Consider the following 56,903-nt stretch of genomic DNA (forward strand, 5'->3'; position numbering starts at 1 on the left):
CGGCGCGAGACCGATCTGGTGATCATCGTCACGCCCTACCTGGTCAAACCGGTTGACCCGTCGAAGAAGATGGTCGAGCCCACCGACGGAACGCGGCCGCCAAGCAATGCCGACTACTTCCTGAACAACACCGAGGAAGTCGACGCTTCCGCTCCCAAGCGCCCCTTGGCGCTGGCCGACGGCAGCGGGGCCCGTCCGGTGGCGGCGACCACGTCGGGCCATTTCCTCGATCTGCCGAAGGACTGAAGCCATGCGTCTGGCTCCTTGCATCGCTCTGCTGCTCGCCGGCGCGCTCTCCGGCTGCACCAGCGACGACTATGTGCGCACCGAAGGCGTGTCTCCGGCCGCCGGCAACGCCCAGGCGTCCAACACAGCCATGCAGATGGTCGACCCCTGGCAGTACGGCGTCCAGAACACCAGGCTCCTGGTGCCGGCTCCGAGCACGAGCCCCACGGCCACTGCCGCGGGCGCGAAGGGCGGCGCGGCGCCGGCTTCAACGACATCGGTATCAACGACAGCAGACTGATGAGCTGACGACCATGGCATCGGGCACCAAGACCAAGAAGATCCTGCTCGTTTCGACCGACCGGGCGTTTTCGCAGGACACGCGGACGGCTTTCGCTGCATCCGAGGTCATCGAGCTTTTGACGGTCGAGAAAAGCGTCAACGAACTGCGCGGCGAGGTCCAGGAGACCGATTTCGGCGCCGTCATCGTCGACATGGACGCGGCCAAGCTCGAAGAGATCGAGTCGCTGCAGCGCATCATGCGCCGGATCGAAGGCCGCGTGCCGGTGGTCGTCGTCACGCAGGAATTCAATGCGGCGGCGGTGCGCATCCTGGTGCAGCTCCAAGTCGCCGACTTCCTGGTAAAGCCGATCACCACCGCCGATCTGGTGCGTTCCGTCATTCGCGCGCTACAGGGGCCGGGGCGGGAGGAAAACACTGAATCGCAAATCTACACCTTCATGCCGGCCGCCGGCGGTGTCGGCACCACCACGCTTGCCCTGCAGACCGCCTTCCAGCTGCACCATTCGGTGACGCGCGGCGCCTCGACCTGCGTGGTCGACCTCAATTTCCAGCAAGGCGCCTGCGCCGAATATCTCGACCTCGAGCCGCGCTTCGACATCACCGAAATCGAGAACCAGCCCGAACGTCTCGACCGGCAGCTGCTGGACGTCATGCTGTCCAAGCATGCAAGCGGGCTCTGCGTGCTGGCGGCGCCGACGCGCCCTTCGGAAATGCGCTCGTTCAAGACCGATGTCGTGGTGCGCATGCTCGACCTCGTCTCGGCCTATTTCGACAACGTCGTCATCGACATGCCGCGCACCTGGTTCCCGTGGACCGAGACGGTGCTGCTGGGCTCCAACAAGCTCTATATCGTGGCCGAGATGACGGTGCCTTGCCTGCGCCACACGCAGCGTCTCATCCAGGCCATCTACGAGACGGCCGGCAAGGAAGTGAAGCCGAACGTCATCGTCAACCGTTTCGAGCAGAAGATGTTCGACAGCGGCATCAAGCAGGCCGACGTCCAGGATATCCTCGGCGAGCATTTCGTCGGCGGCATCTCCAACAACTACCGGCTGGTGCGCGAGGCCGTCGACCGCGGCGTGCCGCTGCACGACATCGATCCGAACGCCAATGTCGTCAATGACCTGAAGAAAATCATCCTGCCCGAGGAGGCGGTGGCGACGACGGCAAAATCGAAGTCGCTGTTCGGCCTCGGCAAGGGCCTCTTGAAGAGGAAAGCAGGATGAGCAGCCGCTTCTCCAACCTGCAGAATCGCGATGTTCGTCCGCTGCGGGCGCCCGAACCCGCGCCCGTTGCGCATCACGCCGTGGTCATTCCGACGACCCGCAAGCCGGCGCCGCCGAAGCCGGAAGCAGCACCCGCAAAGAGCGCCAACAAGGTGCTCGACGCGCGCGTGCGCATCCACCGCATGCTGCTCGAAGAAATCAACCTCGTCGCGCTGGAGCGGCTGCCCAAGGACGAAATGCGCCGCCAGGTGCATGAGTTCGTCTCGGAAAAGACGCGTCAGGAGCGAATGGCGATCAACACCGCCGAGCTGGACGCGCTGGTGGATGACATCGTCGACGAGATGGTGGGCCTCGGCCCGCTGGAGCCGCTGCTCAAGGATCCGGAGATCAACGATATTCTGATCAACGGCCATCAGAACTGTTTCGTCGAAAAGCGAGGCAAGCTGCAGCAGGTCCATATCCCGTTCAAGGACGAGGCGCATCTGCTTCGGATCATTAATAAAATCGTCGCGGCCGTCGGCCGCCGCGTCGATGAATCGCAGCCGATGGTCGACGCCCGCATGCTCGACGGATCGCGTTTCAACGCCGCGATCAGGCCGGTCGGCGTCGACGGGCCGCTGGTATCGATCCGCAAATTCTCCAAGAACAAGCTCGGCCTGCACAAACTGGTAGAGTTCGGCGCCATCACCCAGAACATGGCCGAGGTGCTGGCGGCGGCCGTGCATGCGCGCAAGACGACGATCATCTCCGGCGGCACCGGCACCGGCAAGACGACGATGCTCAATGCCTTGTCGGCCTTCATTCCCGAGGACGAGCGCCTGATCACCATCGAGGACGCCGCCGAGTTGCAGCTGCAGCAGCCGCACGTCGCGCGCATGGAAACGCGCCCGGCAAACATCGAGGGTCATGGCGAGCTGAAGCAGCGCGATCTGGTCAAGAACGCGCTGCGCATGCGGCCCGACCGCGTCATCCTTGGCGAGTGCCGTGGCGAGGAAGCCTTCGACATGCTGCAGGCTATGAACACCGGCCATGAAGGGTCGATGGCGACCATCCACGCCAACACGCCGCGCGACGCAATATCGCGCCTCGAACAGATGCTCGGCATGACCGGCATGCCGATGACGGTGCAGTCGATCCGCAGCCAAATCGCGAGCGCCATCGACATCATCGTGCAACTGACGCGCCTGTCCGACGGCAAGCGCAAGGTGACCAGCGTCGCCGAAGTGACGGGCATGGAAGGCGACGTCATCCAGATGCAGGAGATCTTCCGCTTCGTGCGCACCGGCATGGAGGCGGACGGCAAGATCGTCGGCCATTTCGAGGCAACGGGCATCCGACCGCGCTTCCTCGAGGACCTGCGCAACATGGGCATTGAATTTCCGGGCAAGTATTTCGAACCCGGCCGGCCGCAGGAGTAGCCGGTGCTCGAGGGATTCAGCCCGATCTATGCCGTCTACGCGGCGGCGGCGCTCACCGGCATCATGATCGCCGAAGGCTGCTACCTGCTCTATGCCGGCCGCAGCGACAAGCGCACGGCGATCAATCGCCGCATGAAGCTGGCGGAGAACAAGATCAGCCAGGAGCAGGTGCTGATCCAGCTGCGCAAGGAGCGCGGCATGGAAGAGGGCACGCCCCTCCTTTCTTTCGATCGCTTTCGCGCCTTGCGCACGCAGTCCGGCATGATCATGCCGATGCCCAAATTCCTCACGATCACGTCGGGGATAGCGTTCGCTCTGACGCTTTTGGCCGTCTGGTACGGCCTGCCTTTGCTGTTCGGGCTGATCCTGCTTCTGGTGCTGGTGCCGGTCTTGCCGGTTATGGCGATGCGTTTTCTGCGCAAGCGCCGGCATAAGCGCTTCGGCATGCAACTGCCGGAAGCGCTAGAGCTGATCACGCGCGGCCTCAAGGCCGGCCACCCGGTGCCGGTGGCGATCGCGATGGTGGCGCGCGAGATGGCCGATCCGATCGGCACCGAGTTCGGCGTCGTGGCCGACGAGGTGACTTATGGCTCGGACCTGGTTTCAGCGCTCAACAACCTGTTCGATCGCGTCGGCCATGAGGACCTGCCGCTGTTCGTCACCGCTGTGTCGATCCAAAGCAGCTCCGGCGGCAATCTGCGCGAGATCCTCGACGGGCTGTCGTCGACCATCCGCGAGCGCGGCAAGCTGCGGCGCAAGGTGCGCGCCATTTCGACCGAAGGCCGCATGTCGGCCTATATCCTGACCGCCGTGCCGGTGCTTCTGTTCACCGCCATCATGGTGCTGATGCCGCAATTCTACCACGAAGTGTGGGGGATACCGAAGACCTGGTACATGCTGGGCGGCTCGATCCTGTGGCTCCTGCTCGGCAATGCCATCATGTTCAAGATGTCGAATTTCAGGTTCTGAAATGGAAGAGGTCATCCGCTTCCTTGCCTCGCTAGCGCCGACATCGCTGATGCCGGTGGCGGTGCTGCTGCTGGTGATGGGCGGCGGCGCGGTGGCATGGCCGCTGGTCGTTGCGCAGGGCGACCGCAACGAGGTCAAGCGCCGGCTGAAGGTCGAGGCGGCGCAGCCGATCGAGCAGCCCGAGCCGGCACCCAGGAAAAACGCGAACGCCGTGCGCGAGAAGGCGGTGAGGCGGGCGCAGGAATTCTATGCCAAGAGCGATCCGGAGAATGTCGCGCGATTGCGCATGAAGCTCATCCAGGCCGGCTACATGGAGCCGCGCGCCGTCGGGACGTTCTTCCTGATCCGTTTTGCCGCGCTGGTCGGAATGGCGCTTGGGGCATTCCTGGTCAACCATTGGGCGGCCAGCGCCGAATCGACCGTGACCAGCCGCTGGACCTTCATCATCCTGTCGGGAGCGGCCGGCTATTTCCTGCCCGGCCTGGTGCTGACGCAGAAGGTGCGGGAAAAGATGCGCGAATACCGCAATGGCTTTCCCGACTTCATGGATCTGATGATCGTCTGCTCCGACGCGGGCATGAGCATGGAGGCCGGCATCGAGCGGGTCTCGAAGGAACTCGCCAGGACCTATCCGTCGCTCAGCCAGAACCTGCAGCTGGTGTCGCTGGAGCTGAGGGCCGGCCGCAGCCTCGACGATGCGCTGAAGGCGCTCGCCGATCGCCTCAGCCTCGACGAAGTGCGCTCCTTCGCGACGCTCCTGCAGCAGTCCAAGGAGCTCGGCACCAGCCTGTCGGGAGCGCTGCGTGTCTTTTCCGACGAAATGCGCCACAAGCGCATGTCGCTTGCCGAGGAGAAGGCACATGCCTTGCCGGCCAAGATGTCGGTGCCGGTGACGGTGTGCATCCTGCCGGTGGTGCTGATGGTCGCCATCATCCCGATCGTCGTAAGGCTGACGTCGCACTGAGGCCGGCGGTGCTGGTTAACGCATCCTTTGCAAGCAACTGAAATTTAGGCGCATTTCGGCACCGAAGCTTAATCGCTCTCCTGTATGGTCCTTGCTGAAGAACGACCCGGCAAATCGGGCGACGGGGCAGGGCATGCGTCACAGACTCTCCACGGCAGCGGCGGTATCGGCGGCCGTCTTGATGATCACCGGCTGCACGACGAACAGCAGCGTCGACACGACCAAGACCACCGCGATCCAGGCGACGGCCAAGGACGTCAGCGCCGCCGACCTGACGGAGGGCAAGGCGCAATTCCGGGAGGCGAATTTCGGTCTCGCAGAACAGCATTTCCGCAAAGCGGTGGAGCTCAAGGCAGACAATGCCGAAGCCTGGATGGGGCTTGCTGCCTCCTATGACGAGCTCGGCCGCTTCGACTTCGCCGACCGCGCCTATGCGCAATTGCTGAGGGTCGCCGGGCGCAAGCCGCAGATCGTCAACAATATGGGCTATTCGCAGCTCCTGCGCGGCAACAAGAAGAAGGCAAGGGCGCTGCTGCTCGAAGCCAAGGCCGGTCTCGCCGACCAGACCGTGGTCAACGCCAACCTAGCGCTGCTCGACAAGAGCTGATCCGCTTCCGGCTCGTCCCGCCGCGGAACCGGGCCGTAGTTTCAGCGGACATGTCGACGCTTTGTAAACCCTTTGTCGAGCGAGCAGCGGACACCGGCCGAAAGGGTTTGCGCCACGCCTCTACAACCTACATTGAGGAAGCAACGAGTCTCCCCAACGGCAGATCTTCAGAGATGTTGGATTTCAGCTCGCTCCTGCTCGCGGCGGCACTGTCGGGCACATGCCTCAGCGTCACGATGCTCGCGATCTGGCTCACCGCGCCGCAGGCGCGTTTCGTGCTTACGGTCGCCTGCGGCATACTCGTGCTCGTTGCCCATGTCGTCCTGTTCTGGCGCTATACCAAGGACGCCAACCCGTGGCTCTGCCAGATGGTGCTTGCCCTGCTCAGCCTGGGGTTCCTCGTCATCTGTTTGTCGGCGATGCAGTATCTCGGCATCCGCAGTTATCGCCGCGCCATCGTGCCGGCGCTGGCAGCGATGGCGGCCTGCGCCCTCGTCACCTATTTCGGCTTCGATGGCGTCGGCTTTCTGATCACCTATTCGACGGTGACGGCGCTGCTCGGCGCGATCGGAACGATGTTCTGGATGAAGGGCGATCACGACCGCCGGATACTGCTCGTCGTTTCGTTTCTCAGCGGCGCCTGCGGGATATCCTTCGGCCTGTGCGGCCTGGTGTTGCTGGTGCAAGGGCAATGGGTTCTCGGCGCCGCGCCCGACAACTGGGCGGAGCGGTTGAACTCCGTCGTCGCGGTCGCCTGCATGACCGGCCTCGGCGCGCTGACGCTTTCGTTGCACCATCTGCAGGCGCAGATCGAGCTCAAGGCCGCGACGATGACCGATCCGCTCACCGGCCTGATGAACCGCAGGGCGCTCAGCGAGCTTTACGGCGGTCGCAGCTTCGGTCCGTTCATGGCGATCGCGATGTTCGACCTCGACCATTTCAAGACGACCAACGATGTCTTCGGCCATCTCGTCGGCGATCAGGTGCTTTGCCGGTTCGCGGCGGTGACCAAGAAATATAGCAGGGCCGGGGTCGATGCCTTTCGGCTCGGCGGTGAGGAGTTCGCGCTCGTCCTATCGCGCATGACGCCTGAAAAGGCGCACGATATGGCAAGCAGGATCGGGGTCGCTTTCGGCACCGAAATCGTCCCGACCCAACGTGGTCCGTTGCGCAGCAGCGTCAGCGGCGGCATGGGATTTGGTGCCGCCGATGGTCGCACCCTGGACGAGGTGCTGGCTGAGGCGGACGCCGCGCTCTACGCCGCAAAGCGCGCCGGGCGAAACCGCGTGATCGCCCAACGCCGGGAGGACCAGCCCGATAGCGGGCCAGCCCTGCGCTCGGCCTAACTTGCCCTGACCGTCTACTCTGCGGCGCCGAGATATTCCGACAGCGGCGGGCAGGAGCAGACCAGGTTACGGTCGCCGGCGACATTATCGATGCGCGAAACCGGCGGCCAGTATTTTGCTGCCAGATCTACGTCGCCCGCTGGGTACGCTGCTTCCATCCGCGAGTATGGATGCGGCCACGCGCCTGCCAATGCCTCGGCGGCACTGTGCGGGGCGTTGACCAGCGGGTTGTCGTCGAGCGGCCATTCGCCCTTCGCCACCTTCGCCGCCTCGCCGGCGATCGCAATCATCGCCTCGCAGAATCGGTCGAGCTCGCGCTTGGGCTCGGATTCCGTCGGCTCGACCATCAGCGTTCCGGCGACCGGGAATGACATGGTCGGGGCGTGGAAGCCGTAGTCAATGAGGCGCTTGGCGATGTCGTCGACGCTGATGCCGGCGCTCTCCTTGAGCACGCGGGTGTCGAGAATGCACTCATGGGCGATGCGATCGCTCCTGCCCTTGTAGAGGAGGGGGAAATGCGGCGCGAGCCGCGTCGCCACATAGTTGGCCGAAACGATCGCCGTCTCGGTGGCCTGCTTCAGCCCGGAGCCGCCCATCATGCGGATATACATCCAGGTGATCGGCAGGATCGAAGCGCTGCCGAAGGGCGCGGCGGCGACGGCATGCGCCGAACCTTCCGTGACATGGCCCGGCAGATAGGGTTTCAGATGCGCCCTGACGCCGATCGGGCCGACGCCCGGGCCACCGCCGCCATGCGGGATGCAGAAGGTCTTGTGCAGGTTCATGTGGCAGACGTCGGCGCCGATATCGCCGGGGCGGGCGAGGCCGACCAGGGCGTTGAGGTTGGCGCCGTCGAAATAGACCTGGCCGCCATGCTCGTGGATCAAGGCGCAGAGATGGCGCGCGCCTTCCTCGTAGACGCCATGCGTCGAGGGGTAGGTGAACATCAGCGCCGCGAGGTTCTTGGAATGCTCGTTGGCCTTGGCCCGCATGTCATCCATGTCGATGCTGCCGTCCTCGGCGCAGCGCACGACGACGACGCTCATTCCCGCCATCGCCGCGCTCGCCGGATTGGTGCCATGCGCGGAGGAGGGGATAAGGCAGACGGTGCGGTGGCCTTCGCCGCGCGCGCGGTGATAGGCGCCGATGGCGAGCAGGCCGGCATATTCGCCCTGGCTGCCGGCATTGGGCTGCAGGCTGACCGCGTCGAAACCGGTGATCTCCGACAGCCAGGCTTCCAGGTCGCCGACCATGGCGCGGTAGCCGGCCGAATGGCTGGCCGGCGCGAAAGGATGCAGGTTGGCGACGTTGACCCAACTCACGGGCATCATCTCGGCGGCGGCGTTGAGCTTCATGGTGCAGGATCCGAGCGGGATCATGGCGCGGTCCAGCGCGAGGTCCTTGTCGGCCAGCCGCCGCAGGAAGCGCATCATCTCGGTCTCGGAGTGGTTCTCGTGGAAAACCGGCTGGGTGAGGAACTCCTTGCCGCGCCGCTTACCGGGCATCGAGCCGGCTTCCACCGTGCCGGGCTTGGCGCCGAACAGGGCCGCGATCGCTTCGAGGTCGGCTTCGGTCGAGGTCTCGTCGAAGGCGATGCCGACGCGGTCGGCATCGATGACGCGCAGCAGCCGGCCGGTCTTCTCGGCGGCTGCGGCTATTGCCGCTGCCTTGCCCTTCACTTCCGCCGTCACGGTGTCGAAGCGGTGTGCTCCGAGAACGGCCACGCCCGCTGTCTTCAGCCCCGCCGCAAGGCGGTTGGCGAGAGTGTGGACGCGCTCGGCGATCGCTTGCAAACCGGCGGGACCGTGCCAGATCGCATAGGCCGTCGCCATGTTGGCGAGCAGCGCCTGCGCGGTGCAGATATTGGAGGTCGCCTTGTCGCGGCGGATGTGCTGCTCGCGCGTCTGCAGCGCCAGGCGATAGCCCGGGCGGCCCTTGCTGTCGGTCGACTGGCCGACGAGGCGGCCGGGCATAAGACGGGTGAGCTTTTCGGAGACGGCGCAATAGGCCGCGTGCGGGCCGCCAAAGCCCATCGGCACGCCGAAGCGCTGCATCGGACCGACGGCGATGTCGGCACCGAGCTTGGCCGGCGCATCCGTCAACGTAAGCGCGAGCGGGTCGGCGATGAAGACGACCAGAGCGCCGGCGGCGCGGGCCTTCTCGATCGCCGCCTTGTGGTCGCCATAGACGCCGAAAGTGTCCGGCCAGGAGACGAGCAGCGCAGCGGTGTTGTCGTCGATGGTCTCGCCGTCGACCTCGGTGCCGAGCGGTTCGGCGCGGGTGCGCACGACATCGAGCGTCTGCGGATGCGGCGTGCCGGCAAGCGCCACCTTGGTGCGCTTGTCGCGGTGATGGCGCAGTGCGATGCCGACCGCTTCGGCAACGGCGGTGGCTTCATCGAGCAGCGATGCCGAAGCCACCGGCAGGCCGGTCAACTCGGCGACCAGGGTCTGGAAATTGAACAGCATCTCCAGCCGGCCCTGGCTGATCTCTGCCTGATAGGGCGTGTAGGCCGTGTACCAGGCCGGGTTCTCGAACATGTTGCGCTGGATGACCGGCGGCACATGGGCGCCGTGATAACCGGCGCCGATGAAGCTCTTCAGCACCGTGTTCTTCGCCATCATCGCCGACAATTCGGCCAGTGCTTCGGCTTCGCTGGCCGGAGTGGGCAGGTTGAGCGGCAGATCGAGGCGGATCGACCTCGGCACGGCCTGGCTGATCAGCGTTTCGACGGACGGAACGCCGATGGTGGCAAGCATCGCCCTGACATCGTTGACGCTGGGGCCGATGTGACGGGCCGAGAAAGGAATGGGTGCTGCGGTCATTTCCAAGATCCTGGTATCAACCGATATGGGCTTTGTAGGCGGCCTCGTCCATGAGGCTGTCGAGTTGGCCTGCGTTGGAAAGCTTCATCTTCCAGAGCCAGCCATCGCCGGTCGCCGCCGAATTGACCAATGAAGGGTCCGACGACAGTGCTGTGTTGGCTTCGGTGATCTCGCCATCGACCGGCGCGTAGACGTCAGAGGCCGCCTTGACGGATTCGACGACTACGGCAGTGTCGCCCTTCGCGAGCTTACGGCCGATTTCCGGCAGTTCGACGAAGACGAGATCGCCGAGCTGCTCCTGCGCATAGTCGGTGATGCCGACGGTGGCGACGCCGCCTTCGACGCGCAGCCATTCATGATCCTCAGTGAAATAGGTATTTGCCATCGGAATATCATCCTTTGCGGTAGCGATGTGGCGTGAAGGGCAGCGAAGTGACGACGATCGGGATCCTGGTCCCGCGGACGTCGGCGAATAGTCTGTTGCCGGGCTTGGCCAGCGCATTGTCGACATAGCCCATGGCGACCGGGTGGCCCGTCGAGGGGCCGAAGCCGCCCGAGGTCACATGGCCGGCCGCATTGCCGTCGGCATCGACAAGCGCGGCGCCGGCGCGCACCGGCTGACGACCATCGGGCTTCAGGCCAACGCGCTTCTGCGACGGCCCGCGCTCAAGGATCGAGCGCAGCGCGTCAGCGCCGATGAAGTGACCGGAAGCGCGGAGCTCCTTAGGGATCGCCCACATCAAACCGGCGCTCGCCGGATCGATCTCGGGTGTCAGATCCTGGCCATGCAGGCAGAGCCCGGCCTCGAGCCGCAGGCTATCGCGGGCGGCAAGGCCGATCCATTGCACGCGCTCATCCTGCAGCAGCTTGCCGACGAGATCGCGGGCATCCGCTTCCGGCAGCCCGATCTCGAATCCATCCTCGCCGGTGTAGCCGGAGCGGCTCATGAACCAGTTTTGCCGGGGCTCGACACCATGCATGAACAGCAGCGAGCCCGTTTCGATATCGGCTCGCGAAAGGGCCGCCCAGGCATCCGGGCCCTGGATCGCCAGGAAGACGCGGTCGAGCGGCTCGACCTTGGCATCGAAATCCGCGGCCAACGCACGCAGATGCCTTTCATCCTCGGCCGCATTGCCGGCGTTGGCCACCACCATGAATCGGCCATCGTCAGGACGCGTGACGATCAAGTCGTCAATGACGCCGGCGGCCTCGTTGAGGAAGAAAGTGTATTTGGATTGGGCAATTTCCATCGCGCCGGCGTCGAGCGGGCAGGCGCGGTTGAGTAGGGCGGCGGCGCCCGGGCCGCCGACCTCGAACAGCTTCATATGCGAGATGTCGAACAGGCCGGCATGCTCGCGCGTGTGGAGGTGCTCCTTCATCACGCCGGCCGGATAGGTCAGCGGCATCGACCAGCCGGCAAAAGCGCCGAAACGCGCGCCCGCGGCGCTATGCAAATCCTCGAGGGGTAGATGTTTGGTGTCTTCGCCGGTCATGTCTTCTCCAGAGTCGCACGCAATCGACCGCCATTGGCGGTCCAGTCCGTGCCCCTCTGTCTGAAGCCTGAGAGACTCGCGCCCCGTAACTCTGTCGGCAGCGCTTACACCTTCGGCGCGGGAAGATTCCCGACTTTCCAGAGTTGTCTTTCCCGTCCACGGTTCTTTTGCCTGAGAGATTTCGGGCGATTTCCCCTTCGGCGACAGCTTGCGCTGTTCTCTCCCGCAAACAGGTAGGACTCAGTCACCTGAGCCCTCGACGCGCCATCCATAGCCCGTCGGCGACACCTTGTCACCTCCCAGCGACATATCTCTCGGCAGCCGACGCCGATGACAACACCCGATCTGGTCTGAACGGCGGCCCAGCAAGGCGGCCTAGTCGCCCGAGGCCATCGTCTTGCAAAGGATGATGTTGGAATGGCCGATTGTCGCCGTGAGGCTTTTCTCAATCGCGTTGAACTCGGCTGACGCAAGATCGTGCTCGGCCTGCAGGCGAAGCGCCATCAAATACCGGCATACCAGTCGTAGCCATTGTCTTCCCAATAGCCGCCGCGACCGCCGCCGACATTGGCGAAGCCGTCGACCAGCTCGATCTTGTAGAGATATTTCGGCATCTTGTAGCCGAGCTGGCGCTCGACCCGCACCCGCAGCGGCGCGCCGTTCTCGACCGGCAGCGGCTTGCCGTTCAAGCCGTAGGCCAGGATCGTTTGCGGATGGCGGGCATCGATCAGGTCGATGCTGCCGTAATATTTGATGTCGCCAGACAGGCTTTGCTCGATCGTGTCGAGGCAATGGAACATGACGTAGCGCGCCTGCGGCTTGACGATGGCCTGATCGAGCACCAGCGAGAGCGGCGTGCCGGTCCATTTGGCGATGCAGCTCCAGCCTTCAACGCAGTCGTGGCGGGTGATCTGGGTGCGGCTCGGCATGTTCTGCAACTGCTCGCGGGTGAGCGACAGCGGTTTTTCGACGAGGCCGGTCACCTCCAGGCGCCAGTCGGCGAAATTATTGGCGAGAAGACCCTTATAGGTGTCGTCGTCAGGCGCGGTGACGCCGTTCGGCCGCTGCGGCTGGCGGATGTCGGCCTCGCTGAATTCCGGTGCCAGCGCGTCCCGGCCGGCAAGCAGGCGCTGTGCGCGGTATGTCAGCCCGTTGGCATTTTCGAGGAAGCTGCGCAGCCCGCTGCCGACGCCCAGACCGCTGTCGAAGGCATCGCAGCCCGACAGCGCGATGCCTGACAGACCGAGGCTGGCGGAGGTTAAGAACTTCCGGCGGCTAATCTGGAATTTTGCCATGTCAGGCGCTCCTCTCGGTTGCCTGGTCGTGCTTTGCGGGCGGGTCGGTGCGGTACCAGCCGGTGATGATCGAGCGCAGCTCGTTGATCGGGCCGGCAGCCACGATCATCAGCATATGGACGACGAAGAAGAGCACGAGCAGCACCATGACAATGAAGTGGATGGTGCGAGCCGTCTGCCGACCGCCCAGGATTTCATTGAGCCAGGGAAGCACCGAGTTCATGCTCGGCGACATCGCAAGCCCGGTGATGATCATCAGCGGCAACAGCACGAAGAGCACGCCGCCATAGGCCATTTTCTGCAGCGTGTTGTATTCGCGCGCGTGGTGGAATTTCAGCTTCGCATGGTCGACGATGTCGCGCGGCAACTTGCGCAAGTCATCCAGGCGAGGGGCAAGATCGCGGCGGATATGGCCGTTGATCAGGCTCGCGATCAGCCAAATGAGCAGGGTTGCGCTCACCACCCAGGCGAAGAAGAAATGCACGACGCGGGCCGTGCCGAGGTCGTAGTAGGACGGGATCGTCGTCCAGGACGGAAAGGCGCGCGGCGTTTCCTGTCCGGGAGGGCCGGACCAGCCGAGCACGCCGGTGGTGTCGAAGCGATGCCCGAAGATTTTGGTAAAGCCGCGCGGTCCGCCGTCTGTGTTTTCGGCGCCGATCTCGAGGATCGTATTGTTGTATTGGAAGCCCGATTCCTTGCCGATGTAGAGTTGCGGGCGCGCGTTGAAGATCTGCAGGCCCGAAAGCAGCATGAAGAACAGCGAGAACGCCCAGAGCCAATGGGTCAGGCGCGTCCAGCCCGATTGCCGGTAAATCAGCGTCGGGTCCTTCGGCGTGGATGCTTCTACCTCGGTGGAGGGTTCGCTTCTGGCGACGGTCTCCATATCTGGATGTCCTCCCGGCTCGCTCGTCTGCGGCCTCTCAGAGCCTTGTTCTCCTCCCAATACGTCTCCGGCCCAAGCGTTGTTTCATCCGATCACGGATTTATTATGGACTGCCCAGGCTGACCGCGAGATTGACCGCGGCGGCGACGATCACCGTGTTAAAGAAAAAGCTCAGGATCGAATGGACGAGCACGACCTGGCGCATGCGCGAGGTCGTTATCCCAGTGTCGGCGGTTTGCGCAGTCATGCCGATGACGGTCGCGAAATACAGGAAATCCCAGCCTTCCGGGCGTTTGCCGCCGGGAAAATCGAGGCCGCCGACCGGATTCTTCTTCCTGGTTTTCTCGTCGATCTCGTCGCCGTCCATCCAGTAGACATGCGCATAATGCAGCGCCGCCATGGCATGGATTGTGAACCAGCCAAGCGGGATCGACAGCATCGCGAACAGAACCTCCAGCGGATGCGCGGCAGCCTTTTGGTTGATGAGCTGAAACAGCGAGCCGATGGCGAGGCCGACGACCAGGAGCGTGACCGCAAAAATCAGCAGCACCGGCAGGTCCGTGGCACGCGCGTTCTTGCTCAGGTAACGGCCGGTGAGCCTCGGCATCGCGACCAGCACCAGAAGAGTGTAAGCGGCGAAGAAGAGGTTGGCGCCGATGGAGTAGGGCAGCGGCGCCCCCAGCATCAGGGCGAGAAGCAGCGCGACAATGCCGATGGCCGCAGCCAAAGCGAACTGCACGTGCCGGTGGATCGGCGTGTTGAGGGATATGTCGTCGCCCATGGCCGGTTCTCAAAGGGCTTCGGGTCAGCCGGGTGTGGCGGATTTGAGCGCCCGCCGCAAGATGCGGTCGAGCTCGCCGAGAAAGTTTGACCTGTCCTTCGCCGTGAAGGCGGCGTTGAAGCCGCGGCTTTCGCCGGTCTCGCGCAGATGCTGCTTCAAATCCCGCATCGCCACCGCCATGCCGATGGTCTCGTGCGTGAAGGGACGGCCCGTAGGTCCCAGCACATGCGCGCCGAGCGCCACCGTGCGCGCGGCAAGCGGGATATCGGCCGTCACCACGACATCGTTGGGTTTGGCGTTCTCGACGATCCAGTCGTCCGCGGCATCCGCGCCCTTGGAGACGACGACATTGCGGATCATCGGATCGCGCGACGGGCGCAGGCCGCCATTGGAGACATAGGTAACCACGACGCCGTGCCGCTCCGCCACCTTCTCGACCTCGGCCTTCACCGGACAGGCATCGGCATCGACATAGATGATGGGTGCTGGCATCGTCTCTCCAAATGTGCAAAGGGCCGGCGTTGGCCGGCCCTTTACCAGAAATCCCGCAATTGTCAGGCCGCCAAGGCTCCCGACTTCTTCGCCGTCCAGGTGGCGATGTAGTCCATCAGGGCGGGGTTGAGGCAGTCATAGGGTTCGAGCCCGATCGACTTCAGCTGGCCGCGGATGCCGTCCATGCGGCTCGGGTCGACGCCGGCTTCGATGATGGAGGAGACAAAGGCGGCAAAGCCGGGCGGCGACCAGCCGTCCTCCTCGAAACGCTCGGGATGGATGAAGGACAGACCCTTGAAGGGATGGTCGCGCTCGACCGGGCCGTACATGTGCACGCCGCAGCTGGTGCAGGCATGGCGCTGGATCAGCGCTGCCGGGTCGACCACCTTCAGCTTGTCGCCATTCTCAGTGACAGTGACGTCGCCGGTGCCGGCAACGGCCACGACCGAGAACACCGCCCCCTCCGGCTTCCAGCATTTGGTGCAGCCGCAGGCATGGTTGTGGGCGATCTGGCCCTTGACCTTCACCTTCACCGGATTGCTGGTGCAGAGACAGACCAGCGTCCCGCCGGAAAAGGCAGCACTTTCCTTCGGCAGCCCGTTGTCGATCTTCGGATGCAATTTTTCCGCCATTCGTCCTTCCTCCCATGTTGAGCCGCAAAGGTTGCGGGCTCCAGCCCACGACCGAGGCGGCATTGCTTCAGTAAACCACGACGCTGCGGATCGACTTGCCCTCATGCATGAGGTCAAAACCCTTGTTGATGTCGTCGAGCGTCAGCGTATGGGTGATCATCGGATCGATCTGGATCTTGCCCTCCATGTACCAGTCGACGATCTTCGGCACGTCGGTGCGGCCGCGCGCGCCGCCAAAGGCGGTGCCCATCCAGGTGCGGCCGGTGACCAGTTGGAAGGGCCGCGTCGCAATCTCCTGGCCGGCGCCGGCAACGCCAATGATGACCGACTTGCCCCAGCCGCGATGCGAGGCCTCGAGCGCCTGGCGCATCACCTTGGTGTTGCCGGTGCAGTCGAAGGTGTAGTCGGCGCCGCCGATCTGGTCGGCGCCGCGCTTGGTCAGGTTGACTAGGTAAGGCACGATGTCGCCGTCGATCTCCTGCGGATTGACAAAATGCGTCATGCCGAACTTCTCGCCCCAGGCCTTCTTGTCGTTGTTCAAGTCGACGCCGATGATCATGTCGGCGCCGGCCAGGCGAAGGCCCTGGATGACGTTGAGGCCAATGCCGCCGAGGCCGAAGACGACCGCGGTGGCGCCCTGCTCGACCTTGGCCGTGTTGATGACGGCGCCGATGCCGGTGGTCACGCCGCAGCCGATATAGCAGATCTTGTCGAAGGGGGCGTCGGGATTGACCTTGGCGACCGCGATCTCCGGCAGCACGGTGAAGTTGGAGAAGGTCGAGCAGCCCATATAGTGGAACAGCTTCTCGCCGCCGACCGAAAAACGCGAGGTGCCGTCGGGCATCAGGCCTTGGCCCTGCGTGGCGCGGATGGCGGTGCACAGATTGGTCTTGCGCGACAGGCAGGACGGGCACTGCCGGCATTCGGGCGTGTAGAGCGGGATGACATGGTCGCCCTTCCTGACCGAGGTGACGCCCTTGCCGACATCGACGACGATGCCGGCGCCCTCATGGCCGAGGATCGCCGGAAAGATGCCTTCCGGATCGGCGCCCGAGAGCGTGAACTCGTCGGTGTGGCAGATGCCGGTCGCCTTGACCTCGATCAGCACCTCGCCCTCGCGCGGCCCCTCAAGATCCACCTCCATGATCTCCAGCGGCTTTCCGGCACCAACGGCAACTGCGGCACGCGTTTTCATGAGGCATTCCTCCCAAGGCAATCTTAAAAGTCTCAGCTTTAAGGCAGGCCGTCGAGCCTGCCCGGCGAGGCGAATACCGCCTGCCATTTTCTTGCGCTCGCCACCACCTTACCGGGTTCGAAGGTGGCGGCCAACGTCTGTTGCGACGTTTTTCGACGCCGCTTCTGCAAAAGGATCGAGCGCCGAAGGGCAGGGGCTGCAGACACTTGAGGCGCGTCGGGATTGTCCATAGAACTGGACGGCTTCGCCGGAGGAACGACATCCGAATGTTCAAGAAGATCCTGATCGCCAATCGCGGCGAGATCGCCTGCCGCGTGATCAAGACGGCGCGCAAGATGGGGATCGCCACGGTCGCGGTTTATTCGGATGCCGACCGCGACGCCGTGCATGTCGAAATGGCCGACGAGGCCGTGCATATCGGCCCGTCGCCGGCGGCGCAGAGCTATCTAGTGCCTGAGAAGATCATCGCCGCCTGCAAGGAAACCGGCGCCGAAGCGGTGCACCCGGGTTATGGCTTCCTGTCGGAACGCGCCTCTTTCTGCGAAGCGCTGGAAAAGGAAGGCATCATCTTCATCGGACCGAAGCCCAAGGCGATCCGCGCAATGGGCGACAAGATCGAATCGAAGAAGTTCGCCAGCCAGGCCAAGGTTTCGACCGTGCCCGGCTGGCTGGGCGTCATCGAAAATGCCGACCACGCCGAAAGGATTGCCGGCGAGATCGGCTATCCGGTGATGATCAAGGCCTCGGCCGGCGGCGGCGGCAAGGGCATGCGCATCGCCTGGAGCAGCGCGGAAGTGCGCGACGGCTTCGAGCGCGCGCGTTCGGAAGCGAAAAGCTCCTTCGGCGATGACCGCGTCTTCATCGAGAAATTCGTCGTTGACCCGCGCCATATCGAGATCCAGGTGCTGGCCGACGCGCATGGCAATGCGCTCTATCTGGGTGAGCGCGAATGCTCGATCCAGCGCCGCAACCAGAAGGTGGTCGAGGAGGCGCCGTCGCCGTTCCTCGACGCCAAGACGCGCAAGGCCATGGGCGAGCAGGCTGTGGCGCTGGCGAAAGCCGTCGATTACCAGAGCGCCGGCACGGTCGAGTTCATCGTCGACAAGGACAGGAACTTCTATTTCCTTGAAATGAACACGCGACTACAGGTCGAGCATCCGGTGACGGAGCTCGTCACCGGCATCGATCTGGTCGAGCAGATGATCCGCATCGCCGCCGGCGAAAAGCTCGGCATCAGGCAAAACGAGGTGAAGCTGAACGGCTGGGCGGTGGAAAGCCGTCTCTATGCCGAGGACCCGTTCCGCAATTTCCTGCCCTCGATCGGCCGGCTGACGCGCTACCGGCCGCCGCAAGAGGGCATGTTCGGCGATGTGGTGATCCGCAACGACACCGGCGTTGCCGAAGGCGCCGAGATATCGATGTTCTACGACCCGATGGTGGCAAAGCTCTGCACCTGGGCGCCGACGCGGCTCGAGGCTATCGATGCCATGTCCGAAGCACTGGACGGTTTTGTCGTCGACGGCATAGAGCACAACATTCCGTTCCTCGCTGCGTTGATGCAGCATCCGCGCTGGCGCGAGGGGCGGCTTTCCACCGGCTTCATCGCCGAGGAGTATCCGGACGGTTTCGCGCCGGTCGAACCGGACGGTGAGGAGAGGGCGGTATTCGCCGCGATCGCCACCGCGATTGAGCTGCTGCGGCGGGACCGGCTCGACCGGCTCAGCGGCCGGTTGGCACCGCATTCGGGCCATCTCAAGCGCGACTGGGTGGTGAAGATCGGCGCGGACTATCTTTGCGCCGGCATCCTGGACGGCATGGTCTCGATCCCGATGGAGATCGATCTGTCGATCGATGGCAGCGAGCCGCTGACGGTCGCTTCCGACTGGCGGCCAGGGGACGCGATCTGGCGCGGCACGGTCGGCGGCAGCCGGATCGCGGCGCAAGTCCGGCCGGTGCTGAACGGCCTTTGTATCGCCTGGAAGGGCATGTCGGTGACGGCTCAAGCCATGCTGCCGCGGACGGCGGAGCTGGAAAGGCTGATGCCGGAAAAGCCGCCGCCGGATACCTCGAAAATGCTGCTTTGCCCGATGCCAGGACTGGTGGTGTCGATCGCCGTCGCCGAGGGCCAAGAAGTCAAGGCCGGCGAGACGCTGGCCGTGGTCGAGGCGATGAAGATGGAGAACGTGCTGCGCGCGGAGCGCGACCTCACCGTGGCGAAGCTAAACGCCAAACCGGGCGACAGCTTGGCGGTCGACGCTGTGATCATGGAGTTCGCCTGAGCACAGGGCGACAGTGGCCGCAAGCTTGTGGTTCGCGATCGATTGTACTGGACTGGCATCGCGGCGTCCGGGACAATACATCTGCACGGATCAGTCCTTGAGATAGCGCGAAAAAACATGGCGGATGAACGACTTCCACGCGACCCTTTGCAGCGCGAAGCTCTCGTGAAGGCCACGCCGCCGGAGACGCCTGCACGGAGGTTCATCCATCTGCGCGTGCATTCAGCCTATTCGCTGCTCGAGGGCGCCCTGCAGCTCGGCGCCATCGTCGGCCACGCGGTCAAGGATGAAGCGCCGGCGATCGCAGTGACCGACACCAACAATCTGTTCGGCGCGCTCGAATTCGCCCAGAAAGCGGTCAAGGACGGCGTCCAGCCGATCATCGGCTGCCAGGTCGACCTCGTCTTTTCCGGCGAAACGAGCGACGCCCAACGCGACCGCCGCCGGCACGGTCCCGAGATGTCGCCGATCGTGCTGATCGCCGCCAGCGAGGCCGGCTATGCCAATCTGGTCCGGCTGATCAGCAAGGTTTATCTGGAAACGCCGCCCGGCGAGCCGGTGCACATGACGAGCGCCATGCTGGAGAGCCATTGCGATGGCCTGCTATGCCTGACCGGCGGCCCGCGTGGCCCGATCGGCAGCGCGCTGAAGGCGGACCGCCGCGACCTTGCCGAACAGCGGCTGCTGTTCCTCAAAGAGCTTTTCGGCGACCGACTCTATGTCGAGCTGGAACGGGTCGCCGGCTATGACCGCATGGTCGAAAAGTCGACGCTCGACCTTGCCTATACCCACGAACTGCCGCTGGTCGCGACGAACGAGGCCTTCTTCTCCAAGCGCGAAGACTATGAGGCGCATGACGCGCTGATTGCGATCGCCGAAGGCTCGGTGGTGGCCGCCGACAATCGCCGGCGGCTTTCGCCCGACAATTTCCTGCGCGGCCAGGCCGAGATGGCACGGCTGTTCTCCGACCTGCCGGAAGCGATCGACAACACGGTCGAGATCGCCATGCGCTGCTCCTACTATCCGAAGAACCGCAGCCCGATCCTGCCGCGTTTCACCGGCGCCGACTCCGCCGACAAGGACGCCGCCGAGAAGGCGGAAGCCGCCGAGCTCGGGCGCCAGGCGCGCGAGGGCCTGGAGGCGCGGCTTGCCGCGCACGGACCGACGCCAGGCTACACGGTCGAGCAATATCGCGAGCGGCTCGAATTCGAGCTCGGCATCATCGAGAAGATGAAGTTTCCCGGCTACTTCCTGATCGTTGCCGACTTCATCAAATGGGCGAAGGCGCAAGGCATCCCGGTCGGACCGGGGCGCGGTTCGGGCGCCGGCTCGCTTGTTGCCTATTCGACCACCATCACCGACATCGACCCACTGCGCTTCTCGCTGCTGTTCGAGCGCTTCCTCAACCCGGACCGCGTCTCGATGCCGGACTTCGACATCGACTTCTGCCAGGACCGGCGCGAGGAGGTCATCCGCTACGTCCAGCAGAAATACGGCCGCGACCAGGTCGGGCAGATCATCACCTTCGGTACGCTGCAGGCGCGTGCGGTGCTGCGCGACGTCGGCCGCGTGCTGCAAATGCCCTATGGCCAGGTCGACAAGCTCTCCAAGATGGTGCCGCAGAACCCGGCCAACCCGGTCAAGCTGGCGGACGCCATCGCCAACGAGCCGCGCTTCGCCGAGGAGGTGGAAAAGGAGCCGATCGTGCAGACGCTGCTCGACACCGCGCAGAAGCTCGAGGGCCTCTACCGCCATGCCTCGACGCATGCCGCCGGCATCGTCATCGGCGACCGGCCGTTGTCGGAATTGGTGCCGATGTACCGCGATCCGCGCTCGGACATGCCGGTCACCCAGTTCAACATGAAATATGTCGAGCAGGCCGGGCTGGTGAAATTCGACTTCCTCGGCCTGAAGACGCTGACGGTGCTGGAAACGGCGGTGAAGCTGATCCGGCGGCGCGGTGTGGATATCGATCTTGCCCGCATCCCGCTCGACGACCCCGAGACTTACGCCATGCTGTCGCGCGGCGAGGTGGTCGGCGTGTTCCAGGTTGAAAGCGCGGGCATGCGCAAGGCGCTGATCGGCATGCGGCCGGACTGCATCGAGGACATCATCGCGCTGGTCGCGCTCTATCGCCCAGGCCCGATGGAGAACATCCCGACCTACAATGCCAGAAAGCATGGCGAGGAGGAGATGGCCTCGATCCACCCCAAGATCGACCACCTTGTGAAGGAAACTCAAGGCGTCATCGTTTACCAGGAACAGGTGATGCAGATCGCGCAGGAGCTTGCCGGCTATTCGCTCGGCGAAGCCGATCTTCTGCGCCGCGCCATGGGCAAGAAGATCCGCGCCGAGATGGACAAGCAGCGCGAGCGCTTCGTCACCGGCGCCGTCGAGCGCGGCGTCGGCAAGGCGCAGGCCGATTTCATCTTCGATCTGCTGGCGAAATTCGCCGACTACGGCTTCAACAAGTCGCACGCCGCGGCTTATGCGGTCGTTTCCTACCAGACCGCCTACCTCAAGGCGCACTATCCGGTCGAGTTCCTGGCGGCGTCGATGACGCTCGACATGAGCAACACCGACAAACTGGCGGATTTCCGCCAGGACGCGCTGCGCCTCGGCATCGAGGTGGTGGCGCCGTCGGTGATGACCAGCTTCCGACCGTTCGAGGTCGGCGAGAACAAGATCTTCTACTCGCTGGCGGCGCTCAAAGGCGTCGGCGACGCGGCGGTCGAGCACATTGTCGAGAAGCGTGGTGAGAGGCCGTTCAAGAGCCTTGCCGATTTCTGCGAGCGCGTGGATCCGAAGATCGTCGGCAAGCGGGTCTTCGAAAGCCTGATCATGGCGGGAGCCCTGGACTGCTTCGGGCACGACCGCGCCGTGATGATGGCCGGCGTGGAGCGGATGATGGGCCTCGCGTCGCTGGCGCAGCAGAACGCCATCTCGGGCCAGACGGATATTTTCGGCGCCTCGCTCGGCGCACAATCGCAGGCGCTCAACCTGCCGGCGGCCGAGCCATGGCTTGCCGCCGACCGGCTGCACCGCGAGTTCCAGGTGGTCGGCTTCTATCTCTCGGCGCATCCGCTCGACGAATACAAGGCCGCGCTGCAGAAGATGCGGGTGCAGAACTGGGCTGAATTCTCCGCCGCGGTCAAACGCGGCGCCGCGGCCGGCCGGCTCGCCGGCACCGTCACCACGAAGCAAGAGCGCAAGACCCGCACCGGCAACAAGATGGGCGTCGTGCAGTTTTCCGACACCACCGGCCAGTACGAGGCGGTGCTGTTCTCCGAAGGCTTGGCGCAGTATCGCGACATGCTGGAGCCCGGCCGTTCGGTGGTGATCACCGTCTCGGCCGAAGACCGGCCGGAGGGGATCAATCTGCGCATCCAGACGGTGCAGTCGCTGGAGGACGAAGCAAGCCGCATCCAAAAGGCGCTGCGCATCTTCGTGCGCGATGCTCAGCCGATCAACATCCTTGCCAACCAGCTTGCCGTGAAGGGCGAGGGTCAGGTGAGCTTCGTGCTGATCAAGGAAGCCGGCCAGGGCGAGGTGGAGATCGAACTCCCCAACCGCTATCGCATCTCGCCGCAGGTTGCGTCGGCCATGCGCGCGGTGCCGGGTGTCGTCGAAGTGGAACTGGTGTAAGCGTTCCAACGACTTGTTTTCGCGCAACTCCGGACAGAAACCGGGTAGCGCTTTCCTTGAATGCTTTGGCGCGAGGCGTGGCCACCAGTTCAAGCCCCGCCGCGATCACCCGTACTGGCAACCACGTCATTCGCTCAACGACGTATGGTTCTGTATATCTTTGCCTAACTTGTTCTTGCTAATCTTGCAGCTGGGCTGCGGAAATGTTGGGGCCCAAGCTGTAAGCAAGGCTGACGATTGGGCAGGAGCGGGCACGATGGTCGACAAGTCGAATCTCGCGATAGTCGCAACTGATCTCGATGGGCAGCACGCCGATGACGCAGGGGCCCCTCTCGTGTCGGCCATTATCCCTTGCCTGAACGAAGAGCGCACGCTCGGCATCTGCATCCGCAAGGCGCTTGACGTTTTTTCGAAGCGGGGCATTAAGGGCGAGGTCGTCGTCGGGGACAATGGGTCGACCGATCGGTCGGTGGAGATTGCCGAGTCCCTCGGCGCGCGTGTCGTGCACCAGCGGGTCAAGGGATACGGCGCGGCGATCAGCGCGGCGGCTGAAGCTGCACGAGGCAAGTACCTCGTCATGGCGGATGCGGACGATTCCTACGACTGGAGCAGCCTAGGCGACTTCATCGACGCGCTGGAGGGTGGTGCCGAACTGGTCATGGGCGATCGCTTCGCCGGCGGTATCGAGCCCGGCGCCATGCCCGCTCTGCATCGGTATCTCGGCAATCCTGCGCTTTCAACGATTGCCCGCTGGCTTCACCATTCTCCGATACACGATTTTCATTGCGGCATGCGAGGATTCACCCGCGATGCGTTTCGCCGAATGGGCGCGCGCTCGCCTGGCATGGAATTCGCCTCGGAGATGGTCATCAACGCGCATCGCGCAGGCCTGGTGATCCGCGAGGTGCCAATCAAGCTCTATCCGGACAAGCGCGGCCGCCCACCTCACCTGCGTTCGTTCCGCGACGGTTGGCGACATCTGCGGCTGATCGTGGCGCATGCACCCAACACCATGTATCTCATACCGGGAGCGACGTTGCTGGTGTCCGGTATTGCTGGTCTTGCGGTCCTCGCGGCGGGACCTGTCCGGATCGGAGGGTGGTATTTCGGAATTCACTTCGTCGCGCTCTCCGCGATGGCGACGCTGATTGGCCTTTCGGCCATCCTTTTCGGTATGCTGGCCAAGGTGGCGATCGCTATCTATCACCCGGGCCACGGCGGCCGGGTCGTGCCTTGGCTTATGCGCGGCCGCCCGCTGGAATGGCTGGTCTTTTCCGGCGGCTTGCTCGCCGTGGCGGGCTTTGCCGCGGACGTGTTGCTGGCGCTGCATTGGATTTTCATAGGCGGCCCGATGGAGCAGTCGGTGCACCTGACCTTCGTGATCACCACCGCCTGCGTGGCCGGGATGTCCATGGTCCTGTCCGGCTTTGTGCTCAAGTTGCTGCTTGATAATCTGGACGATAGGCGTGCGTTCTGAGCGCTTCGACATCGAGCGGCTGGAGCGATGGAAAAAAGATAGAGTCGGCGCCAGCAGGTCGGTGGTGCATTGAAAGCTGGTGGGATGAGGGGAAGCAGGGCGGTTCCGCGGATTTGGGATACGGACTGGCTGGTCTTGCGCGGGCTAGCTCGGCTGTTGCGAAAAGAGGCCAGGGCGCATGTTAGGCCGGGCACACTAATGGTCGATCTCGGCTGTGGTGACATGCCCTATGCTGACATGATGTTCGAGATGAAGATCGACTATCGCGGCGCGGATATCGGCGAGGGCAGCTTCCTGAAAATTGACGAGCAGGGCCGCGTGCCACTAGCAGATGGCATCGCTGGAGCAGTACTTTCAGTACAGGTCCTGGAGCACGTGCGCGACCTTGACTCGTACTGCGCCGAGATTCGGAGACTGCTGCGCGATGACGGTGTGCTGTTGTTGTCTACTCACGGCAGCTGGCTCTACCACCCTCACCCTGAGGACCATCGTCGTTGGACACGCACCGGACTTGTCGTAGATCTTGCCGATCGCGGCCTCGAAGTCGAAGAGGTGCATGCGATTGCCGGGCCCTTGGCAACCACGACGCTAATCCGCCTTACGGGCTTTGCTTTCTTCCTTCGCCGCCTACCGATCATAGGCGCAATTTTGGCGTCGCTCCTTGCCCTGTTGATGAACCTGCGCGCTCAATTGGAAGATCGTCTAACGCCCGCCCAGATACGCGACGACAATGCCTGCGTTTTCTTGGTCCGCGCTCGGAAGGCAGCGATATGAGCGTGCGCACGCCCTTCGCCTATATGGTGATCGCCGGCATCTGCATCGCGCTGCACAACGTGGTCATCATCTTGTCTGACAGGGTCGGGATACGTTTGTGGCTGGCCGTACTGTTGTCCTTCTGCGTCGTGGCGGGCACTGGCTATGTGCTTCATAGCGTATTCACCTTTCGGCGACCGTTGGCTCCCATAACCTTCGCACGGTACGTCATTGCAATGGTCGCCAACATACCATTGGCATTTGTCACCATATGGTTTTGGCATCAGCAGGCCGGCCTGCCGATGGTGTTCGCCTCGCCACTTGCCTCGGTCTGCATGCTGGCGCTGAACTTCCTGCTTGGTCGATGGGCTATCGCCACGCCAAACCGCTGGATGACGGGGGGACCATGACCTTGGCCACGGCAATGGGCCCGATCGATCCGAAGCTTCTGCAGGACATCCTGTCGCGTCACCTCGCCTTTTATCGAAACAAGGCGCCGACTTATCAGGCGGTTATGCTCGATAGTCTACGCGAGCTGTGGGACAAGCAGCATTGCAAATTGCTCGACGTCGGTGGTGGCACTGGGGTGATCGCTCAAGCCATAGCCGAACTCTTTCCGGTGGATGAGGTGCAGACAGTGGATATGGTTGACCGTTTCTGCCCTTCGCTGAGCGTGCTGACCAAGCAGTATGACGGCAAAACCCTGCCTTTCGCGGACCGTAGTTTTGATGCGGCGACACTCAATAATGTAGTTCATCACGTTCCAGTCACAGCACGTACGGACTTGCTGCGTGAAATTCGGCGCGTGGTTGATGGTCCGCTTTACATAAAGGATCACGAAAGCTGCGGAAGGCTGGACGACCTGCGCCTCACCGCAATGGATGCGATAGGCAATATCCCATTTGGCGGAATGATCTGGGCGCGCTACTTGAAGCGGGCAGAATGGGGGAAGTTAGCAACCGAAAGTGGCTACCGCATTGCTCGTCGCGCTGCGCCGAAGCAATATCGAAAAAGCATCCATGAACTGCTGTTTCCCAATCGTCTCGAAGTGACAATGCGCTTCGAGCCCGCTTGATGGGTCGGTCCGGTGCGCATTTTGACCGTCAGCCATTTCTATGAAGGTCACGGCGGCGGCATAGAGCTTGTGGCCGGGCATTTGTGCCGACAATTCACGCAACTGGGCGTTCAGGCTGTTTGGGCCGCCAGCGATGCCGATCAGCCGCCGGAAAGCGACGTTGAAGCGGTCCCTCTTGCCTGCGTCGACCCAATCGAGAAGGTCATTGGGCTGCCAATGCCGCTGGCGCGCGTCCGTGCGATTCGCGCGCTGGCCCGCGAAATGCACCGTAGCAATGCGGTCGTAGTGCACGATGCGCTGTACATGACATCGGTCCTGGCATTGCTGATGTCGAAGGCTTTCCGCAAGCGCGTGGTGCTGATCCAGCATATCGCCGGCATCCCCTTTTCTTCGCGCATTCTCCGCTCCGTGATGGCACTAGCCAACATCGTCATCACGCGCCCGATGCTCCGAGCCGCTGACGCAGTTGTGTTCATCAGCGACACCGTGCGCCATGATCTTGTGGGCACGCCAGCGCGCATTCCCTTCCAACTGCTGTTCAACGGTGTTGACGGTACGATTTTTCATCCCGCTTCAGGCCCGCTGCCTGTGCCGGAGGCCCCTGCGGCGATCTCGATCCCCCCGGGTACGCGTCGCATTCTTTTCGTTGGTCGCTACGTCGAGAAGAAAGGATTGTCGGTGCTGCGGGCTTTGGCCGCGTTCCGCCAGGATCTCGCATTTTTGATGGTCGGCAGCGGCCCGATCCACCCCGGCAAATGGGGACTTGCCAATGTTCACGACCTTGGTGTCCAGAGCCCTCAGGCCCTGGCGGACCTTTATCGGGGGGCTGACTTCCTGCTGTTGCCGAGCGTCGGAGAGGGCTTTCCGCTCGTTATTCAAGAGGCAATGGCCTGCGGACTGCCTGTCGTCTGCGGCGAACCGAGCAACCGTGCCGACCCAGGCGCGGCCAAATGGCTGCGTGGCGTTGCCATCGACCTCACCAATCCCGACGGGTCGGCCAGGCGTTGCGCCGATGCCATCGACAGCCTTGCCCTCACCTCCGAGGAGCGAGCCGCCATGGCTCGTTACGCGTTGGCGCAGTACGACTGGCGCGCAACGGCGCTCGGCGTGCTGACCTTGGCAGGCGGAGGAGTGGCCAAACTTTGACCTACTTCGCCATGGTCGATGCGGTGTCGCGTCCGCATCTGGGCGAAGTTCAGGCGCTTTCGGCCCTGGCCTGTGCTTGAGGCCTTCCAGCAACGAACACCGAACAGGGCTCCAAACGTCTGGGCCGTGTGGCCTAGCCAATTTTCTTAATTAACGTCGCTTAAATCTGAGGTTCATTCCAGGGCGGGATTGAATGCGATCAGAAGCAGGTCTGACTGATTTATTCGGTGCAGGATCGCGCCGCTTAACGATCTTTCTACGCGCTTTGATCGTACTGAAGATCGCGTTGTTGTTCGCCTTGGCTTGGAATTGCCGATTCGTCATGGACGAATTTGGTCAGCTTGGATACGCGAAGCATTTGTTTAATGGCCTGTTCGCCACCGTGCAGCCAAGCAAGGCGGTCGGTTCCACCGCCTTTTACAAGCTGGCTCACCTGATCGGTTGGGATGCCACGTCCATTCTGCTTGTCGGTCGTATGCAGACCGCGTTGCTGGCATGCGCGACCATTGCTTTGGTCTACGCCTGCGCTCGCGCGCTTGGGGAGGATCGGGTTCGTGCCTTGGCCATTGTCCTCGTCCTCTTGTGCTTCTCGAATTTCATGGAGCGCATCTTTCGCACTATCGCCGAACCGCTGGCGGTGTTCTTCGCCGTAGGGGCGCTGCTGGTCGTGCTACGGGCCCGTGAATTGAGGGGATGGCAGCTTGTCGCTGCCGGCGCCTTGAGCGGCCTGTCGTTTCTCGCAACGCAGAAATCAATCTACTTCAACCTTGCGCTAGGCCTTGGCCTGGTCGCCGACGCGGCTTTGATGAGACGCTACCTGGCAGGCATGGTCCGCGGGGCATGGCTCGTGCTGGGATGGACTCTCCCTATAATCGCATATTGCTTCATCTTCGGCGGCGCCGACCCTGTTCCCATCGCCAAGAGCCTGGTGTTCGGCCCTCTTGAGGTCGCAACGCGCGGCGGCGGTGACTACGGGGGGCTGAGGCGCTTCGTGGTTCAGACGCTCGCGCGCAATTATGTTCTTTACGTCTTCTGTTTCGCCGGCATGGCTCTGTCTCTGATACAGATCATGAAGCTCGACGAGCGGAGGCGAATTGCGCTGATCTTCTCTGTCGTCATCACGGTGCTGGTCTTCGCGCATGACCAGCCGTGGCCCTACGTGTTCATTATGGCGTTGCCGTTCATGTCGCTATGGTCGCTGACGATGCTCGACGGCCTCGCAGCCCGCGCGCGTTATCTGCGCCTGGCGTGGATAGCCTTGGTCACGGCGATGGCCATAAGCTTCGTTGCCAATTTGCTTAACTTTCGCTTCGACAATACCGCCCAACTTGAGCTGGTGGCGCGCGCGGAGTCACTGCTTGCACCCGATGAGCGGTACTTCGACGGCATAGGAATGTTGCCCAATCGAATGGAGCCGACAACTTTGTGGCTCGACAAACACTACGTGCTCGCCACCTTGCAGGAAAGCGGGCGTTCCGAGGCTTACAATGTGCTTAGCAAGTCTCCCCCGAAGCTGATCCTGTGGTCCTACCGGATGGACTATATCTATCCGGTAGTCGCGCCCCTGATCTTGAACAGCTATGTCCGTGTGGCGCCAAACCTCAGGATCGCTGGTTTCCGCCTGCAGCCCGGTGAGCGGAAGATCTTTGATGTTCCTATTGCTGGAACTTATGCGCTCTACAGCGCCGATGGAACGCCTTTGCGGGGCCGGGTCGAAATCGACGGCACCGTGCTTGATCCGCCATTTCACCTTGCGACCGGGCCAAAGACCGTAACATTGCGCAACAGTGCGGGCGAAGCCCTGTTGCTGCCAGCGGGCTCTTACGCCGGACATTTCAAGGCCGGCGGCGACAACGATCTTCTATTTGATGGCGTCTACGATTGAGCGACGCGGCGAGTGATGACGGTCCCGCCGACGCCAGCCACCGTGTCGGGTCGCAGGCAACCAATCGGGCATCTGACCTCACAGCTAGGAGGTCGCGACTTCGGCAGGCTGAGGCGCCTTGCGCTGCAGGTTGAGCAGATTGCCGGTCAGGATCAGCAAGGCGCCGCCGGCGGTGAAGACATCGATCTGCTCGTTGTAAAGCAGCCATCCGATGAGCGCAGACAGCGGCACGCGCAGGAAGTCCATCGGCGAAATGACGGTCGCATCGGCGTGGCTGAGCGCGCGGGCCATGCAGAAATGGGAGGACATGCCGGTAAAGGCGACCACCAATATCGACGGCCACAGTTCGACTGCCGGGTTGCGCCAGACATAGAGCGCCGGGACGAGGCCGACCACCGACTGAATGATCAGCATCCAGAAGATGATGCGTACGACGCTGTCGGTTTGTGTCAGCGACTTGACCATGACCACCGAGACGCCGAAGCACATTGCGGCTCCCAGCACGACGAGATGCCCGGGATCGACCGAGCCGACGCCGGGACGTACGATGATCACCACGCCGATCAGCCCCAGCACGATTGCCGTCAGCCTGGGCCGCGACAGCCTTTCGCCGAGAAAGCTCACCGCCAGGATCGCCGTCCAGATCGGGGTCGTGAACTCGATCGAGATCAGCACGGCCAGCGGAATCAAGGTCAGCGCATAGAGCCAGGCGGCCTGGCCGGCATAATGGACGACGTTGCGGGCAATGTGGGCGAGCGGGCGCTGGGTGCGCATCGCCCTAAAGCCGCCGCCCGTCAGCACCAGCGGCAGCAGGATGAAGAAGCCGATCACCGAGCGCAACTCCAGCACCTGGAAGACATTGAGCGCGGCCGTCGCGGTGCGGCCGGCGACCGACATCGCCAGGAACGAGGCGATCGACAGCGCCATCCAGAGCGCGGCCTTGGTGATAGAGGGAGCGGGTGCCATTGGCGCTATGTCGCAAGACCGTCGTTGTGCCGCAATCGGTAGTCGCGGCATTCGACTGGGCCAGACGGCCGCATTCCGGCTCAGCTTCCGGCGAGCGACAGTGCGCGGGCGCGCTCGCGCAGCAGCTCAAGCAACTGGTTGCGACGCGGCTCCGGCGTATCGACCGGCAGCACAAAGCAAAGCGTCGTGTTGATGGCGCCGTGGCTGTCGCGGATGGGAGCCGCCATGCACCAGGTGAAGCGGTCGGCGAGCGCCGAGGTCTCGCTGAAGCCCTGCCGGCGAGCCAGGTCGACATCCGCGAAGAATTCGTCGGGAGCAATGACCCGGCCGTCGGGGAGTTCGTAGTCGGCGGCAGGAATGAAATCCTTGAGTTCCGTCTCCTGCATATGGCCGACCAGCAGCCGCCCCGACGCCGTCCAGGGGATCGGCACCTCGACGCCGACATCGCTCGAGATGCGGAAAGGGCCGGGAGAATCCCGGCAATCGAGAACGACATATTTGTTGCCGCGCAGACCACAGAGCTGAACGGTCTCGCCGGTCTCGGCCGCCATCCTGTCCAGCGTTTCAAGGATGCGGCGATAGTGTGCGTTGTGATGCGAGTACGCCCATCCGAACAAGTGCATCGCCCGCCCGAAATAGACGTAGCCCTCGGACCCGACATTTTCGAGCATCTCGGCTTCGAGCAGGCTGTTGACGATCTCATAGGTCGTCGAACGGGGTGCGTTGATCATCTTTGCGATGTCGCCGATGCGCATCGGCGCGCGATGCTTCAGCAGGGCCTCGAGCAGCATGATGACGCGGTCGATGCCGCGGCGGCGCTCGCCGGGCTGTGGTTGTGCCCCGGCGCCTGCCTCGATCAAACCAGTTGCGCCTTCGCTCATGCCAGCCGCCCAAAAATCATTTTCGGCTCTCGTCTCAAGACGCTTGAAAGATGTCAAGGCTCAGTCTAGCATCCCGTTTGTCCGATATACAGACATGTTGTCTGGAATATCGGACAAACTAACGAGCCGGGCAGAAGAAGTCCAGACGACGAACGAGTGGTTTCCGCGACGCGGCGACCGCGGTGTTTCGCCGTCCCGACTCCGCACGTCCGGACAAGAGCTACAGAAGGGGAACCGTCATGAAGAAGTCATCGTTTTTCGCATCCGCCAGCGCCCTTTGCCTCGGTCTCGTCCTGGCCGTCGGTGTCGCCTCGCAGGCCGATGCGGCCGCGAAGTGCATCAAGGGCGACCGCAAGGCGCCGTATACGATCGGCTGGGCCAACATCTATTCCGTGCCGACCTGGATGAAGCAGACCCAGGGCACGATCGAAGCCGAGGTCGAGGCGCTCAAGAAGCAGGGGCTGGTCGACAAGCTGGTCGTGACCGACGCCCAGGGCGACGCCAATGTGCAGATCCAGCAGATCCAGTCGATGATCGATTCCAATGTCGACGCCATCATCCTGATCGCCGGTTCCTCGACCGCTCCGGCGCGTGTGATCGCGGATGCCTGCGCTAAGGGCATCGCGATCATCAACTTCGACAGCCTGGTCGATACCGACCAGGTGACGGCCAAGGTCAACACGGATTCCTCGCAGTGGGGCGACCAGGCTGCGAAGTTCCTGATCGACGCCATCGGCGGCAAGGGCAAGATCCTCATCCTCAACGGCCCGGCCGGCGTTTCGGTCAGCGACGACCGTCGCAAGGGCGCCGATGCCGAGCTCAAGGCCCATCCCGACGTGAAAATCCTCGCCGAGACCAACACGCCGTACAATGTCGCGCCGGCCCAGGAGGCCGTCACCAGCCTGCTGTTCGCCAATCCCGAGATCGACGGCATCCTGTCGCTCGGCGGCGCGCTCTCGGCCGGTGCGGTGCTCGCGCTCGACAAGCAGGGCCGCGACCAGGTGCCGATCACCGGCGAGAATGCGCGCCAGTTCCTCGAGCTGTGGAAGGAAAAGGGCCTGAAGAGCTGGGCGACCATGCAGCCGAACTGGCTCGGCGCCTTTGCCACCTACACCGCGGTCCAGGCGCTGGAGGGCAACGACGTGCCGGCCTTCGTCAAGATTCCGCTGCCGGTCATCGACAATTCCAACATCGATCAATACCTCGCCCGGGCGAAAGATTTCCCGGCTGACGGTTACATCTATTCGCCCTACGATGAGGAGCTGTTCAAGAAGCTGCTGGCGCAGAAGTAGGCCGGAAAGGTCGCAGCATTGACCATGGCTCCGCTCCTTGCCGCGCGGGGGGTGTCGAAGGCGTTCTTCGGCAACCCCGTCCTGCGCGACGTCTCCATCGCTCTCCAGCCGGGCCGCGTGCATGCGCTGCTCGGCGAGAACGGCGCCGGAAAGTCGACCTTGATCAACCTCCTGTCGGGCGCCTTGCGCCCGGACAGCGGGACCATCGAGGTCGATGGGCGTGCCGTGGCACGCATGACGCCAGCGCTCGCGCGGCAGGCCGGCATCGCCGTCGTGCAGCAAGAGCTCAGCCTGACGGCCAGCCTTTCGATAGCCGAGAACATCGGCATTGGCGCCTATCCCAAGCGCTTCGGGCTAGTCGATTACAAGGAGCTTGCCGCGCGGGCGAAGGCGGCATGCAAACTCGTCGGCCTCGACGAGCCGTTGTCGACACCGGTTGGGAATCTATCCCTCGGGCGACGGCAGATGGTGGAGATCGCCAAGGCTCTCTATCGCCGGCCGCGCGTGCTCATCCTCGACGAGCCGACCTCGTCGCTCTCGGCGACGGAAACGAAAATCCTCACCGACCTGTTGGGACGGTTGCGTGGAGAAGGCGTCGCCATTCTCTACATCTCGCACCGGCTCAACGAGGTGATGGCGCTCTGCCAGCATGTGACCGTGCTGAAGGACGGCACCTGCACGGCCGACCGGTCGCTGGAGGGAACCGACGCGGCTGGATTGGTGCGCCTGATGGTCGGCCGCGACCCCGGCGACCTCTTTCCGAAATGGCAGCCTTCGGGATCGCCCGGCGCCGCCATCTCGGTCCGCGGCTTCTCGGCCGGCCTGATGCACGACGTCGACCTCGACATCGGGACCGGCGAGGTGCTGGGCATAGGCGGCCTGGTCGGTCAGGGGCAGGAGGATCTGCTGCTCGGTCTTTATGGGGCCATCCCGGCGAGGACGGTTTCGGCGACGGTAAACGGCGTGTCGGGCCTGCCGGGCAATGTGCCGAAAGCCAACGCGCTGGAGCTCGCCTATGTGCCAGCCGACCGTAAGCGCGAGGGCCTCCACCTTATTCATCCGATCATCACCAACATGATGTTGCCTTCCCTCGCGAGGCTTCCGTCGTTGAAGCTGCGCAGCCGCAAGGCTGAACGCCAGAAGGGAAGGGATCTCGCCGCCCAGCTTTCCATCAAGGGCGACCTGCAGCGTCCGGCGCAGGCCTTGTCGGGCGGTAATCAGCAGAAGGTCGCACTGGCGAAGTGGATGCCGCACGATCCCCTGGTGCTGCTGCTCAACGATCCGACGCGTGGCGTCGATGTCGAGACCAAGCGCGAAATCTATCTAATGCTTCGCGCCTTCGCCGCCGCTGGCAAGGCGGTCGTGCTGCTCAGTTCCGATACGCCGGAACTGGTGCATCTATGCGACCGCGTCGCGGTGGTTCGTGAAGGCCGCGTCGTCAGGATGATCGAGCGTGCCGCGCTGAGCGAGGAAGTTATCGTGTCGGCGGCGATGGGTGCAGAGAGGCGGAAGGTGGCGGCATGAGCATCATTCCGTACGCGAGAGCCGACGGCGCGCTCTACTGGCAGGTGCAGGCGCGCCGCAACATAGGCGTTCGCAGCCTCTTCCTGGTGGTGCTGGCGTTTCTCATCGCCTATGCCGTGCTTTTTCCGGGCCTGTTCACGGTCTCCGGCTTCGCCAAGTTCACCCAGAGCTGGTTCCCGCTGGCGCTGGTGGCGATGGCGCAGGCGATCCTCATGCTCACCGGCGGCATCAGCCTTGCGATCGGCGCGACCGTCAGCCTCGGCGCGGTCATTGCCGCGACCACCATGGGCGGACCGCTGGGCATCGCCGGCGGCGCGGCCGCCGTGGCGCTTGCCGGGCTCGGCATTGGCGCCGCGACCGGCTTCATCGTGGTCAGGCTGCGCCTGCCGGCGATCGTGGTGACGCTCGCCGGCTCGTTCATCATCGGTGGCGCCGCACTGCTGATCCTGCCGAGGCCTGGCGGCTCCATCCCGGCTTGGCTGTCCGACCTGCTTGCCGGCGACACGCCAGCGGCGTTCGTGCTGCTGGTGGTGGTCGTCCTGCTATGGAAGCTCTATCTCGCCACGCCGCTTGGATTGAGCCTCTATGCCGCCGGCGAGAATCCGGTCGGGGCTTACCGTTCCGGTGTGCCGGTCGACGCGGCGCGTGTGGCCGCCTATGCGATCAGCGGCCTCTTGTCGACCGGCGCCGGGCTGTTCGTCGCCGCGCAAACGGGGTCTGGCGATCCGGTCATCGGCACGGCCTTCACGCTCAATTCCATTGCCGCTGCCGTGCTTGGCGGCATTGGCTTTCTCGGCGGGCAGGGCACCATGCGCGGCGCGCTCGCCGGCAGCCTGCTGCTCAGCCTGATGATCAGCGTGATGTTCTTCCTCGGCTTCACCCCGGTAGCGCAGTATGTCGCGCAAGGGCTGATCATCATCGGCGCGGTCGCCATCCCGCAATTCCGCAAGGTGCAGCAATGACAGCGTGGACCGACAGCCCCGGCGGCAGACGCGCCAAGGCGATCCTCACCAGCCGACCGTTCCTCACCCTTGCCATCGTCGTCGCAGTCTGGATCGCGGCGAGCATCGCATCGCGCGGCTTCGGCGCCTACGGACATCTGCGCTACCTGGTAGAACTTGGCGCGGTGATCGGCCTCGTGGCGGCCGGGCAGACCTTCGTGGTGATCGCCGGCGGGATCGATCTCTCGGTGGCAGCGATCGTCACCGTCAGCGCCATCAGCCTGCCGCTGCTGTCATGGCAGGCCGATCCGACCGGCCTTGCCTCCGTGCTCGCGGTGGTTGCGCTGACCACAGCTATCGGCGTGGTCAACGGGTTAGGGGTGGCGCTGCTGCGCGTCCATCCGATGATCATGACGCTGGCCATGGCGACATTCCTGCAGGGTCTGCTGATCATCATTGCCGGCGGCAGTGCCGTCACCGCCGAGAACCCGCTGGTTCATTGGCTTGGCAATGCGCGGCCGGCCGGCATCCCGGCCGGCATCCTGCTATGGATCGCGGTTTCCGTGCTCGTGCTGACACTGATGCATGCAACGCCTTTCGGCGCCCGCATCTTCGCCATGGGCGCCAATCCGCTTGCGGCTTCGTTATCGGGCGTGCCGATCATTTCCACGACATTGGCTGTCTACGGCATCAGCGGATTCACGGCGGGGCTCGCGGGCGTGCTCGTGCTCGGCATGAACGGGCAGGGCTATGTCGGGATCGGCGATCCTTATCTGCTCGCCTCGATCGCCGCAGTGGTGCTTGGCGGCACCTCGATCCTCGGCGGGCTCGGCACCTATGCCGGCACCATCCCGGGAGCCATCCTGCTGGTGACGATCACTGCGCTGATCACCGTGGTCAATGCATCGCCCGGCTGGCGCAGCATCCTGTTCGGTTCGTTGATCCTCGGGCTGCTGCTGCTCTCAGGCAGGGAGCAAGCCCGGCGATGACCCGGCGTCCAGGCGGTAGATGCGAGCGGCGTTGCCAAAGAACAGCGCCGCCTGCTCATCCCGGGAAAGATCGGCGGTGATGACCTTGAAGCTGTCATATACCTCATCGAACGAGGCGTGCAGGCCGGCGACCGGGAAGTCGGAGCCGAACATGGCGCGCTTCATGCCGAAGCAGTCGATGCAATGCAGAACGATCGGCCGCAGACTTTCGAGCGTCCAGTCATGATCGTAAGCGACCAGGTCGGATATCTTGATGGCGACGTTGTCGCGCTCGGCCAGCAGGCGCAGCCCGTCTCGCCATCTCTGCAAGCCTTCGGGATCACGGTCGATCGGGCTGCCGCAATGGTTGAGGACGAATTGCTGGTCGGGAAAGGCCGCGGCGAGGTGCGCTGCCTCGGCCAGTTGGCGTGGAAACACCATCAGGTCGAAGGAGAGCCCGTACCGGGCGAGCGAGCCAAGGCCGGCGCGCCAGGCGGGATCGTCCATTATGCCGTCGCGAGCGGCGAAGCGCCGGGCGGGATCAGGGTCCCAGCTCAGAATGTCGCGTATGCCGATGACGCGGTCGAACGCGGCCTGCGCCTCGATCAACTCCGCCGCGTTGTGGCTCGCCAACGGCACATGGACGACGTAGCGCGCCGCTACGCCGCACGACTTGTCGAGCGTCTCGAGCCAGCGGGTCTCGCCGACGCTGTCGTCGCTCGCCCAGCCGGCTTCGACATGGACGCTGGCGACGACATTGTGCCGGGCGGCGTCGCGCAGATAATCCTCGGGCAGATAGTTGCGGCGCAAGGCATCAAGCTCGCCGAGGCCGCCGCGTTCGCCGGCAGAGGCGGTCAGCCAGGGATGGCGGCCGAGGCTGAGATCCCAGAGATGGTGATGGGCGTCGATGATGGGTCCGGAGTAGGGATTTGGCACGCGGTTCCCTCAGGCCTTGGCCGGCAATCGGTTGAGCCATTGTTCGGCGACGGAAGGGTTAGCATCGGATGAGCGAGAACACACCGGCCCAATTGCTTGTCGTGCATGAAAATTTCATGCTCGACGATCGTTTCCGTGGCGTGCCCCCCGGCACGTCCGGATTGGATTCCAGCCTGGCCGGACAGCAAGGCTGGCATCCGGCCGATGGCCGCATGTCGCTGCCGCTGCTCACCCTTGACGAAGCGGCCTTCGCCTCAAATCGCGACTTGTTCCTGCGTTATGCGCGCGAGCAGGGCGCTGCGGTCGCGCCGCATGCCAAGACGCCGATGGCGCCGGATCTCGCCCATTCGCTGGTCAAGGCCGGTGCCTGGGGCACGACGGTCGCCGATATAAGGCAGGCAACGGTGATGCTGAAGGCGGGTCTCTCGAGACTGATCATTGCCAACGAGGTCGGCGGCGCCGGTGGTGCAGGCCGGCTCGCGAAACTGACTGGCGCGTGGCCGGATGCCGAGCTCTATGTCTTCGCCGACTCGGTCGCGGCCGTGCGGGCACTGGCGGATGCGTGGCGGGCAGCTGCCGATCTCCCGCCGTTGCGTGTCCTGGTCGAGCTCGGCGCGGCGAGGGCGGGCGCACGAACCACGGCCGAGGCCGAGGCAATCGCCGATGCCGTCGCTGCGACCGGCGGACGGCTGCGCATTGCCGGCGTTGGCACCTATGAAGGCGCCGCCGCTCAGCCTGATCCGCTGCGCACCGATGAAGCGGTCTCTGCGCTGCTGGCATCGGTGGGCGACATGTTCCTCAGGCTCCGCGCTCGCCTCGGCGGCGAGGCTCCCCTGGTCGTGACGGCCGGCGGGTCGGTCTTCTTCGACAGGGTGGTGGCGGCGCTTTCGCCGCTGGTCGAACAGGACGGCAAGGCGACGCTGGTGCTGCGCAGCGGTGCCATCTTCTTCCACGACCACGGCGTCTATGACCGATCGCTTGGCGCGGTCGACAGCCGCAGCGGTTTCGAGCTCGGCGGCGCCACCGCCTCGGCGCGCAATTCTTTCCGTCCGGTCCTGCGTGTCTGGGCCGAAGTGCTTTCGCGGCCGGAACCTGATCTCGCCATTTGCGGCATGGGCGTGCGCGACGTCTCCTTCGATCAGGGTTTTCCCAAGCCGCTCAGGGCGTATCGTTCGGGCGAGCCGCTGCCGGCTTCACCTGAGAAATCGCAGGTAATCAAGCTCAACGATCAGCATGCCTTCCTGGCTCTCCAGCCTGGCGACGACATCGCGGTCGGCGACGTCATCGAATTCGGCATTTCGCATCCCTGCACCTGCCTCGACCGCTATCGCGTTCTTTTCGGCGTGGATGCGACCGGTCGTGTGGCCCATGCCATTCCGACCTATTTCGGCTGACCAGGCCTCCAAAAAGAACTCGAAAGGATCCGAGATGATCAAATACTTCCAGTCCGGCTCTCGCATGTCGCAGGCGGTGGTGTATGGCGGCATGGTGCATATAGCCGGCCAGGTCGCCAACGACCGCAAGGGGGGCATCGAAGCGCAGACCAGCGATGTTCTGGCCAAAGTCGAGGCGCTGCTGCATGAGGTCGGCAGCAGCAAGTCGAAGCTCGTGGCGGTCAACATCTTCCTGCCGCAGATCGGCGATTTCGACGCGATGAACAAGATCTACGATGCCTGGGTGGATCCCGAGCGCCTGCCGGCACGCGCCTGCGTCGAAGCGCGTCTGGCCGACCCGGACCTGCGCATCGAGGTCACCGCGGTCGCGGCCGTCTGAGACGACAGCATGCATACCGGCCTCGTCCACACGCTCGATTTCGACCGCGAAGGCAAAACGCTCGGCTATCTCAGCATTCCGTTCTCGGTCGACCGCTCACCCTATTTCCAGGTCAAGGTACCGATCTGCACCATTCGCAACGGGGAGGGTCCCTCACTGCTGCTGATGGCTGGCAACCACGGCGACGAGTATGAGGGCGAGCTGTCGCTGGCCAAGCTGATCCGCCGGCTCGATCCGGCCGCCATCAGCGGTCGCATCACAATCCTGCCGATGGCGAATGCGCCGGCGGTTATGGCCGCCAAGCGCTGCTCGCCGCTGGACGGCGGCAACCTCAACCGGGCGTTCCCGGGCGATCCGTCGGGCACGCCGACCAGTCGGCTCGCCCATTTCCTGGAAACGGAACTGTTTCCGCGTCACGATGTCGTCTTCGACATCCATTCGGGCGGCACCTCGATGGAGCATCTGCCGACGGCGCTGGTCGAGCGCAATGCCGATTCCGAGCGCCATCGGCGGGGTGTCGAGCTAATGCGCGCGCTCGTGATGCCGTTCGGCTTCGTCGCAGACAACGGCCAGGCCTCGCCGACCTCGATGGGTGCCGCGCGCCGGGCGGGCGCCATCGGCGTCAGCGGCGAATTCGGCGGCGGCGGAACCGCTACCGTCGATTCGATGACGCTTACCGCTCGCGCGCTCGATCGCCTGATGGTCGATCTGGGCGTGGTCGCGGCGCCGGTGCTCACATCGGACGCAGAGCCGGCGAAGCCGACGCGGTTGCTTTCGCTGTCGAGGCACAGCCAGGGCATCTACTCGACGCGGCGCGGCTGGTTCGAGCCTGCGGTCCGCCTCGGCGACAGCGTCAGTGCTGGCCAACTGGCGGGATGGTATCACGATCTCGAACGGCTGGAGCTTGCCGAGGAGGCGCTGCGTTTCTCCGAAGGCGGCATTGTGCTGTCGCGCCGGCTGCACACCATGTGCGAGGCGGGCGACTGCCTGATGCAAGTGGCCGAGCCGGTCGAAGGCTGACGCCGGCCCGGAAGGGACGAAGAACCGAGGATGAGCATGCAGCTTTCGATGTGGACCTATCCCTGGGACATTCAGGATCTCGGCCTGGAGACGGTCGAGCGCGATATTGTCCAGCGCGCCGGCCTCAACATGATCAGCCTGGCCACCTCCTATCATGCCGGTCGCTTCCTGCAGCCGCGCAGCCCACGGCGGAAAGCCTATTTTCCAGAGGATGGCACCATCTATTTCAAGCCGTCAGCGGCGCGATGGGCCGACCTCGCCATCCAGCCCAAGGTCGCGGATGTGATCAGCGAAGGCGGCGACGTGCTTGGCCAACTCGTCCGCCGGCGGGAACAGGGCGGCCCCGGGGTCTCTTGCTGGACGGTGTGCCTGCACAACACCCGCCTCGGCATGCTTCACCTCGAGGCGGTCACACGCAACGCGTTCGGCGATCCCAACTATTACAATCTCTGTCCCTCGCATCCCGATGCGCGCGCCTATATCCGGGCGCTGGTTGCGGACATCTCGCACGGCTACAAGCCGGACAGGATCGAACTCGAAAGCCCTTCCTTCATGGGATTTGCCCATGAATACCATCACGAGAAGGACGGCGTCGGCCTGACGCCCGAGGAGGATTTCCTGCTGTCGCTGTGCTTCTGTCCGTCCTGTGTCGATCGCGCGGCTAAAGCCGGGGTCAACGCCGAACGGGCGCGAGCGCTCGTCCGGCAATGGATCGTCGAGACCTGCGAGCGCGCAGTGCCGGAGCGGCGCTTCCCCGGTTTTCCAGCGAGCGGACTCGAGGTTTTCGGGCCGTGGCCGGAGCTACACGCCTATCTGGTCTGGCGCTTCGAGCCGGTGACCAGTCTGGTCGCCGAGTTGCGCGAGGTGGCGCATCCGGCCACCAAGGTCCTCATCATCGACCTCAAGGAAGGCTGGCTGGGCGGCTGCGATCTGGCGGCTGTCGGCAAGGTCTGCGACGGGGCGATCCTGTGCGCCTATGACATGCAGGCCGAGGATGTCGCAAGCCTGGTGACGGACGGCCGCGCCGCGCTCGGCGCCGGCAAATTTCTCGGCACCGGCTACCGGCTTTTCTACCCGGAAATGGCGGGTCCGCAGTTGCTAGCGGCGAAGGTCAGCCCGGCGCGGAAAACTGATGTCGATGGCATCAATTTCTATAATTACGGGCTGGTGCCGGCAGCGCGGCTGGATTGGGTGAAGGCCGCGCTCTCGGCCTGAGCCGCCGCCGGCTTAAAATACCCTCACGGCAACCGGCCTTGTTGCAAAACGGTCATATCGGCAGGGGAACCTGCCAAGATCGCTTGCGTTCCTGAGTCTGTTTGCGCCTTCCGAAGCCAGGAGGCGTGTTTCGGCTCCAACGGGGGAGAATTTCGATGAGACCAGTGGTTCCGCTCGTTCTCGCCGGCTGCCTGATGACTGCCGCAAGCGCCTACGCCGACGATGCAGATTTCCTGCGCTCGTTCCAGGGCAGCTTCGCCGGCAACGGCACCTTCAAGGTGAGCGCGAATGCGCCGACGGTGAATATCTCCTGCGACTTCAAATCCGGCGCTACCTCGACCTCGCTGTCGCTCGACGGCAAATGCCGCGGGCTGATCTTAATGACGCGGGAGATCAGCGCGGATCTGAAGGCCACCGGCAGGGGCTATAGCGGCGTCTATATCGGCTCGCGTACCGGGCCGGCGCAATTGAACGGCAGCCGCTCGGGCAACGCGCTCAATCTCGGCATCCGTTGGGCAAAGGAGGTCAATGGCGACCGCAAAGCGCAGTTGACCGTCGAAAAGACCGGCAGCGACAGCATGCGGCTGACAGTGACCGACACGGATCCGAAGACCGGCAAGACCATGGTGACGAGCCGGATCGACCTGCAGCGCACCTGATCAAGCCAGCCATGAATGCCAGCCGGTCTCAGTCCTCGAGCGGCTCGGGCGGGTTGGCGGCACGGCCCTTGCCGAAGGTGTAACCGGTCTCGACGGCCTTCCTGCCGAATTTGTCGCGCAGCTCGTCGATCGCGGTTTCGGCCATCGCGCGCTTGCGCGACTGGACGTCGACCAGATCCGGCGGATCGGCCTTCCCGTCGTCGGAAAGATCGCTGACGCCGATGCCGAGCAGGCGGAATTTCGTGCCGTCGGTCTCGCGACGCAACAAATCGAGCCCGGTCTGGAAGATGCGATCGGCCAGCCGTGTCGGATCGCCAAGCTGGCGGTTGCGGGTGCGCAGCTTGAAATCCTGCGTCTTCAGCTTCAGCACCACGGTGCGCCCGGCAATGCCGGATTTCTTCAGCCGCGCCGAGACTTTTTCCGACAGGCCGCGCAGCACCGGCACCAATTCTGCCAGCGAGCCGATGTCGTTGTCGAAGGTGGTTTCGGCCGATACGCTCTTGGCATCGCCGTCGGGGTCGACGCGGCGGTCGTCCTCGCCGCGCGAAAGCCGGTAGAGCCGGTCGCCCATGACACCGTAACGGCGCATCAGCTCGCCGCGCTCCATGCGCTGCAGTTGGGCAATGGTGCGGATGCCGTCGCGCTCGAGCGTCGCGGCCAAGGCCTTGCCGACGCCCCAGATCAGCGTGACCGGCTGCCCGGCAAGAAAGCTTGGCGCTTCCGCTTCGCCGATGACTGAAAAGCCGCGCGGCTTGCGGAAGTCCGACGCGATCTTGGCCAGGAACTTGCAGTAAGAGAGACCGGTGGAAACGGTGATGCCGAGTTCCTTCTCGACGGTCTGCGCGAAGCGGGCCAGCACAAGCGCCGGCGACATCCCATGCAGCCGCTCGGTACCGGCGAGGTCGAGAAAAGCTTCGTCGATCGACAGCGGCTCGACCAGCGGCGTCAGCGCCTGCATCAGCGCGCGCACCTCGCGGCCGACGCCGACATATTTTTCCATGTTCGGCGCAATCACCACGGCCTCGGGACAAGCCTCGAGCGCCTTGAACATCGGCATCGCCGAGCGCACGCCCTGGATGCGGGCAATGTAGCAGGCAGTGGAGACGACGCCGCGCCTGCCGCCGCCGACGATCAGCGGCTTGTCCTTCAGCGCCGGATTGTCGCGCTTTTCGATGGCGGCATAGAAAGCGTCGCAGTCGATGTGAGCGATGTGCAGCCGGTAGAGTTCCGGATGACGGGCAAGGCGCGGGCTGCCGCAGCGCTCGCAACGGCGCGTCTCGCTGCGCTGAGAAGCCAGGCAGTCGCGACAAAAGCCGTGTTGGGGATTGTTGACAGGAGCCGTCATCGCTGCGAACATAAAGAGAACAAACGCAATGGTACGACAGTGCAGGGCCGGCAACAAGCTTGGCCTGGGGAGAACGTATGAGCACGACCATAGTACCGCTGAGTCCTGAGCATTGGACCGATTTCGAGGATCTCTTCGGCAAGCAGGGCGCCTGTTACGGCTGCTGGTGCACGCATTTCCGGCTGACCCCGGCGGAGCGGCGGGCGAGCGACCGCGAGCGCAACAAGGATCACATCAAGGCGCGCATCGAAGCCGGCCCGCCGCCCGGGCTTCTGGCTTTCGAGGACGGCAAGGCCGTCGGCTGGATGCAGGTCGGCCCGCGCGCCGACGTGCCCGAATGGAACAATCAAGGCCGGGGCTCGGCGCCTGTCGATCCCGCGGATGCCCAAGACCCGAACGTCTGGGCGATCTCTTGCTTTTTTATTCGCGCCAAGGCGCGGGGCAGGGGCATCACTCATCGCCTTGTCGACGGCGGCATCGCCTTTGCCCGCGAAAATGGCGCCAGGCTGCTGGAGGCCTGCCCGATCGATCTGTCGCGCGATTCGCGTTCGATCGGGCTGTTCGTCGGCTCGTCGCGCGTGTTCGAGAAGGCCGGGTTCGAGAGGCTTCTGGAGCGCAAGCCCGGTAGGCCGCTGATGCGGCTGGTGCTTTAGCCGCTTGAGGATTTGGCTTACAGTCATCGTCTTGCGGCTGTAATGCTTCTTTTCTACCAGAAGACGAAACGATTTGCCTTCCGAGACCGACGGAGACTGACGTGAAGCGTGTTTTGCCACTTGTTTTCATTCTTGCTTTCAGCGCGCCGGCCGTTGCACAGACCGTCGACAGCCAGGGCGCCAAACAGCTTTCGGACAATCTGGCGCGCTATTTCGGCAAGCAGGCGTTCGAGAAGGGCGTGCTCAAGGTCTCGGTCGAAGGCGACGCCTACAAGATCGCAGTGGACGTCAAGGCCCTGGTCAGCGCCCTGCCGGAGCAGAAGCCGTTCAAGATCGACCTCGCGCCCTATGCCTTGTTGGTGAAGCCGCGCAGCGATGGATCCTGGGAGGTCACCTCGGATTTTTCCCAAACCATGTCCTTCGAATTCAACGGACCCGAAGGCCCGCAAAGCATGCAAGTTTCGGTCAAGGACGGCAAGGGCTCCGCCGTCTACGATCCGAACTTGGCGGCGTTCACCAGCGGCACCAGCTCGATGGCCGGCATGACGATGACGTCTCGGGAAGCCAAGCAGCAGGCGGACGTCACCGCCGGTGCAGGCACCGCGACGATTGCCGCCACCAAGTCGGCCAATGGCGGCGTCGACTTCAAGGCAACGCAAAAGGTCTCGAGCTTCGTCGAGACGATCAAGATCGACGATCCCAACAGCGGAATGAATTTTCCAGTCGCCCTGAAAACGCCCGAACTTTCCGTTGATGCGAATGGCAAGGGCGTACGGACGAAGCCGTTGCTCGACCTTCTTGCCTTTGCCGTCGCCAACGAGGACGAAGCCAAGCTCAAGGCTAACCAGGCGGAGCTCAAATCGCTCCTGTTGGCCGCGCTGCCCGTCTGGGAAAGGATCGACGGCAACTACAGCTTCAAGGATTTCGAGGTGGAGAGCCCCGTCGGCAAATTCGCGGCGAAGCAGTTCAGCACCGCGTTCGCGATGGACGGAATCTCACCGAACGGCAGAGTCGATTACTCGATCAAGGCCTCCGGCCTGACGATCCCGCAGCAAGCGCTGCCCGCCTGGAGCGTCGCGTTGCTGCCGACGGATATCGACCTCAACTTCGGTGGCGCCAATATTGATCTCGATACGATGGCAAGGAAGACGATGGAAGCCTTTGATCTCAATAAGAATCCGTCGCTGCCGGATGCATTCGGCAAGGCTTTGGTCGAGGATTTCAAGGCCAAGAAGCCCAAGATCGTGTTCGGGCACTCGACAGTGAAGAATGGCGGTATCGAAGTCGCCATGGAAGGCGAGGTGTATTTCCCGGATAGCAAGAAAGCCGATGGGAGCGTGACCATCGACCTCGCCGGCTACGACAGGATCGTCGATGCCCTGAAGGAAGCGGCAAAGAGCGATGAGCAAATGGTGCAGGCCTTCCCGTTCGCGCTTGCCGTCAAGGGTTTTGGCAAGACACTGCCTGACGGTCGCCTGGAGTGGGTGATCAACACCAAGGCCGATGGGTCCATCGTCGTCAACGGCGCCATGCTGAAGGGCCCGGATAAAGTCCAGGACGACAACGCGGGGCAGGACGACAATTCGAGCGGCGATGACGGCGCGAACGGCACGGACAATTCAACCGGCGGGGCCGATTCGGACGGCGGCGACAATAGCGGGGCTGGAGCGAAGCTGCAGCCCTGAACGCCTGAATTATAGCCCGAGCGCGCCCGCAATCCTCGGCGCCGCCTCGCGCCAGTTGTCGACCGAGATGATGTCGTCCGGCGTCGGCGGCAGGAAAGCGCGCAGCGAATTGTCGGCCATCAGGTGGAAGAGGTGCGCGTCGGCGACAGAGCTGCGCGCCGACAGCAGGTTGGAGGGCTGGTCGTCGACGAAGGCGACGGGCCGGCCCTTGGCGCCGCGCAGCTTGGCGATGGCTGGGCCCTTGGCCATTTCGGTGGTCAGGAGCGGGTAGTTCAGGCCAAGCGCGTCGAGATACGCCCGGCGCACGGCGCGGTGCTTGTGTGGCATCGCGGTCAGGAGCACGATTTCGGCGCGCTGTCCGAGCGACGCCAGCGCCTCCGCGGCGCCGTCGGTGATGCTTTGCCAATCGGCCTGGGCATCGAAGAAATCGCCGAGAAGGGCCGTGACCTCGGCCTGCTCGATCAGCCGGCCGGACGCCGTCTCGGCGATGTTGCCGGTGAGGCGGAAGGAGGCGAGGGTCAGCCCGAAGCCGCGCGACCTCAGGTAGTTCGGGAAGGGACGGATGAATTCGAGCACGACATCATCGACATCGAGCACCAGCAGCGGCCGGTCGTCGGCCGCCAACTCCTCGATCTGGCGCGCGGTTTCGGGATCGTCGCTCATGTCGAGCGCTCATGATCGTCATTGCCGAGCGGCAGCGCCCGCAAGGCCTTGCCGACGGCAGCCGGTGGCGTGCCCGTTTCCTCGGCAAAGCGCAAAAGCGTCGGCTCGTGGGCGAGGATGAACTGCAGCACGCCGGCAAGGAAGCCCGGCTCCGCGGCAGCGTGGCGGATCGACCGCGCCTCGATGCCGGTTATCGCCAGGAAGCGAGGCAACAGCTCCGGATCGCCGGCGACGAAGCCAAGCGCCCTGACGGCAAGGGTTTCCGCCTCCTCGCGCATTGACGCTGCGTTCGTCATCATTACCTTTTGCCGATGTGCATGTTGAGTCTTTCTTCCGCAGTAATGGCAAGCGTCGCTTGCGGCAAGTCTCAGCCGCTTCAGCCCTGCAGCCGCAAGTGGAATGGGTGTGCTTTTCCAACGGCAGGTTTGCGTTTCGTCAATCATATTGACGTAGGGTACAGGCGGGTTGGGTGCGATCCGGCAAGGACGCATGACGGCGGTCTTCGGCTCAGGGGACCGTCGGGACGGGAAATTGATGGCTAAGAAGGTCATGATCGTCGAGGACAATGAGCTCAACATGAAGCTCTTTCGGGACCTCATCGAAGCCAGCGGTTACGAAACGGTCCGCACGCGCAACGGCCTGGAGGCGCTGGATCTCGCGCGCCAGCACCGGCCGGACCTAATCCTGATGGACATCCAACTGCCCGAGGTTTCTGGCCTGGAAGTGACCAAGTGGCTGAAGGAAGACGACGAATTGCACTCGATCCCGGTCATCGCCGTCACCGCCTTCGCGATGAAAGGCGACGAGGAGCGCATCCGCCAGGGCGGCTGTGAGGCCTATATTTCCAAACCGATCTCGGTGCCGCGCTTCATCGAAACGATCAAATCCTATCTGGGCGATGCCTGAGCCGGAGCCTTTGAGATGACCGCGCGGATCCTCGTCGTCGATGACATCCCTGCCAATGTGCGGCTGCTGGAGGTTCGGCTGCTGGCCGAATATTTCGAGGTGCTGACGGCCGGCAACGGCCCGGATGCGATCGAGACCTGCGAAAACGGCAAGGTCGATGTCGTGCTGCTCGACGTGATGATGCCGGGCATGGATGGCTTCGAGGTCTGCAAGCGGCTGAAGAGCGACCCGGCGACCTCGCATATTCCGGTTGTCATGATCACCGCGCTCGACCAGGTATCCGACCGGGTGCGCGGCCTTGAGGCGGGCGCCGACGATTTCCTCACCAAGCCGGTCAATGATCTGCAACTGATGACGCGGGTGAAGAGCCTGGTCAGGCTGAAGTCGCTGACCGACGAATTGCGGCTGCGCGCCTCGACCACGCGCAACATCGGCATCGAAGAGCTGCTCAGCCGCAACTTCGCGACGGAAGACACCAAGCCCAAGGTGCTTCTGGTGGACGAGCGCAAGTCGTCTATCGAGCGTATCCAGAAGATGCTTCGCGGCGGCGCCGATCTCGACGTCGCCACCGATCCGAATGCCGGATTCTTCCAGGCCGCCGAGACCGCCTATGAATGCGTGCTGATCTCGACGGCCTTCGCCGATTTCGATGCGCTCCGGCTTTGCTCGCAACTGCGCTCGCTCGACCGCACCCGCTTCCTGCCGATCATGCTCTTGGCCGATGAGGGCGAGGAGGGCCGTATCATCCGCGGCCTCGAACTCGGCATCAACGACTATCTGACGCGGCCGATCGATCAGCACGAGCTGACGGCCCGGCTGCGCACGCAGGTGCGGCGCAAGCGCTATAACGATCAGCTGCGCGCCAGCGTCACCCAGACCATCGAGATGGCGGTGACCGACGCGCTGACCGGCCTGCACAACCGCCGCTACCTGGATAGCCATCTTGAGACGCTGTTCGACCGCGCCGTGGCGCGGCGGCGGCCGCTCTCGGTGATGATCACCGACCTCGACCGTTTCAAATCCATCAATGACGCCCATGGCCATGACGGCGGCGACGACGTTCTGCGTGAATTCGCCAGGCGGCTGCGCAAGAACGTGCGCGGCATCGATCTCGCCTGCCGCTTCGGCGGCGAGGAGTTCGTCGTGGTCATGCCGGATACCGACGGGCCAATCGCCGAGAAGGTGGCCGAGCGTATCCGCGCCGAGATCGCGCAGGCGCCCTTCGCAATCGGCAGCGATGGCAAGACGATCGATGTGACGGTCAGCGTCGGCGTGTCATCGGTGCTGAGGGGAGCCGATACGGTCGCGGCGTTGATGAAGCGAGCCGACCTTGCGCTCTACGAGGCCAAGAGCGGCGGCCGCAACCGGGTTGTCGCCAAGGCCGCCTAGTCCGTGTCACCCAATGGTGCGCAGCAGTTTTGGCGCATCGACATGGACAAGACCAGAAGACTTAAGCGCGTTGCCTGAAATCGTTGCGCCGCGATGCGGTTACCCACGGAAGCCCCAATTCCGCGTCAACCCGATAGGGTTAGGAATTTACCTTAATCCAAGCGATTCGGGAGCCGTGGTTAAGAAATGGTTGATTTTCATAAGTTCTTGCGCAAATCTGCTTGGCATAGAACGAAGACGAAGCCGGCACGAGGGTAGACTGCCCGGCTCGATCCAGAAAATACCCCATGATGCTCAGGTCCGCCGCATCTCCTGGGTCCGTGGGGTCGGCCGGCCGGCGCTGGCACATAGTGGCCTCCTCGTACCGCTGCCAACCGCCGACCGGCCCCCTTTTTCTCATGATGATTCAGCGTCAGGCAGCCGCGGGCTTTCTTGCTCGAGCATCCGCCCGCTGAAAACAAAAACGCCGCCCCAAGGGGCGGCGTTCGGCATTTCAGGATAAACCGGATTACTTGATCTTGGTTTCCTTGAACTCGACGTGCTTCTTGGCAATCGGGTCGTACTTACGGAACGACAGCTTGTCCGTCTTGGTGCGGCTGTTCTTGCTGGTCACGTAGAAGAAACCGGTGTCGGCGGTCGACAGAAGCTTGATCTTGATGTTTGCGGCTTTGGCCATGATGTTCGTCCGTTAATGTTCGTGGAGTTTTGGCCGCTGGAGCACGGGGAAAACACCCGGACGCGGGAAACTTGGCGCGACACATAAAGAACGCGCCCGGAAAGTCAAGTCCAAGCGCCTTCTTGCCCCGTTTTGACGCGGCGGAACTCGCCGCGTCAGGCGTTCTCCCTGACCTGCAGATCGGCCTTCTTCCAGTCGCCGGTGGTGTTCCACCAGCGGTTCGGATTGGTATGGTCGTCGAGTCCCTTGGAACGGCTGGTCAGCAGCGGCTGAATGCGGATCACAGGCTCCTGGTAGGAATGGGCCTGGAATATCGCTTCGGCGACACGGGCGGCGAGCGCCTGATCGTCGGGCAGTTCGAACGACACCTCGACCGTGCCCGGCCGCCTGCGCAACTCGATCTCGGCGCCCGCGGCAGCGCATTCGAGCGTCCGGTAGCGCTCTATTCCTTGCGCCGACTGGTAGGCATTGCCGTCATACTTGCCCATGCGCAGCGGCGTGATCGCCACCACCGCCTCCATGATGCGCTCGACATCGGCCGCCGGCGCCTGGAAGGTGACGAGCAGAAGCAGTTCCATCCTGAGGGACTTGGTTTCAAAGCCGCTGTCGATCATCGCTATATCCTCGCTCTTCCTGGATCGGAGCGAGGGTATAGCAGGGGGCCTGCTGACACGGTGATGTCAGCATGCCCCGGTGCTGGGCGACATTTTCACTAGAGGATCTTTCGCACCAACCTGACGAGGACCAGGAGCATGTACGCGGCAAAGAACAGCGCCAGCGACCAGCCGAAGCCCGAAGGGCCGAAGGCGTCCATGCCGATGCCGATCGCCTGCGGGCCGATCACCATGCCGACCCCATAGCAGAGCACGAAGGCGGCGTTGGCAGAGGCGAGTTCATGGCCGGAAAGCTGAGAACCCAGATGCGCAAGGCCGATCGTGTACATGGCCGCGACCACACCGCCCCAGACGAACAGAAGCGCCGCCATCAGGTGCCAGTCCTTGGCGAAGAAAGGCATGAACACGGTTCCGATGAGGCCGACCGTGGCGCAGGCCAGAAGCAGGTAGCGGCGGTCCGAGACTCGGTCGCTGATCATGCCAATCGGTATCTGCAGCAGCACGTTGCCGAGCCCGATCATGGTCAGCAACAGCGCAGCGTCGGCCTCGGAGTAGCCGATGCGGCTGCCATAGACCGGGAAGAGCGAAAAGCCGCCGGTCTCGACGGCGCCGAATACGAGCACGGCGAAGGTTGCTGTGGGCACCATCCAGATATAGCGCAGGAAATGGCTGGTTTCGCCGTCGGCGACGATCGCCGGGCTCTCGTTACGAGCCGCCAGCACCGGGATGGCAGCAAGCGTTACCAACGCAATGGTGACGCCGAACGGCAGGAAGCCACCGGAGCCGACATGGGCGAATAGCCACGGCCCGGCGGCGAAGCCCAGAGAAAGCACCGTAGCGTAGATGCCAAGCACAAGGCCGCGACGATGCGGGGGCGCCGAGGTGCTGATCCAGAATTCCGACAGAATGAAGAGCACTGTCAGCGAAATGTGCAGCGCGACGCGGAGCGGAAACCACATCCAGAAGGCCGGCGCGAAATGAAAGCCGACAAAAGCGAGCGCGCCAACGGCGATCATCAAAAGCATGGTCTGGGCGACGCCGAGGCGCATGGCCAGCGGCGTGGCGAGCGGCGCGCCGGCGATCGAGGCGAGCCCGGCGACCGCCGTGTTGAGGCCGATCATCGAGGCCGAGTGGCCGCGCGATTCGAGGATGACGCTGAGCAGCGGCATGCCGAGGCCGATGGCAATGCCGACCACGCTGATCGAGGAGATCGCCGCAGTCATCGGCAGCCAGTGTACGCGTTCGTCGCCCTGTTGCTGGGTATCGACCGTCATCGATGGGGATGCTCTGCTTCTAAAGGACTTCGCGAACGAAGCGGTTTCGGATGAGGCGGAAGAACGGCACTGCGCCGCCCGGACGCAGCAACGGATCGTGGGCGAGCCGCCTTTCCAGTTCTTCCAGGATCATGCGGGTGATGTCGGGTGTGTCGGCCTTGCGGGCGTCGCCAAGCGGCAGCCAGACGAGCTCCTCCAACTCGTTGGTTGGACCACCGTCGGGCAATTCGACGGCGACATCCTCACGCCAGGCGCTGAAGAAGCGGGTATCGAAGCGGCGCACGCGGTTGGGCGGCGTGATGGCTCGGGCAATGAAGCGCAGGGCGTCCAGCGACGGTGCGACGCCGTGTTCGACGAAACCCTGCCAATCGCGCTTGGCGGTCGCGAACGGGCCTTTACGACCGATCAGCAGGCCGGCTTCCTCGTAAGTCTCACGAATTGCCGACATGGCGATGGCGCGCGCCCGTGCGGCACTCGCGCGGCCGGGGCCGCTCACAAGCCTCGCCTCTTCCTCAGGATGCAGCGGGGCAGCCACCGGAACGCGGCTGTCGGCGGCATCGGTGCGGCCCCCGGGGAAGACGAATTTTCCCGGCATGAAGGCGTGGCCGGCATGGCGCCGGCCCATCAGCACCAGAACGTCGCTGGCTCTCCTGTCGAGCAGGATCAAGGTTGCGGCATCGCGCGGGCGAAGCGGCCGACCGCCGTGCACGGCCAAGCCTTTATCGAGCTTGTCGACATCCGCCTTGGTCATTCCTTCCATGCGCTCGACCTAGCGGAAACTTCTCGAACGCGAAAGTGGCTTGCGTGTTCGGGCCTTTGCACCAGCCCCGGACCAAACGTCGCTGCCGCAGCGATTCCAGGAAAACGCGCAGCGGTTCTCGATCTGGAATTCCACTGTTCGGAGATGGTCGTTGTTTGTCTCAAGGGCAGAACCGCTGCAGGCTTAGGGATGCGGCTCGAACTCGTCCTTCTCGCCGCCGAAGCCGTGCATATAAAGCGCCCATTGCAGGCCGATGACGGCGCCTTTGACCGGCTGCAACAGCGCGATGGCCAGAATAATGGTCAGCGGCACCCAGATCAGCGCGTGCTGCCAGGTCGAAAGCGTGGTGGTGGCCTCCACGGTCATGAAGGCGCCAACCACAATGTGGCCGACGATGACGATCACCAGATAGGCGGGAAGGTCGTCGGCGCGATGGTGATGAAGCTCCTCGCCGCAGACGCCGCATTTGTCTACGGGCTTGGTGAAGGCGCCGAACAGCTTGCCTTCGCCGCAATGCGGGCAGCGGCCAAGCATGCCGCGCTTGATTGCCGTCCACAGCGGACGCGCGACGCGGCCCGAATGATGCTCGCCGCCGAAAACCTGTTCTTCCATGCCCTTCGACATCATCTTCTCCTGCCGCGGGGACCCATGCGCGACTGCGACGCGCGGGCGCGGCCCTTGGTCTTGTGGAACGACCGTCGCGAGCCTGGCAGCGGCTTCGGGTCGCTCAGCATTTCGAAACGCATCGCGCCCGCCATCGGCGCAACCTCGAGCAGCCGCACCTCGACGCGGTCGGCTAGCTGGTAGCCCTTGCCGGTGCGCTCTCCGAACAGCGATCGAGCGGTTTCATCGTAGATATAGTAATCGCCGTCCAAACTTGACACCGGGATGAAACCATCGGCGCCATACTGCGGCAATTGGACAAAGAGTCCCGCCTTGGCGACGCCGGAGATGCGAGCGTCGAAGGTGTCGTTGATGCGCTCGGCGAGATAGGCCGCGATCAGCCGGTCGACCGTGTCGCGTTCGGCCGCCATGGCGCGGCGTTCGGTGGCCGAGATCAGCGCGCCGACCTCTTCCAGGCGATCCGCTTCCTGCTGCGTCAGGCCGCCGGGACCGAGGCCGAGCGCGGCAATCAGTCCGCGATGCACGATGAGATCCGCATAGCGCCGGATCGGCGACGTGAAATGCGCGTAGCGTCTCAGGTTGAGACCGAAATGGCCGATGTTCTTCGGCGAGTATTCCGCCTGGCTCTGCGAGCGCAGCACCACTTCATTGACCAGCGCCTCGTTGTCGGCACCGCGCACCCGCTCCAGAATTGCGTTGAACTGCCCGGGCCGCATCTGCGCGCCGCGCGCCAGCGACAGGCCAAGCGTGTGCAGGAACTCGCGCAGCGATTCCTGTTTCGCCAGCGACGGCGCGTCGTGGATGCGGTAGACGAGCGGCTCTTTCTTGCCTTCAAGCGTCTCCGCGGCCGCGACATTGGCCTGGATCATGAACTCCTCGATCAGCTTGTGGGCATCGAGGCGCTCCGGCACGACGACCCGGTCGACGGTGCCGTCGGGCTTGAGCAGGATCTTGCGTTCCGGCAGCTCCAGTTCGAGCGGCTGGCGGCTGTCGCGGCCGCGCTTGAGCACGGCATAGGCGTCCCAGAGGGGCTTCAGAACGCCTTCGAGGATCGGCCCCGTCTTGTCGTCGGGCACGCCATCGATCGCCGCCTGCGCCTGCGGATAGGCGAGCTTGGCCGCCGATTTCATCATGATGCGGTGGAAGGAGTGCCTGAGCTTGCGGCCTTCCGCCGAAAAGGTCATGCGCACGGCGATCGCGGGACGGTCCTCGCCTTCGCGCAGCGAGCAGAGGTCGTTGGAGATGCGCTCGGGCAGCATCGGCACGACGCGGTCCGGGAAATAGACCGAATTGCCACGCTTCAGCGCCTCGCGGTCGAGCGGCGTGCCGTAGCGGACATAGGCCGCGACATCGGCGATTGCCACGGTGACGATGACGCCGCCGGGATTCTTCTCGTCCGTATCGGGTGTGGCGAACACCGCGTCGTCATGGTCCTTGGCGTCGGCCGGATCGATGGTGACCAGCGGCAGATCGCGCCAGTCCTCGCGCCCGGCAAGCGAAACCGGCTTCACGGCGTCGGCTTCGGCGATCACATCGGCCGGAAAGACATGGGGTATGTCGTGGGCGTGGATGGCGATCATCGAGACCGCCTTCTCGCTGGTCAGCGAGCCCAGCACCGCCAGCACCTTGGCCCGCGGCAGGCCGTAGCGCGAAGCGCGCGCCGGCTCGACCTCGACCAGATCGCCATTTTTGGCGCCGTTCTGGAATTCCTTGTCGACGATCAGCTCGGGCTGGCGGCGTTCCACCGGCTCGATGCGAAAGGTGCCGTCCTTCAGCACGCGGAAGACGCCGAGCACGGCTTCGCTGCGCTTCTCGAAAATCTTCATGACCCGCCCGGTATAGGCGGGGCCTGAGGGATCGTCGGTCGGGAAGGTCTTGGCGAGGACGCGGGCGCCGATGCCCGGAACCGGGCCGCTGGCGCCGCGCGAAATGCGGATGGCGATCACGGGCGGCGAGCCCGGGCCGGTGTATTCGCTCGGATGCGCCAGAAGCACACCGTCGTTATCGCGGCCGAAAATGTCGAGCACGGCGACATGCGGCAGGGAGCCGGCGCGGGTGAGCCGCTTGCGGTTCCTGGTCAGCAGGCCCTCATCCTGCAGGTCGCGCAGCAGATCCTTGAGCCAGATGCGGTCCTCGCCGCGCAGCGCGAAAGCCTTGGCTATGTCGCGTTTTCCGGAGCGGTCGGGGTTCTCGGCGATGTAGCGCAGGATTTCGTCGCGCGAGGGCCGGTAGTCATCCTTGACCACCTTCGCCCTGGTGTCGGCGCTGCGTGGATCGCCGTGACTTCTTCCGGAGATCCTGCGCGCCACGTCGTGCTATCCTTTCTTTGCCGCCCGGCGGAACGGCTTCTTGCCGCCTCCGCCCTTGGCTTCCTTCTCGGCAATCAGGGCGATTGCCTCTTCCATCGTCACCGATTGCGGATCCTTGCCCTTGGGCAGCGTCGCATTGACCTTGCCGTAATTGACGTAGGGTCCGTAGCGGCCGTCGCGCACGACGATCTTGCCGCCGCCGTCGGGATGCTCGCCCAGTTCCTTCAGCGCAGCCGGCGTGCTCCCGTTGCGGCCGCCCTTGCCCTTCTGCTGCTTCTCGGCGATCACCGACACGGCGCGGTTCAGGCCGATCGAGAACACGTCCTCGATGCTTTCGAGATTTGCGTAGGTGCCGTCGTGCAGCACGAAGGGTCCGTACCGCCCAAGACCGGCCGAAATCATCTTGCCGGTTTCCGGATGCTTGCCGACATCGCGCGGCAACGCCAGTAGCGCCAGCGCCTTCTCATGGTCGATCGACTCGGCGGTCCAGCCCTTGGGCAGGCTCGAGCGCTTGGCGTCCTTGCCTTCGCCGCGCTGGATGTAGGGGCCGAAGCGGCCGCTCCTGAGCGTGATCTCCTCGGCGGTGTATGGATCCTTGCCGAGCAGCTTGACGCCGTCGTCGCCGTTGCCGTTCTCGCCGTTGGGATTGGCGGCGTCGCCAAGCTGGCGGGTATAGGAGCATTCCGGATAATTCGAGCAGCCGACGAAGGCGCCGAACTTACCGAGCTTCAGTGACAGGTTGCCGGTGCCGCATTTCGGGCAGACGCGCGGGTTTGAGCCGTCCTCCCGCGCGGGGAACACCAGCGGCGCCAGCTCGTCGTTGAGCGCATCGAGCACGTCTGAGACGCGCAGTTCCTTGATGTCGTCGACGGCGCCCGAAAAATCCTTCCAGAAGTCGCGCAGCACGTCCTTCCAGGCGAGCTTGCCGTCGGAGATCTCGTCGAGCTTTTCCTCGAGCGAGGCTGTGAAGTCATATTCGACATAGCGCTCGAAGAAGCTTTCGAGGAAGGCCGACAGAAGCCGGCCCTTGGCCTGCGGCACCAGCTTGCGCCGGTCGATGGCGACGTAGTCGCGGTCCTCGAGCGTCTTCAGGATCGCCGTGTAGGTCGACGGCCGGCCAATGCCGAGCTCTTCCAGCTTCTTGATCAGCGACGCCTCGGAATAGCGCGGCGGCGGCTCGGTCGTGTGCTGGGTGGCGTTGATCGCCTCGCGGGCAAGCTGCTCGCCGGCGCGGATCTCGGGCAGGCGGCGGCTTTCCTCGTCCTCCGCGTCCTCGTCCTTCTGGTCGGTGTAGGCGGCGATGAAGCCGTCGAAGCGGATGACCGAGCCGACCGCGCGAAGCTCGGCGCTGCGGGCGCCGTTGACCGCCTCGATCTCGACCGTGGTGCGCTCGATCTCGGCCGGCTGCATCTGGCTGGCGATCGCGCGCTTCCAGATCAGCTCATAGAGGCGCGCCTGATCGGCATCGAGATATTGCCTGACCGATGCCGGCGTGCGCTTGAAATCGGTAGGGCGGATCGCCTCATGCGCTTCCTGGGCGTTCTTGGCCTTGACCGAATAATAGCGTGGGTTTTCGGGCAGGTATTTCGCGCCGAACTCGCTGGCGATGGCATCGCGCGCCGCGGTGATCGCCTCCGGCGCCATCTGCACGCCGTCGGTTCGCATATAGGTGATGAGGCCGGCGGTCTCGCCGCCGACATCCATGCCTTCGTAAAGCTTCTGCGCCACCTGCATGGTGCGGTTGGCCGAGAAGCCGAGCCGCGAGGAGGCGGCCTGCTGCAGCGTCGAGGTGGTGAAGGGCGGGCCCGGATTGCGCTTGGTGGGCTTGGCTTCGACCGACAGCGCCTTGAAGGTCGCACCTTCGAGCATCGCCTTGATGTCGTCGGCCTGGGCCTTGTTGGCGATGTCGAGCTTCTGCAACTTCTTGCCGGCATAGGCGGTCAGCCGCGCCTCGAAACTGTCGTTGCGCGGCGTGTTGAGGATGGCGGCGATCTGCCAGTATTCCTCGCGGACGAAGCGCTCGATCTCGGATTCGCGGTCGCAGACCAGCCGCAGCGCCACCGACTGCACGCGCCCGGCGGAACGGGCGCCCGGCAGCTTGCGCCACAGCACCGGCGAGAGGGTGAAGCCGACGAGATAGTCGAGCGCGCGGCGCGCGAGATAGGCGTCCACCAGCGGCGCATCGATCTGGCGCGGATTGGCCATGGCCTCCATTACCGAGGTCTTTGTTATGGCGTTGAAGACGACGCGGCTGACCGGCTTGTCCTTCAGCGCGCGCTTCTGCCTCAGCACTTCCAGCACATGCCAGGAAATCGCCTCGCCCTCGCGATCCGGGTCGGTGGCGAGGATCAGCCCGTCGGCGTCCTTGACCGCCTTGGCGATGTCGGCGAGGCGCTTGCCGGAGGCGGTGTCTACCGACCAGGACATGGCGAAGTCCTCGTCCGGGCGCACCGAGCCGTCCTTGGCCGGCAGATCGCGGACATGGCCGAACGAGGCCAGGACCTTATAGTTCTTGCCCAGATATTTGTTGATTGTCTTCGCCTTGGCCGGCGATTCGACGACGACGACGTCCATGAGGTCTCTTATCAGCTGTGAGGCGGCGGAAGAGCTCCGCGGCGCACGACGAAATCCCACTCTTTTCGTCGCTCACATGGCCGTGCTTTTGCAATCGGTCAAGGGGACAGGCCCAATTTGCGAACTGGCCGACAGCGATACACTCTTAGAGTGTATGGCGGAGAACACATTTTTTGGCGCACCGACGGATCGTGTCTTGGTTCGGTCTTTTACCGAGGGGAGTCCCGACAGAACCAGCATCGGCCCGGCGGTACGCGGACGGCACGCGGCAATCGCGCCGTCCAAGGAACGGGCAGCGGCCGCCGCTTCTTCCTCGGCTAGCGACCACGCGCCACACAATGG

At 63.9% G+C, this 56,903-nt stretch carries 52 protein-coding genes and 1 riboswitch (1 of these 53 running past the window's edge); of the genes, 29 read left to right on the forward strand and 23 right to left on the reverse strand.

All coding sequences use genetic code 11. From position 1 onward, the window contains the following. The 8 genes from CK221_RS21965 to CK221_RS22000 form a co-directional block, all read left to right on the forward strand. A protein-coding gene (locus tag CK221_RS21965; protein WP_245430707.1) for a type II and III secretion system protein family protein crosses the window boundary here: on the forward strand, positions 1-246 show its 3' end. The gene continues 1,149 nt to the left of window position 1, outside the view; 246 of the gene's 1,395 nt are visible here — the last part of the coding sequence; its start codon lies off the left edge, out of view; its stop codon occupies positions 244-246. 4 nt (positions 247-250) lie between these two features. After that, positions 251-526, forward strand: a complete 276-nt coding sequence (locus CK221_RS21970) for a hypothetical protein (RefSeq protein WP_095779238.1) — start codon at positions 251-253, stop codon at positions 524-526. A gap of 13 nt (positions 527-539) precedes the next feature. Beyond that, positions 540-1,754 carry a response regulator/pilus assembly protein gene (locus CK221_RS21975; RefSeq protein ID WP_095779239.1) on the forward strand — a complete coding sequence of 405 codons (1,215 nt, stop codon included), beginning with the start codon at positions 540-542 and terminating at the stop codon, positions 1,752-1,754. Beyond that, entirely contained in the window at positions 1,751-3,172 is a 1,422-nt protein-coding gene (locus CK221_RS21980) for a CpaF family protein (RefSeq protein ID WP_067000192.1), read from the forward strand. Before CK221_RS21975 ends, CK221_RS21980 begins: the two co-directional genes overlap by 4 nt. Positions 3,173-3,175: 3 nt before the next feature. Then, a complete protein-coding gene (locus CK221_RS21985) occupies positions 3,176-4,141 on the forward strand; it encodes a type II secretion system F family protein (protein ID WP_095779240.1) in 966 nt (321 codons plus the stop codon). Position 4,142: 1 nt separating this feature from the next. After that, a complete protein-coding gene (locus CK221_RS21990; protein ID WP_067000198.1) occupies positions 4,143-5,105 on the forward strand; it encodes a type II secretion system F family protein in 963 nt (320 codons plus the stop codon). Between the two features lie 133 nt (positions 5,106-5,238). Beyond that, the gene (locus CK221_RS21995; protein ID WP_095779301.1) at positions 5,239-5,712 is read left to right on the forward strand and encodes a hypothetical protein; all 474 of its coding nucleotides are present in this window, start codon (positions 5,239-5,241) and stop codon (positions 5,710-5,712) included. A gap of 173 nt (positions 5,713-5,885) precedes the next feature. Next, a complete protein-coding gene (locus CK221_RS22000) occupies positions 5,886-7,058 on the forward strand; it encodes a GGDEF domain-containing protein (protein WP_095779241.1) in 1,173 nt (390 codons plus the stop codon). Positions 7,059-7,072: 14 nt separating this feature from the next. Here the strand turns inward: CK221_RS22000 and gcvP are convergent, their stop codons facing one another. The 10 genes from gcvP to CK221_RS22045 all read right to left on the reverse strand — a co-directional run bounded on the left by gcvP (position 7,073) and on the right by CK221_RS22045 (position 16,654). Beyond that, a complete protein-coding gene (gene gcvP, locus CK221_RS22005; RefSeq protein ID WP_095779242.1) occupies positions 7,073-9,883 on the reverse strand; it encodes an aminomethyl-transferring glycine dehydrogenase in 2,811 nt (936 codons plus the stop codon). 16 nt (positions 9,884-9,899) lie between these two features. After that, entirely contained in the window at positions 9,900-10,268 is a 369-nt protein-coding gene (gcvH, locus tag CK221_RS22010) for a glycine cleavage system protein GcvH (protein ID WP_095779243.1), read from the reverse strand. Between the two features lie 7 nt (positions 10,269-10,275). Further along, on the reverse strand, positions 10,276-11,376 hold the full coding sequence (gene gcvT, locus CK221_RS22015; RefSeq protein ID WP_095779244.1) for a glycine cleavage system aminomethyltransferase GcvT: 1,101 nt from the start codon (positions 11,374-11,376) through the stop codon (positions 10,276-10,278). 149 nt (positions 11,377-11,525) lie between these two features. Further along, a riboswitch (glycine riboswitch) is annotated at positions 11,526-11,612 on the reverse strand. A 139-nt stretch (positions 11,613-11,751) separates the two neighbouring features. Next, positions 11,752-11,880, reverse strand: a complete 129-nt coding sequence (locus tag CK221_RS31110; protein ID WP_259979720.1) for a hypothetical protein — start codon at positions 11,878-11,880, stop codon at positions 11,752-11,754. Continuing rightward, positions 11,880-12,671, reverse strand: coding sequence for a molybdopterin-binding protein (locus tag CK221_RS22020; RefSeq protein WP_067000214.1), 792 nt, complete (start codon positions 12,669-12,671; stop codon positions 11,880-11,882). Before CK221_RS22020 ends, CK221_RS31110 begins: the two co-directional genes overlap by 1 nt. A gap of 1 nt (position 12,672) precedes the next feature. Next, the gene (locus CK221_RS22025; RefSeq protein WP_095779245.1) at positions 12,673-13,554 is read right to left on the reverse strand and encodes a cytochrome b/b6 domain-containing protein; all 882 of its coding nucleotides are present in this window, start codon (positions 13,552-13,554) and stop codon (positions 12,673-12,675) included. 103 nt (positions 13,555-13,657) lie between these two features. After that, positions 13,658-14,335: a DUF1345 domain-containing protein gene (locus CK221_RS22030; RefSeq protein WP_095779246.1), complete on the reverse strand. Its 678-nt coding sequence runs from the start codon at positions 14,333-14,335 to the stop codon at positions 13,658-13,660. A 24-nt stretch (positions 14,336-14,359) separates the two neighbouring features. Continuing rightward, a complete protein-coding gene (locus CK221_RS22035) occupies positions 14,360-14,827 on the reverse strand; it encodes a YaiI/YqxD family protein (protein ID WP_095779247.1) in 468 nt (155 codons plus the stop codon). Between the two features lie 62 nt (positions 14,828-14,889). Beyond that, the gene (gene gfa / locus CK221_RS22040; protein ID WP_095779248.1) at positions 14,890-15,459 is read right to left on the reverse strand and encodes an S-(hydroxymethyl)glutathione synthase; all 570 of its coding nucleotides are present in this window, start codon (positions 15,457-15,459) and stop codon (positions 14,890-14,892) included. A gap of 67 nt (positions 15,460-15,526) precedes the next feature. After that, positions 15,527-16,654, reverse strand: a complete 1,128-nt coding sequence (locus tag CK221_RS22045; protein WP_095779249.1) for an S-(hydroxymethyl)glutathione dehydrogenase/class III alcohol dehydrogenase — start codon at positions 16,652-16,654, stop codon at positions 15,527-15,529. Positions 16,655-16,920: 266 nt separating this feature from the next. On the opposite strand from CK221_RS22045, the gene CK221_RS22050 reads away from it, so the two are divergent. From CK221_RS22050 to CK221_RS22085, 8 genes are all read left to right on the forward strand, one after another. Further along, positions 16,921-18,933, forward strand: a complete 2,013-nt coding sequence (locus tag CK221_RS22050; protein WP_095779250.1) for an acetyl/propionyl/methylcrotonyl-CoA carboxylase subunit alpha — start codon at positions 16,921-16,923, stop codon at positions 18,931-18,933. A 117-nt stretch (positions 18,934-19,050) separates the two neighbouring features. Then, positions 19,051-22,578, forward strand: coding sequence for a DNA polymerase III subunit alpha (gene dnaE, locus CK221_RS22055; RefSeq protein ID WP_095779251.1), 3,528 nt, complete (start codon positions 19,051-19,053; stop codon positions 22,576-22,578). 256 nt (positions 22,579-22,834) lie between these two features. Next, on the forward strand, positions 22,835-24,055 hold the full coding sequence (locus CK221_RS22060; RefSeq protein WP_095779252.1) for a glycosyltransferase family 2 protein: 1,221 nt from the start codon (positions 22,835-22,837) through the stop codon (positions 24,053-24,055). A 198-nt stretch (positions 24,056-24,253) separates the two neighbouring features. Further along, entirely contained in the window at positions 24,254-24,829 is a 576-nt protein-coding gene (locus CK221_RS22065) for a methyltransferase domain-containing protein (protein WP_197504263.1), read from the forward strand. Beyond that, on the forward strand, positions 24,826-25,218 hold the full coding sequence (locus CK221_RS22070; protein ID WP_095779302.1) for a GtrA family protein: 393 nt from the start codon (positions 24,826-24,828) through the stop codon (positions 25,216-25,218). Before CK221_RS22065 ends, CK221_RS22070 begins: the two co-directional genes overlap by 4 nt. Next, the gene (locus CK221_RS22075; RefSeq protein ID WP_067000248.1) at positions 25,215-25,883 is read left to right on the forward strand and encodes a class I SAM-dependent methyltransferase; all 669 of its coding nucleotides are present in this window, start codon (positions 25,215-25,217) and stop codon (positions 25,881-25,883) included. Before CK221_RS22070 ends, CK221_RS22075 begins: the two co-directional genes overlap by 4 nt. A gap of 12 nt (positions 25,884-25,895) precedes the next feature. Next, positions 25,896-27,029: a glycosyltransferase family 4 protein gene (locus tag CK221_RS22080; protein WP_095779253.1), complete on the forward strand. Its 1,134-nt coding sequence runs from the start codon at positions 25,896-25,898 to the stop codon at positions 27,027-27,029. 193 nt (positions 27,030-27,222) lie between these two features. Continuing rightward, positions 27,223-28,914, forward strand: a complete 1,692-nt coding sequence (locus tag CK221_RS22085) for a hypothetical protein (protein WP_143749088.1) — start codon at positions 27,223-27,225, stop codon at positions 28,912-28,914. 84 nt (positions 28,915-28,998) lie between these two features. Here CK221_RS22085 and CK221_RS22090 read toward each other — a convergent pair whose 3' ends face one another. Both CK221_RS22090 and CK221_RS22095 read right to left on the reverse strand, forming a co-directional pair. Then, positions 28,999-29,880 carry a DMT family transporter gene (locus tag CK221_RS22090; RefSeq protein ID WP_095779255.1) on the reverse strand — a complete coding sequence of 294 codons (882 nt, stop codon included), beginning with the start codon at positions 29,878-29,880 and terminating at the stop codon, positions 28,999-29,001. A gap of 80 nt (positions 29,881-29,960) precedes the next feature. After that, positions 29,961-30,761 (reverse strand): IclR family transcriptional regulator, encoded by an 801-nt coding sequence (locus CK221_RS22095; protein WP_067000259.1) that lies wholly within the window; start codon positions 30,759-30,761, stop codon positions 29,961-29,963. A gap of 239 nt (positions 30,762-31,000) precedes the next feature. On the opposite strand from CK221_RS22095, the gene CK221_RS22100 reads away from it, so the two are divergent. The 4 genes from CK221_RS22100 to CK221_RS22115 are packed head-to-tail and all read left to right on the forward strand — an operon-like array spanning position 31,001 to position 35,507. Further along, entirely contained in the window at positions 31,001-32,053 is a 1,053-nt protein-coding gene (locus CK221_RS22100) for an ABC transporter substrate-binding protein (RefSeq protein WP_095779256.1), read from the forward strand. A 24-nt stretch (positions 32,054-32,077) separates the two neighbouring features. Then, on the forward strand, positions 32,078-33,577 hold the full coding sequence (locus tag CK221_RS22105; protein WP_095779257.1) for a sugar ABC transporter ATP-binding protein: 1,500 nt from the start codon (positions 32,078-32,080) through the stop codon (positions 33,575-33,577). Then, complete coding sequence (locus tag CK221_RS22110) at positions 33,574-34,539, forward strand: ABC transporter permease (protein ID WP_095779258.1); 966 nt, start codon at positions 33,574-33,576, stop codon at positions 34,537-34,539. The genes CK221_RS22105 and CK221_RS22110 overlap by 4 nt, the downstream gene beginning before the upstream one ends. Next, positions 34,536-35,507 carry an ABC transporter permease gene (locus CK221_RS22115; protein ID WP_095779259.1) on the forward strand — a complete coding sequence of 324 codons (972 nt, stop codon included), beginning with the start codon at positions 34,536-34,538 and terminating at the stop codon, positions 35,505-35,507. Before CK221_RS22110 ends, CK221_RS22115 begins: the two co-directional genes overlap by 4 nt. Here the strand turns inward: CK221_RS22115 and CK221_RS22120 are convergent. Continuing rightward, entirely contained in the window at positions 35,481-36,422 is a 942-nt protein-coding gene (locus CK221_RS22120; RefSeq protein ID WP_095779260.1) for an amidohydrolase family protein, read from the reverse strand. The genes CK221_RS22115 and CK221_RS22120 overlap by 27 nt on opposite strands. Positions 36,423-36,490: 68 nt before the next feature. On the opposite strand from CK221_RS22120, the gene CK221_RS22125 reads away from it, so the two are divergent. The 5 genes from CK221_RS22125 (at position 36,491) to CK221_RS22145 (ending at position 41,089) form a co-directional block, all read left to right on the forward strand. Then, the gene (locus tag CK221_RS22125) at positions 36,491-37,816 is read left to right on the forward strand and encodes an alanine racemase (RefSeq protein ID WP_095779261.1); all 1,326 of its coding nucleotides are present in this window, start codon (positions 36,491-36,493) and stop codon (positions 37,814-37,816) included. Positions 37,817-37,850: 34 nt separating this feature from the next. Beyond that, positions 37,851-38,195, forward strand: a complete 345-nt coding sequence (locus CK221_RS22130) for a RidA family protein (protein ID WP_095779262.1) — start codon at positions 37,851-37,853, stop codon at positions 38,193-38,195. A gap of 9 nt (positions 38,196-38,204) precedes the next feature. Continuing rightward, the gene (locus CK221_RS22135; RefSeq protein ID WP_095779263.1) at positions 38,205-39,215 is read left to right on the forward strand and encodes a succinylglutamate desuccinylase/aspartoacylase family protein; all 1,011 of its coding nucleotides are present in this window, start codon (positions 38,205-38,207) and stop codon (positions 39,213-39,215) included. Between the two features lie 36 nt (positions 39,216-39,251). Beyond that, positions 39,252-40,430 (forward strand): hypothetical protein, encoded by a 1,179-nt coding sequence (locus CK221_RS22140; protein WP_095779264.1) that lies wholly within the window; start codon positions 39,252-39,254, stop codon positions 40,428-40,430. A 155-nt stretch (positions 40,431-40,585) separates the two neighbouring features. After that, complete coding sequence (locus tag CK221_RS22145) at positions 40,586-41,089, forward strand: hypothetical protein (protein WP_067000288.1); 504 nt, start codon at positions 40,586-40,588, stop codon at positions 41,087-41,089. A 28-nt stretch (positions 41,090-41,117) separates the two neighbouring features. Here the strand turns inward: CK221_RS22145 and CK221_RS22150 are convergent, their stop codons facing one another. Beyond that, positions 41,118-42,446, reverse strand: coding sequence for a DNA polymerase IV (locus CK221_RS22150; protein WP_095779265.1), 1,329 nt, complete (start codon positions 42,444-42,446; stop codon positions 41,118-41,120). A gap of 65 nt (positions 42,447-42,511) precedes the next feature. Between CK221_RS22150 and CK221_RS22155 the strand changes: the two genes are divergently transcribed. Continuing rightward, positions 42,512-43,087 carry a GNAT family N-acetyltransferase gene (locus tag CK221_RS22155; RefSeq protein ID WP_095779266.1) on the forward strand — a complete coding sequence of 192 codons (576 nt, stop codon included), beginning with the start codon at positions 42,512-42,514 and terminating at the stop codon, positions 43,085-43,087. A gap of 101 nt (positions 43,088-43,188) precedes the next feature. Then, complete coding sequence (locus CK221_RS22160) at positions 43,189-44,772, forward strand: hypothetical protein (protein ID WP_095779267.1); 1,584 nt, start codon at positions 43,189-43,191, stop codon at positions 44,770-44,772. Between the two features lie 9 nt (positions 44,773-44,781). On the opposite strand, the gene CK221_RS22165 is transcribed toward CK221_RS22160, so the two are convergent. Both CK221_RS22165 and CK221_RS22170 read right to left on the reverse strand, forming a co-directional pair. Next, a complete protein-coding gene (locus CK221_RS22165) occupies positions 44,782-45,435 on the reverse strand; it encodes a hypothetical protein (protein WP_095779268.1) in 654 nt (217 codons plus the stop codon). After that, entirely contained in the window at positions 45,432-45,731 is a 300-nt protein-coding gene (locus CK221_RS22170; RefSeq protein ID WP_067000920.1) for a DUF3572 domain-containing protein, read from the reverse strand. The genes CK221_RS22165 and CK221_RS22170 overlap by 4 nt, the downstream gene beginning before the upstream one ends. A 238-nt stretch (positions 45,732-45,969) precedes the next feature. Between CK221_RS22170 and CK221_RS22175 the strand changes: the two genes are divergently transcribed. Together CK221_RS22175 and CK221_RS22180 are read left to right on the forward strand one after the other, a co-directional pair. Next, complete coding sequence (locus tag CK221_RS22175) at positions 45,970-46,341, forward strand: response regulator (RefSeq protein ID WP_027166515.1); 372 nt, start codon at positions 45,970-45,972, stop codon at positions 46,339-46,341. 15 nt (positions 46,342-46,356) lie between these two features. After that, complete coding sequence (locus CK221_RS22180; RefSeq protein WP_095779269.1) at positions 46,357-47,730, forward strand: PleD family two-component system response regulator; 1,374 nt, start codon at positions 46,357-46,359, stop codon at positions 47,728-47,730. Between the two features lie 508 nt (positions 47,731-48,238). On the opposite strand, the gene rpmG is transcribed toward CK221_RS22180, so the two are convergent. The 7 genes from rpmG to topA form a co-directional block, all read right to left on the reverse strand. After that, positions 48,239-48,406, reverse strand: coding sequence for a 50S ribosomal protein L33 (rpmG, locus tag CK221_RS22190; RefSeq protein ID WP_040995604.1), 168 nt, complete (start codon positions 48,404-48,406; stop codon positions 48,239-48,241). A gap of 155 nt (positions 48,407-48,561) precedes the next feature. Then, positions 48,562-49,020: a hypothetical protein gene (locus CK221_RS22195; RefSeq protein ID WP_095779270.1), complete on the reverse strand. Its 459-nt coding sequence runs from the start codon at positions 49,018-49,020 to the stop codon at positions 48,562-48,564. A 98-nt stretch (positions 49,021-49,118) separates the two neighbouring features. Next, positions 49,119-50,294 (reverse strand): MFS transporter, encoded by a 1,176-nt coding sequence (locus tag CK221_RS22200; RefSeq protein ID WP_067328142.1) that lies wholly within the window; start codon positions 50,292-50,294, stop codon positions 49,119-49,121. 19 nt (positions 50,295-50,313) lie between these two features. Then, positions 50,314-51,054: an NUDIX domain-containing protein gene (locus tag CK221_RS22205; protein ID WP_095779271.1), complete on the reverse strand. Its 741-nt coding sequence runs from the start codon at positions 51,052-51,054 to the stop codon at positions 50,314-50,316. A 183-nt stretch (positions 51,055-51,237) separates the two neighbouring features. Beyond that, complete coding sequence (locus CK221_RS22210) at positions 51,238-51,678, reverse strand: DUF983 domain-containing protein (protein WP_095779303.1); 441 nt, start codon at positions 51,676-51,678, stop codon at positions 51,238-51,240. Beyond that, a complete protein-coding gene (gene rnr / locus CK221_RS22215) occupies positions 51,678-53,987 on the reverse strand; it encodes a ribonuclease R (protein WP_095779272.1) in 2,310 nt (769 codons plus the stop codon). The genes CK221_RS22210 and rnr overlap by 1 nt, the downstream gene beginning before the upstream one ends. A gap of 6 nt (positions 53,988-53,993) precedes the next feature. Continuing rightward, on the reverse strand, positions 53,994-56,561 hold the full coding sequence (gene topA / locus CK221_RS22220) for a type I DNA topoisomerase (protein WP_095779273.1): 2,568 nt from the start codon (positions 56,559-56,561) through the stop codon (positions 53,994-53,996). Between the last annotated feature and the right edge of the window lie 342 nt (positions 56,562-56,903).

Origin of the sequence: Mesorhizobium sp. WSM3868 (assembly GCF_002294785.1) — a bacterium.
Taxonomy (GTDB): Bacteria; Pseudomonadota; Alphaproteobacteria; order Rhizobiales; family Rhizobiaceae; genus Mesorhizobium.

Excerpts from the sequence above, each read along its gene's own strand:
- CK221_RS22110 (WP_095779258.1), top strand. The coding sequence starts at position 33,574 with ATGAGCATCATTCCGTACGCGAGAGCCGACGGCGCGCTCTACTGGCAG.
- CK221_RS22165 (WP_095779268.1), bottom strand. The coding sequence starts at position 45,435 with ATGAGCGACGATCCCGAAACCGCGCGCCAGATCGAGGAGTTGGCGGCC.
- CK221_RS22100 (WP_095779256.1), top strand. The coding sequence starts at position 31,001 with ATGAAGAAGTCATCGTTTTTCGCATCCGCCAGCGCCCTTTGCCTCGGT.
- CK221_RS22090 (WP_095779255.1), bottom strand. The coding sequence starts at position 29,880 with ATGGCACCCGCTCCCTCTATCACCAAGGCCGCGCTCTGGATGGCGCTG.
- CK221_RS22180 (WP_095779269.1), top strand. The coding sequence starts at position 46,357 with ATGACCGCGCGGATCCTCGTCGTCGATGACATCCCTGCCAATGTGCGG.
- CK221_RS22195 (WP_095779270.1), bottom strand. The coding sequence starts at position 49,020 with ATGATCGACAGCGGCTTTGAAACCAAGTCCCTCAGGATGGAACTGCTT.
- CK221_RS22170 (WP_067000920.1), bottom strand. The coding sequence starts at position 45,731 with ATGACGAACGCAGCGTCAATGCGCGAGGAGGCGGAAACCCTTGCCGTC.
- CK221_RS22065 (WP_197504263.1), top strand. The coding sequence starts at position 24,254 with ATGGTCGATCTCGGCTGTGGTGACATGCCCTATGCTGACATGATGTTC.
- dnaE (WP_095779251.1), top strand. The coding sequence starts at position 19,051 with ATGGCGGATGAACGACTTCCACGCGACCCTTTGCAGCGCGAAGCTCTC.
- CK221_RS22140 (WP_095779264.1), top strand. The coding sequence starts at position 39,252 with ATGCAGCTTTCGATGTGGACCTATCCCTGGGACATTCAGGATCTCGGC.
- CK221_RS22150 (WP_095779265.1), bottom strand. The coding sequence starts at position 42,446 with ATGTTCGCAGCGATGACGGCTCCTGTCAACAATCCCCAACACGGCTTT.
- CK221_RS22115 (WP_095779259.1), top strand. The coding sequence starts at position 34,536 with ATGACAGCGTGGACCGACAGCCCCGGCGGCAGACGCGCCAAGGCGATC.
- CK221_RS21975 (WP_095779239.1), top strand. The coding sequence starts at position 540 with ATGGCATCGGGCACCAAGACCAAGAAGATCCTGCTCGTTTCGACCGAC.
- CK221_RS22155 (WP_095779266.1), top strand. The coding sequence starts at position 42,512 with ATGAGCACGACCATAGTACCGCTGAGTCCTGAGCATTGGACCGATTTC.
- CK221_RS22035 (WP_095779247.1), bottom strand. The coding sequence starts at position 14,827 with ATGCCAGCACCCATCATCTATGTCGATGCCGATGCCTGTCCGGTGAAG.
- CK221_RS22130 (WP_095779262.1), top strand. The coding sequence starts at position 37,851 with ATGATCAAATACTTCCAGTCCGGCTCTCGCATGTCGCAGGCGGTGGTG.
- CK221_RS22145 (WP_067000288.1), top strand. The coding sequence starts at position 40,586 with ATGAGACCAGTGGTTCCGCTCGTTCTCGCCGGCTGCCTGATGACTGCC.
- CK221_RS22025 (WP_095779245.1), bottom strand. The coding sequence starts at position 13,554 with ATGGAGACCGTCGCCAGAAGCGAACCCTCCACCGAGGTAGAAGCATCC.
- topA (WP_095779273.1), bottom strand. The coding sequence starts at position 56,561 with ATGGACGTCGTCGTCGTCGAATCGCCGGCCAAGGCGAAGACAATCAAC.
- CK221_RS22030 (WP_095779246.1), bottom strand. The coding sequence starts at position 14,335 with ATGGGCGACGACATATCCCTCAACACGCCGATCCACCGGCACGTGCAG.
- CK221_RS22175 (WP_027166515.1), top strand. The coding sequence starts at position 45,970 with ATGGCTAAGAAGGTCATGATCGTCGAGGACAATGAGCTCAACATGAAG.
- CK221_RS22045 (WP_095779249.1), bottom strand. The coding sequence starts at position 16,654 with ATGAAAACGCGTGCCGCAGTTGCCGTTGGTGCCGGAAAGCCGCTGGAG.
- CK221_RS22210 (WP_095779303.1), bottom strand. The coding sequence starts at position 51,678 with ATGTCGAAGGGCATGGAAGAACAGGTTTTCGGCGGCGAGCATCATTCG.
- CK221_RS22125 (WP_095779261.1), top strand. The coding sequence starts at position 36,491 with ATGAGCGAGAACACACCGGCCCAATTGCTTGTCGTGCATGAAAATTTC.
- CK221_RS22070 (WP_095779302.1), top strand. The coding sequence starts at position 24,826 with ATGAGCGTGCGCACGCCCTTCGCCTATATGGTGATCGCCGGCATCTGC.
- CK221_RS22105 (WP_095779257.1), top strand. The coding sequence starts at position 32,078 with ATGGCTCCGCTCCTTGCCGCGCGGGGGGTGTCGAAGGCGTTCTTCGGC.
- CK221_RS22135 (WP_095779263.1), top strand. The coding sequence starts at position 38,205 with ATGCATACCGGCCTCGTCCACACGCTCGATTTCGACCGCGAAGGCAAA.
- CK221_RS22095 (WP_067000259.1), bottom strand. The coding sequence starts at position 30,761 with ATGAGCGAAGGCGCAACTGGTTTGATCGAGGCAGGCGCCGGGGCACAA.
- CK221_RS22075 (WP_067000248.1), top strand. The coding sequence starts at position 25,215 with ATGACCTTGGCCACGGCAATGGGCCCGATCGATCCGAAGCTTCTGCAG.
- CK221_RS22205 (WP_095779271.1), bottom strand. The coding sequence starts at position 51,054 with ATGGAAGGAATGACCAAGGCGGATGTCGACAAGCTCGATAAAGGCTTG.
- CK221_RS21980 (WP_067000192.1), top strand. The coding sequence starts at position 1,751 with ATGAGCAGCCGCTTCTCCAACCTGCAGAATCGCGATGTTCGTCCGCTG.
- CK221_RS21990 (WP_067000198.1), top strand. The coding sequence starts at position 4,143 with ATGGAAGAGGTCATCCGCTTCCTTGCCTCGCTAGCGCCGACATCGCTG.
- gcvP (WP_095779242.1), bottom strand. The coding sequence starts at position 9,883 with ATGACCGCAGCACCCATTCCTTTCTCGGCCCGTCACATCGGCCCCAGC.
- rpmG (WP_040995604.1), bottom strand. The coding sequence starts at position 48,406 with ATGGCCAAAGCCGCAAACATCAAGATCAAGCTTCTGTCGACCGCCGAC.
- CK221_RS22085 (WP_143749088.1), top strand. The coding sequence starts at position 27,223 with ATGCGATCAGAAGCAGGTCTGACTGATTTATTCGGTGCAGGATCGCGC.
- CK221_RS21970 (WP_095779238.1), top strand. The coding sequence starts at position 251 with ATGCGTCTGGCTCCTTGCATCGCTCTGCTGCTCGCCGGCGCGCTCTCC.
- CK221_RS31110 (WP_259979720.1), bottom strand. The coding sequence starts at position 11,880 with ATGGCGCTTCGCCTGCAGGCCGAGCACGATCTTGCGTCAGCCGAGTTC.
- CK221_RS22000 (WP_095779241.1), top strand. The coding sequence starts at position 5,886 with ATGTTGGATTTCAGCTCGCTCCTGCTCGCGGCGGCACTGTCGGGCACA.
- gfa (WP_095779248.1), bottom strand. The coding sequence starts at position 15,459 with ATGGCGGAAAAATTGCATCCGAAGATCGACAACGGGCTGCCGAAGGAA.
- CK221_RS21995 (WP_095779301.1), top strand. The coding sequence starts at position 5,239 with ATGCGTCACAGACTCTCCACGGCAGCGGCGGTATCGGCGGCCGTCTTG.
- gcvT (WP_095779244.1), bottom strand. The coding sequence starts at position 11,376 with ATGACCGGCGAAGACACCAAACATCTACCCCTCGAGGATTTGCATAGC.
- CK221_RS22020 (WP_067000214.1), bottom strand. The coding sequence starts at position 12,671 with ATGGCAAAATTCCAGATTAGCCGCCGGAAGTTCTTAACCTCCGCCAGC.
- CK221_RS22200 (WP_067328142.1), bottom strand. The coding sequence starts at position 50,294 with ATGACGGTCGATACCCAGCAACAGGGCGACGAACGCGTACACTGGCTG.
- CK221_RS22050 (WP_095779250.1), top strand. The coding sequence starts at position 16,921 with ATGTTCAAGAAGATCCTGATCGCCAATCGCGGCGAGATCGCCTGCCGC.
- gcvH (WP_095779243.1), bottom strand. The coding sequence starts at position 10,268 with ATGGCAAATACCTATTTCACTGAGGATCATGAATGGCTGCGCGTCGAA.
- CK221_RS22060 (WP_095779252.1), top strand. The coding sequence starts at position 22,835 with ATGGTCGACAAGTCGAATCTCGCGATAGTCGCAACTGATCTCGATGGG.